The 45,561-nt window shown below is 39.2% G+C and carries 32 protein-coding genes, 6 tRNA genes and 4 pseudogenes; 13 read left to right on the plus strand and 29 right to left on the minus strand.

All coding sequences use genetic code 11. The features are described from left to right. The first annotated feature begins 150 nt into the window (after positions 1–150). The 8 genes and pseudogenes from P20480_RS05225 to nth all read left to right on the plus strand — a co-directional run bounded on the left by P20480_RS05225 (position 151) and on the right by nth (position 9,146). Entirely contained in the window at positions 151–2,094 is a 1,944-nt protein-coding gene (locus tag P20480_RS05225) for an EAL domain-containing protein (RefSeq protein ID WP_008131405.1), read from the plus strand. A gap of 270 nt (positions 2,095–2,364) precedes the next feature. Next, positions 2,365–2,946 carry an electron transport complex subunit RsxA gene (gene rsxA / locus P20480_RS05220; RefSeq protein WP_008131407.1) on the plus strand — a complete coding sequence of 194 codons (582 nt, stop codon included), beginning with the start codon at positions 2,365–2,367 and terminating at the stop codon, positions 2,944–2,946. 1 nt (position 2,947) lies between these two features. Next, positions 2,948–3,502, plus strand: coding sequence for an electron transport complex subunit RsxB (rsxB, locus tag P20480_RS05215; protein ID WP_008131408.1), 555 nt, complete (start codon positions 2,948–2,950; stop codon positions 3,500–3,502). A gap of 8 nt (positions 3,503–3,510) precedes the next feature. After that, positions 3,511–6,085 (plus strand): annotated as a pseudogene (rsxC, locus tag P20480_RS19270) (electron transport complex subunit RsxC). Continuing rightward, positions 6,082–7,140 carry an electron transport complex subunit RsxD gene (gene rsxD / locus P20480_RS05200; RefSeq protein WP_008131411.1) on the plus strand — a complete coding sequence of 353 codons (1,059 nt, stop codon included), beginning with the start codon at positions 6,082–6,084 and terminating at the stop codon, positions 7,138–7,140. Before rsxC ends, rsxD begins: the two are co-directional and overlap by 4 nt. Then, positions 7,137–7,777: pseudogene (gene rsxG / locus P20480_RS18525) on the plus strand (electron transport complex subunit RsxG). Before rsxD ends, rsxG begins: the two are co-directional and overlap by 4 nt. Then, positions 7,774–8,472, plus strand: coding sequence for an electron transport complex subunit E (locus P20480_RS05195; RefSeq protein WP_008131414.1), 699 nt, complete (start codon positions 7,774–7,776; stop codon positions 8,470–8,472). Before rsxG ends, P20480_RS05195 begins: the two are co-directional and overlap by 4 nt. Before the next feature lie 41 nt (positions 8,473–8,513). Further along, positions 8,514–9,146, plus strand: coding sequence for an endonuclease III (gene nth / locus P20480_RS05190; protein ID WP_008131416.1), 633 nt, complete (start codon positions 8,514–8,516; stop codon positions 9,144–9,146). A 64-nt stretch (positions 9,147–9,210) separates the two neighbouring features. On the opposite strand, the gene P20480_RS20120 is transcribed toward nth, so the two are convergent. Further along, positions 9,211–9,438 carry a helix-turn-helix transcriptional regulator gene (locus P20480_RS20120; RefSeq protein WP_050547951.1) on the minus strand — a complete coding sequence of 76 codons (228 nt, stop codon included), beginning with the start codon at positions 9,436–9,438 and terminating at the stop codon, positions 9,211–9,213. On the opposite strand from P20480_RS20120, the pseudogene P20480_RS19905 reads away from it, so the two are divergent. Together P20480_RS19905 and P20480_RS05185 are read left to right on the plus strand one after the other, a co-directional pair. After that, positions 9,421–9,540, plus strand: a pseudogene (locus P20480_RS19905) (endonuclease III); the annotation flags it as partial. The gene P20480_RS20120 and the pseudogene P20480_RS19905 sit on opposite strands and share 18 nt — an antisense overlap. Before the next feature lie 205 nt (positions 9,541–9,745). Next, positions 9,746–11,656, plus strand: a complete 1,911-nt coding sequence (locus P20480_RS05185; RefSeq protein WP_008131420.1) for an aminotransferase class V-fold PLP-dependent enzyme — start codon at positions 9,746–9,748, stop codon at positions 11,654–11,656. A gap of 284 nt (positions 11,657–11,940) precedes the next feature. Here P20480_RS05185 and P20480_RS19910 read toward each other — a convergent pair whose 3' ends face one another. The 9 genes from P20480_RS19910 to P20480_RS05160 all read right to left on the minus strand — a co-directional run bounded on the left by P20480_RS19910 (position 11,941) and on the right by P20480_RS05160 (position 18,503). Next, positions 11,941–12,249: a response regulator gene (locus P20480_RS19910; protein WP_008131421.1), complete on the minus strand. Its 309-nt coding sequence runs from the start codon at positions 12,247–12,249 to the stop codon at positions 11,941–11,943. 8 nt (positions 12,250–12,257) lie between these two features. After that, positions 12,258–13,367, minus strand: a complete 1,110-nt coding sequence (locus tag P20480_RS19915; RefSeq protein ID WP_008131422.1) for a sensor histidine kinase — start codon at positions 13,365–13,367, stop codon at positions 12,258–12,260. 83 nt (positions 13,368–13,450) lie between these two features. Next, on the minus strand, positions 13,451–14,146 hold the full coding sequence (locus tag P20480_RS19920) for a PAS domain-containing protein (RefSeq protein WP_008131425.1): 696 nt from the start codon (positions 14,144–14,146) through the stop codon (positions 13,451–13,453). A gap of 17 nt (positions 14,147–14,163) precedes the next feature. Further along, on the minus strand, positions 14,164–14,373 hold the full coding sequence (locus tag P20480_RS19925; protein WP_008131427.1) for a PAS domain-containing protein: 210 nt from the start codon (positions 14,371–14,373) through the stop codon (positions 14,164–14,166). 145 nt (positions 14,374–14,518) lie between these two features. Then, entirely contained in the window at positions 14,519–15,175 is a 657-nt protein-coding gene (locus P20480_RS05180) for a hypothetical protein (protein WP_008131429.1), read from the minus strand. A gap of 1 nt (position 15,176) precedes the next feature. Further along, positions 15,177–15,677, minus strand: coding sequence for an RNA polymerase sigma factor (locus tag P20480_RS05175; protein ID WP_008131431.1), 501 nt, complete (start codon positions 15,675–15,677; stop codon positions 15,177–15,179). A gap of 391 nt (positions 15,678–16,068) precedes the next feature. Continuing rightward, positions 16,069–16,806 carry an alpha/beta fold hydrolase gene (locus tag P20480_RS05170; RefSeq protein WP_008131432.1) on the minus strand — a complete coding sequence of 246 codons (738 nt, stop codon included), beginning with the start codon at positions 16,804–16,806 and terminating at the stop codon, positions 16,069–16,071. An 11-nt stretch (positions 16,807–16,817) separates the two neighbouring features. Then, on the minus strand, positions 16,818–17,492 hold the full coding sequence (locus P20480_RS05165; RefSeq protein ID WP_008131434.1) for a fibrobacter succinogenes major paralogous domain-containing protein: 675 nt from the start codon (positions 17,490–17,492) through the stop codon (positions 16,818–16,820). A 60-nt stretch (positions 17,493–17,552) separates the two neighbouring features. Beyond that, on the minus strand, positions 17,553–18,503 hold the full coding sequence (locus P20480_RS05160; protein ID WP_008131435.1) for an SDR family oxidoreductase: 951 nt from the start codon (positions 18,501–18,503) through the stop codon (positions 17,553–17,555). 170 nt (positions 18,504–18,673) lie between these two features. Between P20480_RS05160 and P20480_RS05155 the strand changes: the two genes are divergently transcribed. Continuing rightward, positions 18,674–19,546, plus strand: a complete 873-nt coding sequence (locus P20480_RS05155) for an AraC family transcriptional regulator (protein WP_008131437.1) — start codon at positions 18,674–18,676, stop codon at positions 19,544–19,546. 107 nt (positions 19,547–19,653) lie between these two features. Here the strand turns inward: P20480_RS05155 and P20480_RS05150 are convergent, their stop codons facing one another. The 13 genes and pseudogenes from P20480_RS05150 to P20480_RS05095 form a co-directional block, all read right to left on the minus strand. Then, complete coding sequence (locus P20480_RS05150) at positions 19,654–21,042, minus strand: sensor domain-containing diguanylate cyclase (protein WP_008131438.1); 1,389 nt, start codon at positions 21,040–21,042, stop codon at positions 19,654–19,656. Positions 21,043–21,225: 183 nt separating this feature from the next. Beyond that, positions 21,226–24,182 (minus strand): annotated as a pseudogene (locus P20480_RS18540) (TonB-dependent receptor). Between the two features lie 626 nt (positions 24,183–24,808). Next, on the minus strand, positions 24,809–27,841 hold the full coding sequence (locus P20480_RS05145; protein ID WP_008131441.1) for a TonB-dependent receptor: 3,033 nt from the start codon (positions 27,839–27,841) through the stop codon (positions 24,809–24,811). Positions 27,842–28,139: 298 nt separating this feature from the next. After that, on the minus strand, positions 28,140–30,875 hold the full coding sequence (locus P20480_RS05140; RefSeq protein WP_008131442.1) for a hypothetical protein: 2,736 nt from the start codon (positions 30,873–30,875) through the stop codon (positions 28,140–28,142). 434 nt (positions 30,876–31,309) lie between these two features. After that, positions 31,310–32,275, minus strand: coding sequence for a class 1 fructose-bisphosphatase (locus tag P20480_RS05135; RefSeq protein ID WP_008131443.1), 966 nt, complete (start codon positions 32,273–32,275; stop codon positions 31,310–31,312). Continuing rightward, positions 32,272–33,354 carry a class II fructose-bisphosphate aldolase gene (gene fbaA / locus P20480_RS05130; protein WP_008131444.1) on the minus strand — a complete coding sequence of 361 codons (1,083 nt, stop codon included), beginning with the start codon at positions 33,352–33,354 and terminating at the stop codon, positions 32,272–32,274. Before fbaA ends, P20480_RS05135 begins: the two co-directional genes overlap by 4 nt. 14 nt (positions 33,355–33,368) lie before the next feature. Further along, positions 33,369–33,986, minus strand: coding sequence for a bifunctional 4-hydroxy-2-oxoglutarate aldolase/2-dehydro-3-deoxy-phosphogluconate aldolase (gene eda / locus P20480_RS05125; RefSeq protein WP_008131447.1), 618 nt, complete (start codon positions 33,984–33,986; stop codon positions 33,369–33,371). Between the two features lie 56 nt (positions 33,987–34,042). Beyond that, positions 34,043–34,975, minus strand: coding sequence for a sugar kinase (locus P20480_RS05120; RefSeq protein ID WP_008131449.1), 933 nt, complete (start codon positions 34,973–34,975; stop codon positions 34,043–34,045). A gap of 71 nt (positions 34,976–35,046) precedes the next feature. Continuing rightward, positions 35,047–36,354 (minus strand): MFS transporter, encoded by a 1,308-nt coding sequence (locus P20480_RS05115; RefSeq protein WP_006794595.1) that lies wholly within the window; start codon positions 36,352–36,354, stop codon positions 35,047–35,049. A gap of 2 nt (positions 36,355–36,356) precedes the next feature. Continuing rightward, positions 36,357–36,701 (minus strand): cupin domain-containing protein, encoded by a 345-nt coding sequence (locus P20480_RS05110; RefSeq protein ID WP_006794594.1) that lies wholly within the window; start codon positions 36,699–36,701, stop codon positions 36,357–36,359. Positions 36,702–36,712: 11 nt separating this feature from the next. Then, complete coding sequence (locus tag P20480_RS05105) at positions 36,713–38,920, minus strand: heparinase II/III domain-containing protein (protein ID WP_008131454.1); 2,208 nt, start codon at positions 38,918–38,920, stop codon at positions 36,713–36,715. 4 nt (positions 38,921–38,924) lie between these two features. Continuing rightward, positions 38,925–41,183 (minus strand): polysaccharide lyase 6 family protein, encoded by a 2,259-nt coding sequence (locus tag P20480_RS05100; protein ID WP_033025714.1) that lies wholly within the window; start codon positions 41,181–41,183, stop codon positions 38,925–38,927. Positions 41,184–41,328: 145 nt separating this feature from the next. Continuing rightward, positions 41,329–42,207, minus strand: a complete 879-nt coding sequence (locus tag P20480_RS05095; RefSeq protein WP_008131457.1) for an NAD(P)-dependent oxidoreductase — start codon at positions 42,205–42,207, stop codon at positions 41,329–41,331. Between the two features lie 728 nt (positions 42,208–42,935). Between P20480_RS05095 and gloA the strand changes: the two genes are divergently transcribed. Further along, complete coding sequence (gloA, locus tag P20480_RS05090; RefSeq protein ID WP_006794590.1) at positions 42,936–43,322, plus strand: lactoylglutathione lyase; 387 nt, start codon at positions 42,936–42,938, stop codon at positions 43,320–43,322. A 49-nt stretch (positions 43,323–43,371) separates the two neighbouring features. Here gloA and P20480_RS05085 read toward each other — a convergent pair whose 3' ends face one another. From P20480_RS05085 to P20480_RS05060, 6 genes are all read right to left on the minus strand, one after another. Beyond that, the gene (locus P20480_RS05085) at positions 43,372–43,638 is read right to left on the minus strand and encodes a DksA/TraR family C4-type zinc finger protein (protein ID WP_008131458.1); all 267 of its coding nucleotides are present in this window, start codon (positions 43,636–43,638) and stop codon (positions 43,372–43,374) included. Positions 43,639–43,878: 240 nt separating this feature from the next. Then, positions 43,879–43,954: transfer RNA gene (locus tag P20480_RS05080), tRNA-Glu, on the minus strand. Between the two features lie 90 nt (positions 43,955–44,044). Continuing rightward, a tRNA-Glu gene (locus P20480_RS05075) sits at positions 44,045–44,120 on the minus strand. 90 nt (positions 44,121–44,210) lie between these two features. Beyond that, positions 44,211–44,286 (minus strand) — tRNA-Glu (locus tag P20480_RS05070). Positions 44,287–44,430: 144 nt separating this feature from the next. Beyond that, a tRNA-Glu gene (locus tag P20480_RS05065) sits at positions 44,431–44,506 on the minus strand. 36 nt (positions 44,507–44,542) lie between these two features. Beyond that, positions 44,543–44,618, minus strand: a tRNA-Ala gene (locus P20480_RS05060). 728 nt (positions 44,619–45,346) lie between these two features. Between P20480_RS05060 and P20480_RS05055 the strand changes: the two genes are divergently transcribed. Then, positions 45,347–45,422: transfer RNA gene (locus P20480_RS05055), tRNA-Val, on the plus strand. Positions 45,423–45,561: the final 139 nt, after the last annotated feature.

Here is a 45,561-nt window from a genome sequence, read left to right on the forward strand (position 1 = left end):
TTCTCAACAATTCCATAGACATTTACTACTATTTCCACTACCCTTCTACTCTAGAACTAAAACATTGAAAAAAAACTAATAAATGTTGCATTTAGTTAAATAATCAAGGACTTGATTCCTTTCCTCTGTAATATCAAAAAGATTGAAAAAATGGCTGGATTTAAAAAACTTATTTTAATACAAATAATATCTTGGTTATTGTGTGTTGCAGCAGGAAGCTACTTCATTTCAGTGGGCTTTGATAACGCGGTGAGCGAAGCACAAAAAAGTGCTCAAGTAACCGTTAGTAAGTATATAAATGAGCTGTCTATAGACGATATTTCTGCAGAAAATTTAAAAAAATCAATTGCAAACGGCAATACCTTTTCAAACTTCACGCTTAGAGATTATCAAGGCGCGGAAGTTTTTAGTGTTAGTTCGTCTGAAGAGTTGCCAGCATTCGCCGAGTTTATTCAGTCACAATTTAACTCTATACGTCCTCAATTTGCTGTCAACGATGCAGCAGATGTAAAAGTAGAATTTACGCTAAACATTCAACAACTAGCTTCGCAGCTACAAACTGCTCTCTTCATAGTAATACTTATATCCGCGGTGTTGGTGATCATTCCTATCATCTTACTTAAGTCAATTTTTTACCAGCTGAACAAAAATATCAGCACTACGGTATCTGATATCATTGATATATATATTAACCAAAACCAAATTGATGACGATCTACAAACTGCACTCGATGGTTCTAGTCTCAAAAAGCTGGGGAAAGATTTAGTTCCAAGCTTTAACCGGTTATCGCACTTTTTAAAGTCTAAAAGTCAAGATATACAAAATGCAGCAATGAGCATTAAACAAGAAGCCTATAAAGACGTTATTACTTCTTTAGGCAACCGAAATATGTTTGTTGAGTATTATGAAAAGCATATCGAGAACTGCGAGCAAAGTACGTTTGGCTCGTTAGCTATGGTGCGCTGTAGTGAATTACAAGCAATTAATCAAAGCCGTGGCTACCAAAAAGGTGACGAGTACGTAAGGGGTGTTGCTGATATAATTAAACACTTGAGCGGCACTTATACTGGCAGCCAATTGTTTAGACTAAACAGCTCTGACTTTGCTGTTATTTTACCGCATACACCGCTTAAAGAAGCTGAGCGCTTTGGTGAAAACTTACAGTCCCGCTTTACTCAATATCAACAAAACCAAGAATTAAGCTCTGTGGCTAATACCGGCATTGTGGGTTACGAAAAAGGTAAACCATTAGGCGAGCTACTTTCGGTGGTAGATAACGCGATGAGTATGGCTCAGTCTAAGCAAACTAATGCATGGCACGTACAACGCGAAACCGATTTAGTTAATAATGTAAGCGCAGGCTTTGGTAACCAAAACTGGCGTAAAGTAATAAACGAAGTTATTGAATCAAAACGCGTGCATTTAGTAATGCAAAATATCATGCCTTTGGGTAAAAGCATTAAGGCATACGCCGAGATACAGGTTAGGTTTAAAACCGAAGATAATCAAATGCTCCCTACTGCATCGTTTTTAGCCATGGCTGAAAAACTAGATATGGCAATAGAAATTGACCGCCTTATCATCGACTCATCGCTTGAAAAAGTTAAAAGCCGTAACTTATCCGAGAAATTCTTTGGCTTAAATGTAACGGCCTCAAGTGCACATAACGATCAGTTTGTAATTTGGCTAGAGCGTCGCCTATTAAAAGATACCCATATCGCATCTAAACTCGTTTTCGAAGTAAGTGAATTTGGTTTACAACAAAATATTAAAGCCAGTAAACGCTTTATTGATATGGTTCACCGAGTAGGTGCACGTATTACCGTTGAGCGATTTGGCGTCGGTTTAACATCATTCAAGTTTTTCCGTGATTTAAAACCCGATTTCATAAAAATGGATGCCAGTTACACTCGCGGTTTAGAAGACGATAAAAATAATCAATACTTTATGCGTCTAATGGTAGATCTAGCACACAGGATTGGAGTGAGTGTATTTGCCGAAGGTGTAGAGAGCCAAGAAGAAAAACACATAATAGAAACCTTGTGCTTAGATGGCGTTCAAGGCTACTACATCGAAAAGCCGAAAGATATTTAACCCCCTATTTTAAAAAAGAGCACTCGTTGCTCTTTTTTTGTTTGTGCCCTTCCCCTTTATTTAGCGCTACGGTGATCACTGTCCCCCTTAAATTAGTATGATTAAAGTCATCATGTTAAAGAAAAAAGTATGTCTAACTCATAGGTCTATTACATCATTATTACTGTTAGTTAATTTAATAATGTTTATTTAAATGATAATCACTGCACATGTTGTTAATCAGGGCAGAAAAAAGGATAATACACGGGACTTTAAAAGCGCGAGGCTCGCATGACTGAATATGTATTGTTATTGATTGGAACCGTTCTAGTTAATAACTTTGTGTTAGTACAATTTTTAGGCTTATGTCCGTTTATGGGTGTATCAGGAAAACTTGATACAGCAATCGGCATGTCTTTAGCTACCACCTTTGTACTTACGCTTGCTTCAGTAACTAGTTACTTGGTTAATCAGTATATTTTAATCCCTTTGGATATAGAATTTTTACGCACCATGAGCTTTATTTTAGTTATTGCCGTTGTAGTGCAATTTACAGAAATGGTGGTACGTAAAACAAGCCCTACACTCTACCGTTTATTGGGTATATTTTTACCACTTATCACTACAAACTGTGCAGTACTAGGTGTTGCATTACTTAACATAAAAGAAGACCACTCGTTTTTACAATCAGCAGTGTATGGTTTTGGTGCTGCGGTCGGCTTTTCATTAGTGCTCGTACTGTTTGCAGCTCTGCGCGAACGCCTTGCTACTGCTGATGTTCCTACACCTTTTAAAGGTGCCTCTATTGCTATGATAACCGCCGGCCTTATGTCTATGGCGTTTATGGGCTTTACCGGATTAGTGAAATTTTAATATGACCTTGTTTTATGCCTTAATTGCGCTTGGCTCACTTGCGCTGGTTTTTGGGTTAATTTTAGGCTTTGCTGCAATACGCTTTCGCGTAGAAAGTAACCCCATTGTTGAACAAATCGATACCATTTTACCGCAAACGCAATGTGGTCAATGTGGTTACCCGGGGTGTCGCCCCTATGCAGAAGCAATTGCCAATGGGGATGAAATTAATAAGTGCCCGCCTGGTGGTGAAGCCACCATGAAAAAGCTTGCTGGCCTGATGGGCGTTGATGAGAAACCCCTTGCCGGTGGAGAGCAAGCCGAGCCAATTAAAACCGTTGCATACATACGCGAAGACGAGTGTATTGGCTGTACCAAATGTATTCAAGCCTGCCCTGTAGATGCCATTGTAGGTGCTACTCGCCAAATGCATACTGTTTTAATAGACGAATGCACAGGTTGTGATTTATGCGTTGAGCCCTGCCCTGTAGATTGTATTGATATGCTACCGGTTGCTGAAACAAAACAAAACTGGAAATGGCAGTTAGATGCTATTCCTGTTACAAAAATAGATTAGAGGTTTGAGTGGAAAAGTTACTTGAACAAATACAAAAAGGTACTGTTTGGCAATTTCCTGGCGGCGTGCACCCTCCACAGCAAAAATCACTTTCTAACGGTGCAAATATTGCTCGCCTTCCACTACCTGACAAACTTGTAGTTGCGCTAAAACAACACATTGGCGCTAATGGTAAATTACTTGTAGAAAAAGGCCAACGCGTACTTAAAGGTCAAGCCTTAACTAAACCCGTTGCTAACTGGTCTGTACCAGTACATGCTCCTAGTTCGGGTATTATTACAGAAATAGCGCCAAAGCCCTCGGCTCACCCGTCTGCACTGCCAGAGCTAAGTGTTGTTATTGAGCCTGATGGAAAAGACGAGTGGTGCACACTTAACCCAATAAGTGAGCCAAAAACACTAAGCCATACGCAGTTAGTTGATATAATTCATCAAGCGGGTATCAGTGGCATGGGTGGCGCTGGTTTTCCAACTTATATCAAGGCCGATACAAAGCAAAAAATAGACTTCTTCATTGTCAATGCTGTGGAGTGTGAACCCTATATAACCGCTGACGACACACTAATGCGTGAGCACGCTGCTGAAATTATCCAAGGCATCGAATTAATGCAGCAACTTTTAGACCCAACAATTTGTATTGTGGGCATAGAAGACAATAAGCCAGAAGCTATTGCTGCAATGACTAAAGCGGCTGAACATAACAACAAAATTATTGTTCAAACCGTGCCAACAGTTTATCCCTCAGGTGGCGAAAAACAACTAATAAAACTGCTGACTAATCGTGAAGTACCCAGCATGGGAATTCCTGCTGATATTGGTGTACTCATGCACAATACAGGTACCCTTTATGCCGTACAACAAGCTGTTTACGAAGGGAAACCTCTTATAGAGCGAGTGGTTACAGTAACGGGTAACACTATACACAAACCAGGTAATGTATGGGCTTTATTAGGTACAGAAATCAAACACCTGCTCGACTGCCAAGGGTTTTCGCCAGTACCACAACAACGTGTTGTAATGGGCGGCCCAATGATGGGCTTTACATTGCCCACCGTACGGATTGGTGTAATTAAAACAACTAACTGTATTTTAGCCCCTGATCATAAAGAGCTTGCAGAGCCAGGACCTGAAAAAGCCTGTATACGCTGCAGTGCGTGTGCAGACGCGTGCCCGGCTTCGTTACTACCGCAACAATTACAGTGGTTTGCAAAATCTAAAGAGTACGACAAACTCCAAGAACATAACCTGTTTGATTGTATTGAATGTGGTGCCTGTGCGTATGTGTGCCCAAGCGAAATCCCACTTGTGCAATATTACCGAGTGGCTAAAGTTGAAATAAAAGAACAACAAGCTGAAAAAATAAAAGCAGATAGAGCAAAAGAACGCTTTGATGCGCGCAAGGAGCGTTTAGAGCGTGAACAAGAAGAGCGTAAAAATCGTCATAAGCGCAAGGCACCAGCTAAGTCTGATGATGAAAAGCAAAAAGTAGCGGATGCCCTTGCCCGTGTTAAAAACAAATCGAACGATGGGAATGAAAAGTCAGCCGTTGCTGCTGCAATAGCTCGCGCAAAAGACCAAAAAACTTGAAGGCCAAAATACTGAGATTGAGCCAGATAATAGTGAAGTCGCTAAAGAGCGTGCACTGCGCAAAGAGCAAGCTCGTAAATATAAAGAGCAAAAAGAGCTTTCTGAAGACGTTACAACACCTGACGACAAAAAATCCGCAGTCGCTGCCGCTATTGCACGTGCTAAAGCTAAAAAGGCAGCCCAAGGTGCTCAAACTAATACAGATGATGCCAGTACTGCACCAGCTGATGATAAAAAATCAGCCGTAGCCGCCGCAATTGCTCGTGCTAAAGCTAAAAAGGCAGCGCAAGCACAAGGTGCTCAAACTAATCCTGATGATGCCAATACGGCACCAGCTGATGATAAAAAATCAGCAGTGGCCGCTGCAATTGCTCGTGCTAAAGCTAAAAAAGCAGCACAAGGTGCTCAAGCTAATACAGATGATGCCGATACAGCAGCGCCTACTGATGATAAAAAAGCGGCTGTAGCCGCCGCAATTGCTCGTGCTAAAGCTAAAAAGGCAGCTAAAGCTGCTGAGCAACCAGATGAGCCAAGTCTCAACGACAAATCAACCAGTAATGTTAAATCTGAAGAGTCACAAACAGACTCTCCAGCAGATGACAAAAAGGCGGCTGTAGCTGCCGCAATTGCCCGCGCTAAAGCAAAAAAAGCAGCAAAAGAGGCACAACACACTGAGCAATCGACTGAGCCAAGTATTGATGAGCCGCAAACCGATAATGTTAAACTTCAAGAGCCACAAACAGACTCTGTAGCAGAGAACAAAAAAGCGGCTGTAACAGCTGCTATTGCCCGTGCTAAAGCTAAAAAAGCGGCAAAAGAGGCGCAGCAAACACAAAGCGATGAAGATACTGATCAAGTGGCGATAACTGAGCCAGAAACGCCAAGTGAAGCTACTCCAGAACAAACCGCCGCCGAAAAGAAAAAAGCTGCAGTGGCCGCCGCTATTGCTCGCGCCAAAGCCAAAAAGTTACAAAAAGAAGGAAATGATCAGTCATGAAATTAACCATGGCCAGTTCGCCGCATAATCATAGCCATAAATCGCTAACACGATTAATGCTAACCGTTATTGCTGCTTGTATTCCTGGACTCATTGCTCAAGTTTTCTTTTTTGGTACAGGTGTACTTATTCAACTCGTCCTTGCTTTTGTGGCTGTCACAGCTTTTGAAGCAGCAGTAATGCTAATACGTAAGCGCCCTGTTTGGCCTGCATTAAGTGATGGCAGCGCATGGTTAACCGCGGTGTTACTTGCCTTGAGTATTCCACCATTTGCACCGTGGTGGATTGTTATTATTGGTTGTTTATTTTCCATAGTGATTGTAAAGCAGCTTTATGGTGGCTTAGGTTTTAACCTATTTAACCCCGCTATGGCAGCTTATGTTTTGCTACTGGTATCGTTCCCTGTGCAAATGACTGCGTGGTTACCTGTTACAGATCTAGCAAGTAACCCTATTGGCTTTATAGAACAATTACTGCTTATTTTTACGGACTTTACCTCTACTGGTTATAGCTTAGATCAAGTACGTGCTGGTGTTGATGGCACTACAATGGCAACGCCACTAGACGCTATCAAAACAGATGTAGCTCATGGTTTAACAGTGAGCGAAAGCATGCAAAAGCCTATTTTTAACGAATGGGCAGGCCAAGGTTGGATGTGGGTTAACCTTGGTTTTTTAGCTGGCGGGTTGTATTTACTAAAAGAAAAAGTAATTAACTGGCATATTCCTGTCAGTTTTATTGGTAGCTTAGCATTATGCAGTGCTATTGGTTATATAGCGGCACCGGGCACAGAGCCGGGTACTGTATTTCACTTGCTAAGTGGCGCAACTATGATGGGCGCATTTTTTATTGCAACCGACCCAGTGTCGGCCTCAACCACAAATAAAGGTCGCTTGATTTACGGCGCACTAATTGGGTTATTTGTTTATTTAATTCGTACCTTTGGTGGTTTTCCTGATGCGGTTGCCTTTGCAGTACTATTGCTAAATATTGCAGTACCACTTATTGACTACTACACACAGCCACGTACTTATGGTCATGGAGCAGTAAAATGATTGTTTCATCTATGGCAAAAAACGGCGCTATTTTAACTGCGTTTGCCCTTGTAACTACTGGGCTAGTGGCAACTATTGATGCACTAACGGCTGATAAAATTGCAGAGCAAGAGCAACTATACTTAACATCACAATTGCACGAAGTACTTGACCCTAACACCTACGACAATGACTTGTCGAAAGACTGTATCGTTATTAAAGATGAACGACTAGGACCATATAATTCGCAAGTTATCTACCGTGCACGAAAAATAACCAACCAGTCGCCCTTGTTGTTAGGCACGTAACACCAAACGGTTACAGTGGCGATATAAAGCTTTTAACCGCCATATTACGCGATGGAACTGTAGCGGGAGTGCGAACCACTAAACACGAAGAAACACCAGGGTTAGGCGACAAAATAGAAATTAAAAAGTCATCATGGATCACCACATTCAAAGGCTTAACGGTGCACAGTGAAGACGATAACCGCTGGGCTGTGAAAAAGGATGACGGCCAATTTGATCAGTTCACTGGGGCAACAATTACGCCTCGTGCAGTTGTAAATTCAGTTAAAAACGCCGTATTATTTGCGCAAAATGAGTTTGATACTATTTTTACAGCCCCAAATAGCCAGTGTGAAGAGGTAACCCAATGAGTGAATTAAAAACACTGTACAAAGAGGGGATGTGGGTAAACAACCCTGCTCTTGTTCAACTTTTAGGGCTTTGTCCGTTGCTTGCTGTGACATCGACTGTTACAAACGCACTGGGCTTGGGCCTTGCAACACTTTTGGTATTAATTGGATCAAATGTAAGCGTATCTATTGTACGAAACTGGGTACCAAAAGATATACGTATTCCCGTTTTTGTAATGATCATTGCTGGGTTTGTAACCATTGTTCAACTACTGATGAACGCCTACACATTTGGACTTTATCAATCGCTGGGCATATTTATTCCACTAATTGTAACTAACTGCGCCATTATAGGCCGCGCCGAAGCGTACGCCTCAAAAAATCCAATTCATTTATCAGCCTTTGACGGATTAATGATGGGACTTGGATTTATGCTTGTACTCGTTGTACTGGGTGCAATGCGAGAACTCATTGGCCAAGGTACGTTATTCGACAGTGCCGATTTATTACTGGGTCCGTGGGCACAAAGTTTACGCATTGAAGTGTTTAGCTTTGACAATCAGTTTTTGCTTGCTATTTTACCACCTGGCGCATTTTTAGGGCTTGGGTTGCTCATAGCCGCTAAAAATGTGATTGATGCACAAATAAAATCAAAACAAATTGCACCGCCAGAAGCCGAAAAAGGCCCTCGTGCACGTGTTACCAGTTTAACTTAAGGGGAAACGTACTGCTTTTTAAGTAAGTACGTTTAAGTTATATGAATAAAGAAAAACGCTACCAAATACTTACACGCTTGCGCGATAACAACCCAAACCCAGAAACGGAGCTTGAATATTCAAGCCCGTTCGAGTTGCTTGTTGCTGTCACACTGTCAGCGCAAGCCACTGATGTTGGTGTTAATAAAGCAACCCGAAAACTATTCCCTGTTGCTAATACACCACAAGCCATTTTAGATATAGGCCACGATAAACTCCGTGATTATATAAAAACCATAGGCTTATTTAATTCTAAAGCTGCCAACGTTTATAAAATGTGCCAAATATTGGTAGATAAACATGACAGCATCGTACCTGAAAACCGCGAAGCCCTAGAAGCCCTACCCGGCGTAGGTCGAAAAACAGCAAATGTGGTACTCAACACCGCCTTCGGCTGGCCGACAATAGCAGTCGACACTCACATCGATCGTGTATCAAACCGCACCAAGTTCGCTATGGGTAAAAACGTTGTTGAAGTGGAAAAAAAGCTCGAAAAAGTGGTGCCAAAAGAGTTCAAAGTTGATGTCCACCACTGGCTGATTCTGCATGGCCGCTACGTGTGCACAGCCCGTAAGCCTAAGTGTGGTAGTTGTATTATTGAAGACTTGTGTGAGTTTAAAGACAAAACCGAATAATTAAAGATAATTAAACGGCTTATTTGCATCAATATCCCATGGCATTTATCTAGTACTTTTGCTCTTAAACTATTTTTTGCCACGCTTTCGGGGCGATCCCATACTTTTGTACAAAGTATTTACGATAAATTTGCTCCGAACTAAAGCCTGCTTTTTCAGATACCTCAGTGATAGCCAAATTTGTTGATTCTAATAATTCCAAACTCTGGTTAAGACGCGCGTTGATTAGCCAAGTGTTAAAACTGATACCATTTGCGGATTTAAAGTTTCGGCTAAAGCTGATGTGCACCATTGGTTGATTCTACATGGCCGCTACGTGTGCACAGCCCGTAAGCCTAAGTGTGGTAGTTGTATTATTGAAGACTTGTGTGAGTTTAAAGATAAAACAGAGTAAAAGATAAGTTTACGCATAGTGATCAACTTTTTACTTTAAAACAGTTGTAGGACATTCGCTTGAGTGAACTTTTATTGAGAATGAAAGATTAAACATGGACGTGCATAAAATATAATTAATGCACATTTACAAAGTATTAATTTCACAAGTGCCAATGCATTGGTTATGCTACTGAGTATTATAATATTTTATTACGAAAACCCCTATGTTGCCTTTACTGCGTATATTATTAATTGAGCAAGACCAAGCCACTTTAAAAGAGTTGTCTACAAATCTCTCTAAAGCGATACCAAATTTTGAGCGAGACGATATCCATATCGATATTCTTGAGCGTTTTACGCTTAAAGATGCGATAACAAGTGTTGAAGAAGATGGTGATATTCAGGCTGTTGTACTTAGTTGGGATTTACAAAACAAGGTTGGCGAGAGAACGTATAGCCGCTTTATTGAGCAGTTAAAAGCCATTCGATTAGAGCTTCCAGTTTATGTAATTGGCGATGATACTAAAGGACTGGAAATAGTCAACGAGTCAGAAGAAATTGAATCGTTTTTCTTTAAAGACGAGGTTATTTCTGACCCCGAAGCTATTTTAGGCTATATGATCAACGACTTTGACGACCGTTCAGAAACCCCGTTTTGGACTGCGTATCGCCGTTATGTTGGCGAGTCGAACGATTCATGGCACACACCGGGCCATAGTGGTGGCTCTAGCTTTAGAAACTCGCCTTATATTAAAGACTTCTATCAGTTTTATGGCCGCAATGTGTTTGTTGGCGATCTATCGGTATCTGTCGATTCGTTAGGCTCTTTATCTGATAGCACCAATACCATTGGGCGTGCTCAAGAATCTGCAGCTGCAACGTTTGAGGTAAAGCATACCTACTTTGTTACTAACGGGTCTTCTACTTCAAATAAAATTATTTTACAAACCCTGTTACGTAAGGGGGATAAGGTCATTATTGACCGTAATTGTCATAAATCTGTTCATTATGGCATTTTGCAATCAGCCAGTTTACCCATTTATTTATCGAGTATATTAAACCCTAAATATGGTATTTTTGCGCCACCTTCGTTAGCCGATATAAAACAAACAATAGAGCAAAATACCGATGCAAAACTACTGGTGCTTACCGGTTGTACTTACGATGGTTTATTAAGCGATTTAAAACAAGTTGTGGATTTTGCCCATCAACACGGCATTAAAGTATTCATTGACGAAGCCTGGTTTGCTTACTCTTTGTTTCACCCGAGCCTGCGTTACTACTCAGCCATTCATGCTGGAGCCGATTATGTCACTCATTCAGCACATAAAGTGGTATCGGCGTTTTCACAGGCGTCTTATATTCATGTGAATGATCCAGACTTCGATGCAGATTTTTTTAGAGAAATTTACAGTATTTACGCCAGTACATCGCCCAAGTATCAGCTTATTGCCTCGCTTGACGTATGCCAAAAACAATTGGAAATGGAAGGCTATAAATTACTTAATGCCTTGTTAAACCATGTCGACGAATTTAAACAACAAATGGCATCGTTGAAATACATTAAAGTGCTGGGTAAAGACGATTTTATGGAAATATTTCCACACTTTAGTGAAGATAATATGGGTCACGATCCACTAAAAATCCTTATCGATATTAGTGAATTACCCTACTCATTAAAAGACATTCATAAGTTTTTATTAGATGAAATTGGCCTAGAAATAGAAAAATACACTCACAGTACAATTTTGGTATTATTAACGCTTGGTGGTACTCGTTCGAAGATTATTCGTTTATACAATGCATTAAAAAAACTTGATAGTGGGAGAGTGAAACTAGCCAAATCAACAAGGCGCTCTCGCTTGCCAGAAAGCTTACCAGCCATCGATTTAGCGTGTATTCCAGGCGATGCTTTTTATGGCGAACGCGAGTCGGTGCCTATTGCTAAAAGCAATAATCGTATTTGTGCTGGTTTAGTTACCCCCTATCCTCCAGGCATACCGTTATTAGTTCCAGGGCAACACATCACTGAAGAACATATCGAATACTTAAAAGAGCTTGCCGGTCAAGGGTTAACTATTCAAGGTAGCTTTGATGGTGAAATTTATGTTCTAAAAGGTAAAATAGAAAAATAACCAGTATTTTACCCATTCACTTAATTAAGTGAGCTATTTTGAGGCTGGAAAAACGTGTTGATAGCTAGGCAAAAATATCACTATTTAGTTGCTCTAAATGAACATTTTGTAACGCAGGTAGCGACATGTTTAGCCTCGAAAAATGATTAAGTATCATTGCGGATTAGTATTACATACAATATTCTACGAGAAATTTGTCAGCAGTTTTTAAACCCTGCTGATGTTATTTTCAAAACCAAATACTTTTCTATTGGACAGGCCTTATTTTATATAGCCAACATTAATTAACCGATTAAATACAAACAACGCCTGAGTGTGCCATATAACTCGTTAATATCGATTGGTTTAGGTACATGAAAGATGAAACCTTGCTGGTAGTAATGTTTTACGTCTTTATCCATTACATTGGCTGTTAACGCAATAATAGGCAAATTTGGCAGTATTGTTTTTATCTGTTGATTAGCCTCAATCCCATCCATAATTGGCATGTGAATATCCATAAGTACTAAGTCAAAACGTTCGGAACCAACAGCTTCAAACGCAAGTAAACCATTTTCGACAATTGTAATATCGGCATTTGTTTTAGCCATCATGGCTTTAATCAACACTTGGTTAATATTGTTATCTTCAGCAATAAGTATTTTTTACCCTTTAAATTAGGCGCTTTAAACGATTTTTTAGGGGCTTTATCTGCTATGTTATTTGCTTTAGGTAATGGTAATTTAATCGTGACAGTTGTGCCAAGCCCTTGCTTACTTTGGATATCGATTTCGCCGCCCATCATTTTAACCAAACTAATAGTGATAGACATGCCTAGTCCTGTTCCACCATATTTTCTGGTTGTAGAGGTGTCTGCTTGAGTAAACCTCTCAAAAATGTGCTCAGTAACTTCCTTGCTCATCCCTATTCCTGAGTCTACAACCTCTAGGTATATAGCCTCTTTACCTTCAAAAACTTTACTGCTCGCGTTTATTTTAACACTTCCCTTATCTGTAAATTTAACCGCATTAGAGCTTAAATTTAATATTATTTGCTTAACTCTAACTAAATCACCCATCCAATATTCGTTATAACTTTCATCTTTATTTACGGTAAAGCCGATACGTTTTTCACTAACTAAGGAGTCTAAGTCATAGGTTATAGAATCTAATACCTCAGTTAATGAGAATGATGCTTTTTCTAACTGTAGTTGGTTAGACTCTATCTTAGAGTAATCTAAAATATCGTTAATAATAGTTAAAAGGCTTTGTCCCGAATAAGAGGCATTTTTAAGTACTGCCCTTAACTCATCAGGTAAACTAGTATTTTCTAGCAGTTGCAAATCACCTAGAATTGCATTCATAGGAGTGCGAATTTCATGACTCATATTAGCCAAAAAGTCACTTTTTGATTGTGCAGCATTTTCAGCAGCTAACTTTGCATCAAACAATTTTCTTATTGCATCTACTTTTTCGGTTACATCGTAATTTACACCAACTACTTTTATGGCTGCACCATGCGAATCTCTCAATATCTCTGCACTTGCTTTAATTGTCCGGATATTTCCATCAGGGTGTACAACACGAAACTCTGGGTCGTAAATGCCTACCCCGTTGATTGCTTCATCCAACATACGTTCATTATGTTCAACGTCATCAACATGAACTCTATCAAGCCATGCTTGGTATGTGCAGGAAAACTCTAACTCTGAGATGCCGTATAATTTGTACATCCAAGAATCCCATACTAGTTTTTCTGTTTTTAAATCTAACTCCCATACCCCAATACCCCAATACCCGCAGAGTCATTGGCTAATTACATACGCAAAGCAAAAGAATCCACCTTTTCTTTCGCCGTTTTAATTTGTTGCTCACTCTGTTTTTGATGAGCTATATCTTGAACGACAGACCAAATAAATGTCTCACCTTTGCTATCTGTAATTTTTATACCCGATAATAACACGGGATATACATTGCCGTTTTTATGTATATATTCTTTTTGATACGGCCCATACTGGCCATATTTAGCAAGTAATTCTAGCTGTTCATGTTCTCGCTTCTCATACTTTTCAGGGGTGAGCTGCCAATAGTCCATTTGATTTAGCTCATCAACGCTATAGCCTGTGATTCTGCCAAACTCCTCATTTAAAAACTCAAAGCTGCCGTCAGATATTGAATTAATTGCAATACCAACGGGTGCCAAATCAACAAACTTTTCAAACTTTTCTTTTTCTCCCAAAAATGCTTGTTTAAATCGCTGCTTTTCTGAAGCTTCGGTACTGATTTGTTTTTGGGCTATTTCTATATCGGATATGTCTCGACCAACCGCCAATATTAATTGACTGCCCTCTATGAATAATCCAGTCAAGTTAACTAAACAGTTAAACGTTGTGCCATCTAAACGCGAATGTATCCATTTAAAACTATGAAAGCCCTGTTCTATGGCGCAATTTATATGCGCTTTAGCTAAAACATCTGAACGATTACCACAGGGTTGTAACTCGGGTGACAAGTCAGCAGGACTAAGGTTTAAAAAGTTGCCATGCTATTAACACCGTGCATATCAATAGCTGCTTGGTTGCATTCTATAAACTTACCTGAGCTTAAATCGATAACTGAATACGCGTCGACCGAAGCGTCAAAGATTTTTTTGTACTTATCTCGTTCATAAGTAAGCTCAGCAATCGCTCGCTTTAGTTTTGTGTTTTCTTGCTCTAGATTATTTTTACTGGCAGGCACTACTTCTAACTCATTAACTACGCGTTTTACATAGTATAGAAGCGATGAAAAAATTTGGCAGCTTAATTACAGAAAAATCAATTATCTAAAGAGTTTATGCAAAAAAATCATTAACTATTTTCTACACAAACACAGCATTTGATAACTAACTTTCTATTAACTCAGAGCTATTTAAAAACTCAGCCATAGTGACCAAACGTTTACCAACAATAAATTGAACACTCGCATTAACCCATTTCTCAGAAATGTTCTTATAATTTAATTTAGCAAATACCCATGCTGTAGCTATAAAAAGCAGTATTGACGACAAAGAGTAAAACCAAATCATGTGCAGCTCTAAATACTGATATAAATCAATTCCAAAAAGTAGATCAAACCCAATAAAAACATAAGCAAGATAAAAGGGAACTGACATAAGTAGCAACTTGGTCAATTCTAATTTATGAGAACAAACACGGTAAAAATCTTTTTGTAGTTGGTTAACTGGTTTTGAATAGTCAATGTTTGAAATTAAAACAATTTGGCCAATATTTCCTGCAAGCCCAATGATGGCAAACAGGTTGAGGACAAAGCCTGAAATTATTGGCGCTGAAAAAGTAAAGCCTGCAGCAATATACTTCCACAACAGTACAATAATAATAAGAAACACACAGCTTTCAATTATTCGTGCCCATTTCATTTTATTAAGTGCTTTTATTTGTTTATTTATTTTTATTTCAGCAAGCTTTGCTTGATTAATTTCAATAGCACTATGTGTATCAGTGCTTTGTTGCCAAGCGCTTTTAAAGTTATCTAAATTCATGTTAAGAATCCCGTGTTTCAAATTGAAGTTTTAATGTGTGTTTAATTCGACTAATTCGCGTAGCAACATTGGTTTTACTGATCCCTAAGCTATTCGCTATGCTTTCGTAAGATTCACTCTCTAAATAAAGGAGCATAATCGCCTTATTTAATTTATCGAGTTGACCAATAAACTCATATAACTGCTTTACCACCTCGTTGCTCTCATCTTCTTGCGATAAGTCAGCAATCTTCACTATGCACTCTTCATTTGCTTTATCTTCTCGCCGACTGTTTCTTCGGTAATAAGATATAGCTACATTCAGCGAAATTCGGTACATCCACGTTGAAAACTTATAAGCATTGTTGTAATTATCATAAGCTAGCCACATCGTTGTTAATATTTCTTGGGCTAAGTCTTGTCGGTCATCTTTGTTTTGACAGTATGAATTCACAATTTTATAAATAATGCCTTTATGTTGCTCCATTGCTTGAGCAAATTGTGTTTTTTTAGTTGTGGTCATTTACTGGTTAATCCATCACTTTTTCTTAATTTCATAATATTAAGACTTTAAAGTTTGTTTATTTAATAACATAAAGCACTCTAGCCCTATTTACGGGTATGCCTTCGATATGCTTTAAATACTATTTAAAACATATCGACCCTAAAGTAATATCTGCTTAGTTTATTACCTAGTTATTCGCAGCAACTGCGAAAAAATCACAAGTTCAAATAAAATTTTTCAATTCAAGCGTTAAACGCGTTGTTAACTCTCTATTTTTAGTCGATGGTAAATATTGCTGAAGAGGCTTTATTAAGTGGGTTTAATATTTAAACGGTGGCTTTTAACCTCTCTGTTAAGGTTAAATAAACTGAAGTATTTTTTGATAGTAGCTAGCTAATCATGCATAAAATTAGTGCTTAAAATAACCTTTTTGTAAAAAATGTATAGTTTGATAAGCAACATTTTCGTTGTAGCGCATTTCAGAGTGGCTTACATTAATAGTAATAAAATCATGCATGTTCGCTAATTTTGTGGACTCAACCGATACAAGCCCATCATTAACACCATTAAATTTATCGTTAGTTAAGCTAGACGACTTTGTGCCTGCTATTACGCCAAACTTTACAGTTAACTCTCCCAAATTATTACCAAGGCTATTCACACCTGTAACTAATGATTTGCTAATGCCGCCTCCTAAAGTAATTAACCAAGAGTTTTTAAAATGATCAGCCAGTTCACTCCCTTTATTTGGCGTACCTATTAAAACGCTATTTCCTATAGCCACATTTTTTAGTGTGTGATTAGCGTTTTGTAAATATGCTCTAATTACTAACCCACCTAAAGAATGCCCTACAAAGTGCACTTTTGAAGAATTGATAATACAGGCATCAATTTGTTTTGTTGTGTCTTTCAATACTGCCTCAACACTTTCGCCAATTGTTGCGTAATCTAAACTGCATACTTTATACCCTGCTTGCTCTAGCCTTTGAGCTAATTTCCACATGGCCCAATCGCTTCTTCCTAATCCATGTGCCAGCACAATAAGATCTTTATCAATATCATTGCCCGACGAAGCTTGGTTCGTATTTACGCAACCTGTTGCTGTAAAAAGTGTAATAAACAACACGAATGTAATTTTTAATAGCATTATCTAACCACCTAAATTTTTACGCATCGAACTGAAAACATATACTCTTTATTAAGCTTCGCACGGCGAATTTCGCCCTTGTGAGAGTTCCACCACGAATAAGCAAGTGTTCTTGCATAAGCCTCAGAATTAGTTGCATTGGTGCTTGTCCAAAACTCGGTATACATACCCTGAGTGATATACCAATTTCCTAATTTGACCCCCGCAGGCATAGTAGAAAAGCCGTATTTATTTACTTGCAATTGATTAAAACGCTTAAAAATAGTGTCGGGTTGCTTTACTTTTAACGTAATTGCCACGTCGTCTTGTCCACGCCACCCAAGTTTATCCACGTCTGTTTTATCTATTCCTATAGCTATCTCTAAAGCTTTGTAGTCTTCATCAGAGGCGACTCGCCATCCTTCTGGGCAAAGGTTTCGCGTATCTGTTACGTCATACCAATCGTAAAGCCTACCATAAATAGCTAAATTACTTTTATCATCATTAGGTATAAAGCCAGTATTAACCTTTGATCCATCTTGAAACTTAGTCACACGAAGGTTTTCAGCTAACCATATTTGTTTACCAATCGTAACTGTTCGATAAATATTACCTTCATGATCCTGAACCAACGCGCTATTTATTGATGGTTGTGAAGTGTTTTGTTCGCTAATAAGTTCATTCGCTAACGCTGTTGAGGTCGACATAAATATTCCCAATATATAAATGAAATGTTTCATAGGTGCTCGTCTAGTAAATATTGCTTTCTACAGTTGCCATTTAAATGCTGTTTGTTGTTCCGAAAGCGTCCATAATTTTGTTAAAACCTTTTTATCTAACACAAATGATTCGAGCTTACATTCGCCTACAGGGCCGCCAAAGTTTAAAAATCCGGTTGGTCCGTAGTAGGCATGCTGTTTTAGGTTACTTTGAGCTGCGCACATTACTTCTGGATAAGCGCCTTTTTCAGCTGATTGAGCAACACCCAGTTTGACCATAAATGACCACGATAACCTAGTAGCAAAACTTGCTGTTTCCCTAATTAATGATGTGTTTGATGCCCCAGGATGACAAACATATACTTCCACATTTTTATCGGCCGCTTTAACTTTATTTTGTAGCTCGTAAGCAAACATCATTTGCGCCAATTTACTTTGGCTATACACTTTATTTGCGTTGTAATTTTTATCCCAGTTCATGTCTTCAAACTGAATTGTTTTGAGCCCCATTTTGTGCCCTTCACTCGACACCACAACAATACGTCCCTTCGATGTGTTAATTCGCTCAAACAACAAACCACATAATAAAAAGTGGCCATAATGGTTAACCCCTAACTGGCTTTCAAAACCATCTGCTGTAAATTGTTGCTGCTCAACTTGCGCTATTGCACCATTACAAATTAGTGCGTTAATTTGAGGTACTTTTATCAAAATTTCTGTGCAAGCAGTGCGTACTGATGTCAAATCGGCTAAATCCAATGTTATAAAGCTGACGTTTGCGCCACTGCCAAATTCATCCTTGAGCTTTGTAATTGCCAGCACAGATTTATTTGGATTACGATTTAGCATAACAACATTGGCTCCCTTAGAGAGTAATATGCGAGTTGCTTGAAAGCCCGCGCCTGTATTTGCTCCCGTAATTAGATAAGTTTTACCATGCAAAGCGCTTAAGTTTTCAGGTGTCCAGCCGTTAGGCCCAAATTGATTTTTTTGCGTCATAATGTTGTCCAAGATGAATAATGTTAATTTTAATATGCAGACATTATAATCTCAGCCACACATGCTAAAAGGCGTAATAATCCTTAAAACATGCCTATTTGTATCACTTTGTTGAGTTACACAAACTCTAATGCTAATTTTACCACCTGTTTAATGAGTGATTATTGACTATGAGTAAAGCCAAAATACTACAACTAATTAATAGAAAAATGAATGAAAGCGGCATGGTACAAACAGGTATTGAAGGCATTCAATTATTTAAAATCACAGACCCTATTGAATGTTCACCAGCGGTCTATGAACCTTCTGTCACGGCTATTGTTTTAGGCACAAAAGAAGCTATTTTAGATGGCAACAAACACCTTTATGACAACACACAATACATATGTTGCACAATGCCTATGCCTGTTGAAGCCGGTACTCCAAAAGCCTCGACAGATAACCCATTAATAGGTGTATACATTTCGATAGATACAGGAATTATGACCGAGTTAGCACTCGAGATTCAAAGCGCAACTAGCACCCAACAAATACCTAACGTGAGTTATCCTTCACAAAGTATTTTAACTGCCGATTGGGACCATAACTTTACCGATGCGTTGTATAAAGTGTTGCTGCTCGATGATGATGCTATTGATTTAGCCATATTGAAGAAAGCACGCTTGAGTGAACAATATTACGCGCTGTTAAAAGGTCAAGCAGGCTATGCGTTTAAACGGGCATTTGGTGTGGGTAACGAGATTGCACGTTCAATTGCCTTTTTATCCTCTCATTTGCATGAAAACATAACCATTGAAGACATGGCTAGCCAAATAGGTATGAGCCGCGCTGTATTCCATCGTAAATTTAAACAAGCAGCTAACATGTCCCCTATTCAATTTGTTAAATCAATGAGGCTTAATCATGCTGCCATAAAAATAACACAAGGTACCAATGTCAACGTTGCGGCCATGGAAATGGGTTATGTAAGCAGTTCTCAGTTCAGCAGAGAATTTAAAAGAATGTATGGCTTATCGCCCAAGCAATGGAGCCAACAAAATTAGCACAATAAAGTCGATATTTTAACGCCTTATAAATGTAAAAGAGTGAGTACCTAACTTGTGAAAAGTTATACTTATTAGCTTAGTAACACTGCATAACCCAACTTATCTTATGGTTCATAAATAATTTTATAACGATCTTTGCCAGACTTTTTAACTTGGTACATTGCCGCATCTGATTTTTTTATTTCATCATCTATGTCAGTGCTATTGTTTGGTGATACCACATTTAACCCCATACTTACGGTTACATTTATTGTGTTTTCACCTTCAACAGGCACTTTAAGATTTCTAATTGCATTTATAAGTTTTTCGGCAACGGGTTCAGCATCGTCTACTTCTTTTAAAATAACAGCAAAAGCAAACTCTTCACCACCAAAGCGGCAAAATACATCATCAATTCTCAATATGTGCGTTAATATGTTTGCTAATTCAACAAGTAAGCGATCACCCACATCATGACCATAGGTATCGTTAACAGCTTTAAAGTTATCAACATCAAATAATCCAAACGCAATTATACCCCCACGCCTGACACTTCCTTTGACTAATTTATTAACTTGATCAGAAAAAAAGCGACGATTAGGAATTCCAGTTAATGGGTCAAAAAACGCTATTTTTTCAAGTTGAGACTTAGCTTGTTGTAATTCAAATGTTCTTTCTTGTACTAAATTTTCTAGGTTAACTTTTAACTCTTTTAAATCTTTATTTCGTTTTTCTAACTGTTCGGTTTGAAATTTACTTTTTGAAACATCCCGTTGAATTGCTGCAAAATGAGTAACCTCACCAAACTTATTTTTCAACGGAATAATATTCATTTCAACCCAGTAAGGCCTTCCTCTCACGTCATAATTTAGTAGTGTTTCAGTTACTTCTTCGTTACGCTCTAATGCAGAATAAATTCTTTGCTTAGCTTGGGGGTCAGTTAAGTTGCCTTGTAAAATTCTAGGTGTTTCACCAATTATATCTGACGAGCTGTATCCAGTAAGTGCCTGAAAAGCCTTATTAACGTATACTATTTTAGGCCCTTCAGGGTGTTTGATATTTTTTGCATCGGTAATAACAACCATGTCTTGCGTATTTTCGACCACATCTTGAAACGAAATTTGCTGCTTAGCGTCAGAAATATCAGTGATGGTTACAACAATAAAGTTTTTATCATCGTCATGTCCTTCAAAATAAGCATTAACCATAAACCAGCTTATGTCTTTTTTTGCCCCGCCAACAACACCTAAAACTTTATTGGTAACTTTCTTTTTTGTTGATTTAACAACATTAACTGGATAGTCCTCAACGGCCATAAGGTTGCTTTGCTCGTCAATGAGTGTCCAATTAGGGTCATAAGTGTCTCGCCCTATTGCTTGCTCGTAATCTAAATTTAGTAACTGCAAACCGATTGGGTTTATGTAAACAATTGATGTATTCCAGTTATGAATAATCACACCTACTTGTGCATACTCAAGTAAGTTTTTAAAATTTAAATCACTGATACCATTCATGAATGATCTCATTTAAAAAATATTAATACCAAAAAGGTAGTAAACAAATAGAGAAAATGAAACCAATTAGTACCTAATTTAATTTAAAAACTGCTCATTATTTAAACCTTAAAAATAAAAAAGCAAGCCATAGTGGCTTGCTTTTTGTGCCCGTTCAAAGGCTACACACTTTCAACATAAATTTTAAAAACGGTAACTAGCACCAAACGTAATACGACGGTCTGTAAGGCCTTGGAAACACAATAGTGACCCTTCGTTAACACAAGACTGGCTAATTTCAGACTCAGTAATATTTACAGCTTCTAAGCCAATATTAAGCTGCTCGTTTACATCGTAGCTAATACTTGCATTAAGCTGACCACGGTCCTCTTGCACTACAGGGAACCCCCATGGGAAGCTTGACGTGCTACCAAAATCGTTTGAGCGGTAACCTTCACGCCATGTGTAACGCATACGTGCCGATAAACCAAACTTTTCGTAGTATAGAGTAAAGTTATACGCATTTTCTGATAAGTTAAGCAAACCTTGTATTTCGCTTACTTCAATACCCGGTGTACCGGTGCTTGCAGCAAATACGTTACTCGCTCTTGAAGTCGCCTTATTGACTGTTTCACCGCCCGAGAACTCTTGAATTGTATAATTAGCTAAAACACCAAAACCCGACGCCCACCCTAAATCTTTTTCAAAGCTAGATAGGTCATACTGGAACGCAAACTCAATCCCTTTTTGGGTTGTTTCGCCAGTGTCGTTTACTTTTGTCTCAGTACCTACACATACACCACGACCATTTTCAGGACCAAACACGTTAATGTCTGCAATTGGGTTAAATATGCCACCGCCTTCACATGGGTCTGTTAAATCACGATAGCCTGTTACTGGGTCTTCTACTGGCGATGTTAACTGATTAACATGAAGTTCTTTACGCGTTTTATGGAAAATACCTACACTAAATACGCTCGCCTCAGTAAAGTACCAATCTGCTGATAAATCATAAGATAATACTTCTTCTGGTTTTAGTGCTGGGTTACCAAATTCAACTTCATCATTTGGGCTCGTGCTATAAGTAATAGAAGTAGATAAGTCGTTATAATCTGGACGACGAATATCTTTACCTGCACCAAAGCGAACCACTACATCTTCTGACACGTCGGCAACTAAGTTTAAACGCGGTAGGATAAAGTTGTAGTCTGACTCATTTGTAATCCGCGTTACTAGCTCATTGCCACTGCCGTCTTGCGTTACAGAATTACCTGTCGATTCAACATCAGTTTGAATATAACGTAAACCAAAGTTACCGCGGAACATGTCGTATTCAAAGTTAGCTTGTGCATAAAAAGCGTGGGTAATTTCTTCAATATCAAAAAAGCCTGAAGAACTTGACGTTGGTGCATTTAGCGTACGGCTAGAGCCATGAGTTTGTAATGCTTGCTGAAGTGTTGCAAGTACTGCATCAGGGTCTGATGCCACGAGTTCTGGGTCAATCAGTAAAAAATCGCCTATGTATAACGAACGACCATCAGCCTCATTAAAGTTATCAGGACCCGCAACTAAAAGATCAGCGAATAAATCACCTCTTGGGCTATCTGCCATAGAGCGCAGACCAACACTTGATGTGATTTCGTTTTGCTTACTCGCCGATTTGCTGTAACGGTAACCAAAATCAACAGAGGTAACTATTGAGTCTGTGTAATATGTTGAATCTATACGGAACGCATCTTCAGAGTTCTCAACGGTATCTTGACCAATGTTTACATCACGTAGTACTACATTTGCAGGGTCAAGTAATTGCTCAACCGTAGGCGCATATTCAGCACCTTGTGCAATACCAAAAGTAAGTGCTCCACCTGACAGGTCGTATTCAAAAGGCACACTGTTATCATTACCGCCACCAGCATCTAAAGGTGCATTAGGGTTAATGAAGTTAAGTGTAGTATTAAAGCTTGGTGTTGTTGTATCAGAAGATGACGAAGCAACCTCAGCGCTTACAAACCATTTATCACCTTGCCATTCACCACCTAGCCTAAAAATATTACTGTCGGTAACACGAGAATTTGTATCACTCGAAAAACGTAAATTTGGATCGTCATCATCATTTGCTAAATTAACTGGGATTACACCGCGTAAAGCCGCTTGAATTGAACCTAAATTAGTTCCACCTAAAGAACCTAGATTAATTGTTTCAAATTCATCAGGAACCGAAATGTCATTCAATGCACTGACACCCGACGCTTGAACACGAGAGCTCTCTTGACGACGTTCCTGATCGTTTACAACAGCATCAAAATAAAACTTAGTATTGTCATTTGGTGCCCACTCAAGCGTACCTACAAAGTTCTTTGTTTCGTATTCGTAGTTATCGTAATCTTGGACAAAAAATTGAATAGGTAAAAAGTCAAAAGACTGTGCACTGGCTACTCCACTATCAGAGGTTACAATGTTGTCTCTGTCTGCACGAGGGCGAAATGCTGTCACGTCTTGCTCGGCATAACTGCCGCTTACTAAAATACCAAACTCACCAAAGTCGCCTTCCCAGTTATCTGCAAAAGTTCCAGAAAACGCGGTTGTAAGCCACTATCAGTGCTTAGACTACTATTTTCACCTTGTACTCTAATTGTGGCTAATTGTTCACCTAGTTGGAGTGGACGTATTGTTTTAAGGTTTATTATTCCGCCTACTGAACCTTCAATTGTTTTGGCTTCAGGCGATTTTATAACTTCTAAACTAGAGATAATAGAAGCCGACACATCTTCAAAGCTAATGCCGCTGCGTCCAGAGCCTGAACCCACAGTTGAAACACCATTTATTTCAGTACGGTTTGCATCGGTACCACGAATTTGAACACCCGTACCTACACCAGCCTGACGCGTGATCTGAATACCCGTTACGTTCTCAAGTACTTCAGCTAAATTTTGGTCAGGTAACTTACCAATATCCTCTGACTGAATAATTTCTACAAGGCTGTCTGCTGAACGTTTTTCAGCAAGCGCATTAGTTAAAGATTGACGTATACCAGAAACTTCAATTACCTCTAGGTCATCCTTAACATTTTTTGTCTCTTCCTGCGCATGAACAGATAAAGACATATTCATTGCCGTTGCAGATATAACCGCCAGTGTGATTTTTGATAAATTATGACTCATAGTTTTTTCCTGTGTGTGTGAAACGCTATGCTACTTGTTACTTTTCATACAAAAGTGAATTGATGTATTACAAAAGGTTAACTGAATATTTACACTAAAAACCGAAAAGGTCAACCGGATTGTAAGTCAAATACTATAAAATAATACAAATTTGTTATTACCAAAAACAAATACCGCACACCTGACAACTACGAAAGTGTAGGAAAAAAATACAACCACTTGTAATGCATATAGTTTTTAAATCAGACATACAGCACTATAGTAGTAGTTAAATTGTTTTTTGAAGTTTATTATTCCGTTATATTATTTAGCTATAAAATGAAATATTTTAATTATAAAAGTATAAAAAGGCTGCAAATTGGTTAACCAATTAAAAATATATTAGACTTTTGGCTAGAATAATAAGGCTACAAACATAAAGCAGACTAATCGCATTTACGTTTATATAAATACAAAAGGAGTTTTTTTGGCTTACAACAAAGGCTGTAAAAGTTGAATGGAATTTAATCTGCGATCAGTTTAGATGGTTTAGTTTAGAAAAGTCAGTGATAAAGGTGTGCACATCCACGTAGATACAAAAAACCCCATTAGTTAAACCAATTGGGGTTTTTATAAGTTACTAACTTTTACAGTTTATAACTTAAACCTAAGAATAAACGTGGACCGTAATCGTTTACTTCACCTAAGTTATCTTCAACAAAAAAGTCTTGAGATTTAGGAGCACTGAATAGATTAATTGCCTCTGCTTTAACTCTAAAGTGCTTGTTAATTTTGTACGATGCACGCATTTCCCATACGCCTACCGAATCAACATAACGTAAGCGTGTGCCATTGCTTGTATAAGGTTGGAAATACTCACTACGGTATTTGTAAATAACCGCAGTATCGAAGCCACCTATTTGGTAATAAAGTTGGCTGCTAAATACATGCTTAGAAAACCCAGGTACAGAACCTGGCTCAACAATGCCCTCTTTAAGCTGCGTTGTATTGCCATCTACATCTGTAACAAACGTGTCGCCGTAGAGGCTATCTTCAAATTCAAAGTCCGTGTCGGCATAGTTATATCCAAACTTAACGCCTATGCCACTATCCCAACGGTATGAGAATGATGTTTCTAGGCCTAAAATCTCACTTTCTTCGTCGTTTGTTACTGAATTTGTAATAGGTAATGAAACGGTCTCACCTCCAACAACAAAGTCTTCAATAACTGTGCGCTGTTGGAAGCCGCCTTGGAACTGCTTATAGTAAAGGCTTAATGCAAAAATTGAATCTTCATTAGGGTACCACTCAAATGCTGCATCGTAGTTCCATGACATTAGAGGCTGCGTATCTGGGTTACCAGAGCCGTTTACACCCACTAACAAGTCACTAATTGTAGTGGCCGTATCAGATGTGTCTTCTTGAAAAGAGCGGCTATATCCCAAGTCAGATGGGTCTGCACGCGACATACCACGGTAAATACCCGCACGTAATAAAATATCTTCGCTGTAATCGACCACTAAGTTAAAGCTAGGTAAGAACTTGGTGTAATCACCGCCCCCTTTTATTTTATCAAGAGTACCTGTGTCTGATTCAACAAGAGAAAGAACCCCTGTATCGCTGGTAACAACGTCAAAACTATTTCTAAAACCAATTGATGTAACTTCAGTATCGACAATACGCAAACCAAAGTTACCACGAATAAACTTACCAAACATTTCTGTATCGTAATTAGCCATTAAGTAAGCAGCCGTTGTTTTTTCAGTTACGTCAATGGTTCCTGCGTTTTGGTATTCAACCTCAGGGTATTCAAATACTCCACCCTCATTAGACGCGACAACGGCTTGAGAAAAACACTCATTATCGTAAGTCGCCCATGAAGAGCCTGTCCCTGTGTCTACCACATTGCCATCGCTATCTACATGCGTGATGATATTTCCATCTGACACACTAGACAAAAAGCCTGATTCAGGAAAATCAATTTGGCAACCTTGAAGCACATCGAGCGCTTCAGCACCTGAACCTAAAGTAAATTGATTACGAGAGCCGTTACCGTTCGTTCCACCAAATTGTGTAAAGCTAAGCTCTGAGGTACGAACGCCACCTTGAATTGTGGTGAACATGCCGCTATCAACTAAATAGTCAAAATCTAAACGAGCAGACACAACTTTGTTATCTCTCACGTTTTCACGGTCAATACGCGTTCTTAAGCTGTCAGTAAAATTAGATATATCTGTTACGTCAAAATCAGTAAGCGTAAAGTGTGGAATGTTATCGCCCATATCCCACGAGAAATAATTACGTCCAGCGGTTCTGCCTCGGTTAGAAATTTGCAGTTCTTCACGCGAGGTTTTTGAATACGCTAAATCTAAATCTATGGTCAGTCTATCATTTACAGTATGTTCGATATTTAAGCCGTAACCACGGTAATTTTCTTCACGAGAAAATTGCTCACCAGCAGACTCAATACGCTCTTCACCTTCCCAATGTAAAATGCCGCCTACATCGTTAGTGACAAGTGATGGGCCGGTTACACCTGGTGTTGCGCGCTTTTGTAAGAAAATTAAATCATGACGTGCTTCTCGTTGCGTTCTATCAGAAATTTGGCTATCAAAATTAATATCCCATTCTGCAGACGGCTGGTACTGAAAGGCAAAAAATACCGCGTCACGCTCGTCTGACGTTTCGTTTTGACGAAAGCTTCGGCTGCTGCCAGTCCATGCGTATGGAGTACCATCACTCACGGCTTTGCCTGTGTCAGGGTCAATTTCTGTGTCATAACCTTGGTTATTACTTCCGTTTACTTGATCCTCACAATCACCTGCACTACTGCGGTAAAAACCTTCATTCGTATTAGTTGGGTCATTTAAACATGCCCAAAGCGACGAACCTGATGGGCTAGAACTTCTGTATTCCGCCTCTGGCTGGCTTATATCCTGTCGTTGAACACCAAATGAAACACCCACCGCTTGGCCATTATCAAATTCAAACTGGTCAACATAGCTAAATGTGCCACGGTAACCTAAATCGCTTTGCAGGGAGTTGTCTACATTACTCTCGTCAGGGTTGTAGTTAAGTTTAACCTCACCTTGCAAACGCTGCTTACCAAAATCCAATGGGGTTACAGTCTCAAGAGCAATAACACCCGCAACACCACCTTCAATCATCGAAGCGTCTTGGGTTTTATAAATAGCTACTTTTTTTACAAGTTCTGATGGAAATTGTGAAAAGTTTACTGAGCGGTCACCGCTACCATTGGTTGCTTCACGGCCGTTTATGTGTGTTGCACTTAAAAATGGGCCTAGGCCGCGAATGGTAATTTCTGTCGCACCGCCATTTTCACGATGCGATGCTGCGCCTGTAATAGACTCTAATGCTTCGCCTATCGATAAAGCGGGTAAATCACCAATATCTTCAGATGAAAGACCATCAACTACGGTTGTGGCTTCGCGCTTTATGGCTATTTGATCTTGAATTGTTCTGCGTGTACCTGTAACACTGATGATTTCTACATCAGGCTCGACCTCAGTCACTTTTGCTTGTTCTTGTTGTGCGTGCGCTGAAAATACACATGAGCTTGCTACACCGGCAATAGCGGCTGTTCGTACCCATTTAGCTACAGGGCTCAGTGCGAATTGACCTGAACGCATTTTATTATTTTTTGAAGACTTCAACGACATTTTATGCTCCGTTGGTTATTGTTGTGTGATTGTTGTGTGTTGACTTGTTATTCATCTGTATAAGTTATGTGACAACTGTTGTTAATATACTCAAGCAACCACAGATGATCAACCAATTTAACAATCAAAACATTACCAATTTACATACCAATTACCGCAAAGCAGTATTACCAAGGGGTCAGGCGGCGATGTAATAAAAAATAATTAGAAAAGCAAACGTATTTTTCGGTCATGTTTTACTCACAGGCATAAAAAAACCCCAAAGAAGGGGCTTTTTAATTAAGAGTGTTTACTTAGGTTAGTCGTTATTAACAACCCATGTTGAGCCAACACCTACATCACTCGCTTGAATGTAGTAAAGCCCTTTTGCACCTGCCACAGCTTGTAAACCTGCTGGGTCGGTTTCAAGTAATGTGCTTGCTGCGAATACATATTCAAGTATTTCTTTACCGTTTGCAGCTGGGTCTTGATCAATAGCACCATCGGTATCAAATGAGCCGTTACCATTTAGGTTTCTGATTGCAACCCAATCGCCACTTGTATCACCAGATACACGGCTATCCATGTAACCAAAGTTGTTGCTTAATACTGATGTATCATGCTTGATTAAATCACAGTCGTATTCAAAAGCATGGTCGCTATCAAGTGTATTTGGATAAAATAATCCTTGTGTTAAGGCGCTACTTTCAATGGTATCTGCATCAGTTTGATCACCTAAGCCATTAGCAATAAGGTTTCCATCAAAATTTATGACAAATGCATTTTTAGTTAAGCCATAGAGTACAGGAGCATTATCCACTGTAAGTTCATCACAATCACCCACAGGGGCACGAGAACCTATTTCAGTACTAAACACGATTGGTTGCTGAGAGTTCAAAACAGTGTTATTAGTTACCGTTAATGTGAAGTCACCCGCCGCATCCAATACAGCTTGGTTACCTGAGTTTGGTATACCGCCATCAGCTTGAGAGAATGGATTTGCAGTAAATACAATTCCACCAGCCTCTTTATTACCAGAACGAATACCTGCAATGTAGTTGTTACTAACTGTGTGGCCTAGCGGTGTAATTAGCACACCAGCAGGACGATCGCTAGAGCTTGCAATATCAGTAGTACGAATAATAACGTTGTCTGTCACGTTATTAAAACCACCATCTTCTAGTGAAATCCCGCCATTAGGGTTAACTACAGTGTTACCTTTAATAGTTGCACCCGATGTTTGCACGCGCATTAAACGACGACCGGTTACAAAGTTTTCTACTCGATTATATTGAATAGTAAAGTTTGCATCGTCAGCTGCATCTGAACCGGTAGTACTTCCCGCATTAATTAAATGAAGGCTTGAGTTACCAAAATTTGGATTCGCACTGGTGCCACTAAATAAATTGTATTGAACAACATGGTCGCTGCCTGATGAAGCAATTTTAATAACGGAGCCATTTTCAGCATTATCACGATTACTAAATGTATTTCGCTCGATTAGCGCGCCCGTGCCTTTGATCATTAACCAGTGGTAAGTCGAATTATTTAACTCGGCTTCATCGCCATCCATTGTGTTTTGAGTAAACTCGAAGTTATTCCCTTCAGAATAAATAATTGCACTTTCTTGCGTTTCACAAAATGAGCCTGATTTTGTATCTATATTTTTAAACGTAAGGCCTGTTAGCGCTGCACCTTCTACACCTGAAGCAACGTGAATACATACTTCGCCACTAATAACTGGCGTTTGTTCTTCAACAGCGCGAAGCGTTACACTACTGGTGAGTAAAACTTCATCCATATCAGCGTAAACACCGGTATTAAGGCCAACAACATCACCATCAGCAAGGCCGCCACTTACCGCACTTAGTAGCTCTGTTGGTGAGCTAACAAGTTGGGAATAAATTACCGTCTCTAGTGAGCCACTTACAGAACCCTCAAATCCGTCGTTATCGGTATAAGAAGCACTCACAGATATAATTGCACCCGCATATGCCGCAGGTGAAAACGTATTACTGTTTGTATCGGCTACTTCAACGCCATCGGCAAACCAGCTATAAGTAACATTTGTTTCTTCAATACCATTATTATCTGTTAGTTGTGCTGTTAATTCACCGCTAACTAAGTAAGGTGATGTGCCTATAATTGTAATACTTCCCGCTTCATCAACCGCAACAGCCGATACGGGAATTGTTTTTTCTGATGTATTATCTTCTACAAAACCATTGTCATCTGTATAAGTCACTTGTACCGATACAGCTTGCCCAATTAAAGTAGCCTCTACAATATATTCGCTTTGGGTTGCACCAACTATTTCTTCATCGTCAGCAAACCATTGATAAGTGATTTCTCCAGATACACCATCCATATCAGTAATGTCAGCACTAAGCGTATTACCCACTGTGGGTGTGCCACTAATTGCTACATCACCTTGTGCATTAACACGCGCAACAGGCGCAGTGCCAACAGACGTCACTGACTCTGCAAACCCACGATCGTCTTCAAACGATGCTGTAACGGTGATCACGCTATTAAACTGTGCTTCTGTAAGCATGAGTGACGAAAGAACCTCTCCCTCAATTACTACGTCATCCGCCAACCACTCGTATACGACTGTTAAACTATCAAAACCATTTTCGTCTTCAACATTCGCGGTCAGCTCTGACCCGATAAGTGCATCACCTGTTATTGTTACGCTTGCTGGAAATGCAATGGCTGCTACGTCAGAGGTAGGATCTGAAATATGTGACTCGTTAACACCACCATCATCAGTGTATTTAGCTTGAGCTGTGATAGCTAAACCAATTTGATCGTCCGTAAGTGTAAACGATGCGCTATTAGCGCCTTCTATTACTTCGTTATCTGCATACCAAAAATAAGAAACAGTTCCTGATATACCATCAGGATCTGACACGTTTGTTGTTAATGTTTGACCGCTTGTGGCTGTTCCTGACAGAGCAATAGAGCCCAGTTCGTTGTCATTGTTGTTTGCGTCAGTGTCACAACCAACTATTGCCGCTGCAATAGCGCATAGTGCAAAGTGTTTTAAATTCATGATGCCTCTATTCTCCATTTTATAGGTTAAATATTTGGCCAGCTATTGTGTGTGTTACCAAATAATCATATTAGTTGTTACCAAATTTACTTTATTTGAAAATAATTTGTTAACCAACTTGGTCATATAACCACAATAGAAATGATATTTCCAGCTTATTTACTGAACTCAATGTACCTTTTTACCTATACAAGGCACATAGGTAACCCACCAACCTATTTAAAGGATGCATAAATGTACAAAAATCAGCATTGACAAAAAATAAATTTTTACCAATTGGCTTTACAATAATCACACTAAAATACAAATGACTATTTAACTAATGAGCGTATTAATAGAATTGCTAGAACAAGAAGATAAGTAATTAGTTGAAAAGGAAAGTAACAGAGAAAAGCTTTCTCTGTTACTAAATAACCGAAGTGAAGGGTATCGAATTAGCTTAGCGCTGAATTATTAAAATAATCAACGGGTTCAATCGAACCTAAAGTAACGGGAACTCGTTGATGTAAATCGTCAGGAGTTATATCTAAAATTCGAGCGCCACGCGATGTGGCTTTGCCTCCCGCATTTTCTACGAGCATTGCAAGCGGGTTGGCTTCATATAAAAGCCTAATTTTGCCATTGTCATTACCAACGCGTTTATCCTGCGGGTATAAAAATAAGCCACCGCGACATAATATCCGGTGTACATCACCTACCATTGCCGCATTCCATCGGATTGAGCTTTTTTCAAAGCTTTCAGATGTGTAAAGCAACTTGTCAAAGTACACTTGTGTAGGCTCATCCCAGTAACGATAATTTGCCATATTTACGGCAAACTCTCGGCTTTGCGAAGGAATTTGTAGTTGTGGATTAGTGAGTAAATACCCACCATGTGTTGAGTCAAGGGTATAACAGCGTGTTGGCCCACCGGTGGTCATTACGAGTAATGATGAAGGGCCATATAATACATAGCCTGCACACACTTGGCTTACACCCGGTTGGTTAAACTGCTCATCACTGTCAAAAGGTACGTCGTCTCTTGCCAAATAAATAGTAAATATTGTGCCTATTTGACCATTTACATCGATATTAGAAGAGCCATCGAGTGGATCAAAAGCAACAATAAAAGTGCCTTCAGGGTGGCCACCTACCGCGTGATCTTCTTCCTCAGAGGCCACTGTTCTGACCGAACTGTCTTCAAGAAGAATATCTTTAAGTAATTGATTGGCAATAATATCTAGTTTTTTTTGAACTTCACCCTGAATGTTTTCATTCATCGTGGAGCCTAGCACCCCTGCAAGTTCACCTTGACCAACTCTAAACGCAATCTCTTTACTTGTGGCTAAAATGGTACGGATAAGCAAAATTAAATCCGTTCTTACACCATCTTCTTTTAATACTGTATTGAGTCTTTTCATAAGCTATACCGATTTACACAATTAAGATCTTTAAAGCACTGGATGAGTCTTGTTACCATATGCTGCTCAGAGTGACGAAGCCACACGCGTGGGTCATAGTACTTTTTGTTAGGTTTATCATCACCGTTAGGGTTACCAATTTGACCTTGTAGATAGGCCTCGTTGCTGTTGTAGTAATCTAAAACACCGTTCCAACATGCCCACTGCGTATCGGTATCAATGTTCATTTTAACTACACCATACGTTAATGACTCTGCAATTTTTTCTTCCTCTGAACCACTGCCACCATGAAATACAAAGTTAATTGAATTACTCGGTAAGTTAAATTTTTTCGCTACATATGCTTGTGAGTCTTTTAAAATAGTAGGCGTAAGGACAACATTTCCTGGTTTATAAACACCATGCACGTTGCCAAAAGAAGCGGCAATGATAAAATTAGGACTAATAGCACTTAAGCGTTCATAAGCGTAAGCAACATCTTCTGGCTGCGTATAAAGCGCTGAGCTATCAAGGTGAGAATTATCAACACCGTCTTCTTCTCCGCCTGTACAACCAAGCTCAATTTCAAGTGTCATACCTATTTTAGCCATGCGTGCTAAGTAGCGCTCACATATCTCTATGTTTTCTTCTAAAGACTCTTCAGATAAATCGATCATGTGTGAGCTAAACAACGGCTTACCTGTCAATCTAAAATGCCTTTCGCCTTCATCCAACAAACCATCAATCCATGGTAATAATTTTTTGGCTGCGTGATCGGTATGAAGCATAACGGGGATTTCGTAGTGCGCCGCAACACTATGTACATACCTAGCTGCGCTCACCGCACCAAGTACTGCACCTTGTTGTTCTGGTAATGAGAGGCCTTTACCACAAAAAAACTGTGCACCACCATTTGAAAGCTGAATAATAACCGGTGACTTCATTTCTTTAGCGGCCTCAAGAGTTGCATTAATTGAGGTTGTGCTAACTACATTTACAGCTGGCAGCGCATACTGGTTAGCACGCGCATGGTTATATATTGCACTTACCTCGTCACCCACTATTACGCCAGGTAAAATAGTTTGAGATAAATCGTTCATTTTAGCACTCCCTGCTATTTTATTGCTTGAATACAAGAGTCTGTAATAGCTTGCCAGTTTTCTTGTGCAACCCATTCCTTTTTAGCAACCCATGTACCACCTACAGCAAATACGTTATTTAAAGAAAGATAATCCATTTTGTTACTTTCACTTACCCCACCCGTTGGGCAAAAGCTAACCGCTCTAAATACACTCGATACAGCCGACACAAACGGAGCCCCTCCTGCTAGCGATGCAGGGAATAATTTTTGCTCCTCAAAGCCATACTCTAGCGCCATAAGAATATCGCCGGTATTTGATACGCCGGGTAAAACAGGAACACCACATTTTGTGAGTGTAGTTAGTAATTTAGGAGATACCGCTGGGGTTACAATAAAATCAGAACCGGCTTCAATTGCTTGCTGTAAAATAGCTTCGTTAATAACGGTACCTGCGCCAACTTTTAGCTCTGGGACTTGCTCTTTAATCGCTTTTAAAGCATCAATTGAGGCGTCTGTTCTTAGCACAACTTCAACCAAAGTAAGGCCTGCTTTAGCCATAGCTTTTGCAATTTGAACACCCTGCTCTGGGGTATCAGCTTGAATTATAGGTAGCAGAGTTTGCCCTGACATAAGTTCAGAAAAGCGAGTCATAACGTTGTTCCTTTATTTTAAGTAGTTTGGCCGGGGTATGGAGGCCTTAAATTTTATTAGATACCAGCTTCAACCATTGCATGTTGAAAAACATCTTTTGGTGCAATTGCACCCGGTTGTTGAATCACAGCTCCGGCTGCTTTAGCGCCAAGTTGAACTGCTGCCGCAATTGACTTACCTGAAAGTCGAGCGCCTAAATAAACACCATTAAAGGCATCGCCCGCTGACGTTGTATCTACCACTGTGGTGACCGGTATTATTGTGTGGCTTTGAAGTGTGTTGTTTTGTTGTGTAATAACAGATTCTGGACCATTTTTAACCACAATCTCATTAATTTGATATGGCTTTAAGTACTCTATTACCGCCTCAACGCTGTGAACATCATATAATGTTGTAAGGTCTTCAACTCCTGGTAGAGTTATATCTGCAAGGCCAAATGCTAAATGATACTGCGCTTTAGTATCCTCTACACTGTCCCATAAACGAGCTCGGTAGTTAGGATCAAATACAATTTTAACCCCAGCACTTTTTAGTTGCTCTAAAACTTTCCAGAATTGATCACGTGATGTTTTATCTACGATGGCTAAAGAAATCCCTGAAAAGAAAAACATATCACCTTGGCATAGTTGGTCAACGCACTCGGCATTTAAAAACTCAACTGTTTTTTTAGCCGCAGAATCACTTCGCCAATATATAAAGCTTCGCTCACCGTGCTCATCTGTCTCAATGTAGTACATGCCGGGCACTTTGCTTTCGTGGCTAAATACATACTGTGTATCAAGCTGTTCACTTTCAAAGCGTTCGCGCATTTTTTTACTTAGGTTGTCTTGCCCTAAAGCCGTAATTACAGATGTGCTTACTTCAGGAAAACAGCGTTTCAAATATACAGCTGAATTATATACATCGCCTGCAAAAGATTGATGTAACGTAGCAGCGCTCATAGCCCTGAGCTCTACCATGCATTCACCCATAAAATAAATAGTATTCATTTTTGAAAGTATCCTTTGTAACTAACTGCTATGCACAAGCACTACCGTGTTGGCATAGCAGTTAAAGCAGATTAATCAGGCTTTTTAAGAGGTTCAATTTTAGGGATTAAAATCCACACTGCAGCCATTGCTATAATGGCAAGTGATGCACCAATTATGAATGCCGGAGCATAATTACCATCAGCGGTTAATATTGGTACAAGTGACGTAAGACCTACCGCACCTAGTTTTGCAGCCATTCCAGAAAAACCAGATAAAGTACCTACCGCTTTTTTACCCAGTAAGTCACTTGGTAAAGTTTGAACATTACCAATAGCAGTTTGAAAGCCAAACAAAATAACGGCCATGATAAGAACAGCTGTTGTTGGTCCACCTGGGTTAGCCATGGCAAGTAATGCAGGAAGCATGATTAAACAACCAAGTGTAATAGTGAGCTTGCGTGTTTTGTCAGTATTCCAACCTGATTTAAGTCTATTTTGAGCAAGTAGACCACCAAACCATGCACCAAACATTGCGCCTACATAAGGAACCCAGCCATATATACCAATAGATTTAACATCCATGGCATACACTTCGTTTAGATAAATAGGGATCCAGAAAACGAATAACCACCAGATTGGGTCAATCGCCGCAGAAGCTATAATTACACCCCAGCTTTGTTTACGTGAAAGCAACTCGCCAGTAGAAGGGTTATATTCTTCTTCGTCTTCGCCTGTTACATCGCCGTTGTCATCAACACGTCTTTGACCTGTTAAAATGTACTCGCGCTCTTCTTCGCTTATCCAAGGGTGAGAACCTGGTGGCGCTTTTACTAAAATTAACCATGGAACTAACCATAGAAAACCCAAGGCACCTACAAAAACAAACACCATTTGCCAGCTAAAATACACTGTTAAGTAAGCGATTAGAGGAATAGCGATAATGCCACCAATTGCAGCACCAGAGTTAAAAATACCCTGTGCGAGTGCGCGTTCTTTAGTTGGGAACCACTCAGCGTTTCCCTTTGCTGCACCCGGCCAGTTACCGGCTTCAGCTACCCCTAAAATGGCACGAAAAATACTCAGGCTTAAAACACCTTGTGCAAATGCATGCGCAATGGTTGCCAACGACCACACACCAATTGATAAAACAAAACCAAAACGGGTGCCCACCCAGTCAAATATTTTACCAAAAATAGCTTGGCCAAATGCGTAGGCAAACACAAACACGATGGAAATATTTGCGTATATTTGTTTACGTTCTAATGCTGATTCATCAGGAAACATTTCTTCTACAATATCCGGCCAAAGCACACTAAGTGCTTGGCGGTCGATATAATTAATGATGGTTGCTAACGCGATTAACGCAATAACCCACCAGCGTAAGCCTTTAAGTTGCATAATTATTCCTCAAGAAAGTCTTCACGAGCTGGACTAAAAGTATCGATTAAAATACCACCTGTTGGGCATGTCGCGCCATGATCTGCAAACGGGGGAATAAAACAGCTGTCACCGGGTCTTAAAATTTCAGTGACGCCGTCAATGTTAAAGTGAAATTCACCTTCAACTACATAGGTTACTTGTGAGTGTCTATGGGCATGGTTATAACCAATTGCGCCTTTTTCAAACCAAATTTTAACGGCCATAAGCTCTTCGTTAAAACCTAACATTTGACGCTTTAAACCATTGCCTAAATCTTCAATTTCAGTTTTGTCACCAAATGAAAAATGTGCACTTTGCTTTTGCATCCTAATTACTCCTAATTATTCTTCAACGCATAAACGCCAAGTCGGTCGTTTAAGGTGAATGACTTATTTTTAAATGTGAATGTGTTGCTTGCTTTGCTGTGCGCTTTATTAATAGCGACTAAGTAGGCTTTGTTCTTAATGATTAAATGCACGAGCAATAAATTACCCTGCTCGATATAGTTGGCAGCTGACACACGGCTAACAGCCTCTAGGGTATATTCTTTACTAGGGTTATATTCACCGTGAGGCTCTAAAATAGACACAAACGTATGCTGTTTTTGATCTTCTACTCGACGAATAAAGCCATTTTCATTACGTAAATTAAAGTGTGGATCGTTTGCACCAATTTGAGTAAACAAGAATTCTTCATCGCCCGAAACTAAGCTTGTTTGCGTATAAAAGCGTCCGTTATCGTTTAGCCATGTCACTTTAGCAAGGCCATTTTGAGGTGTTGCTTGTGCTTTAAGCCATAAATGCTGGTAACCATTATTACTGCCTAATGCAGATAGCTGTGATGCATTCGCTTTTAAGTCAAAACTTGTGTCAATAAGCTGCCCTTTGTAGTGAAGGGGTAAATCAAATTGATGTTTAGTCTTAGCATTGGCATTAAAAATATCTAATGTGATAGTACTCTCAAGCTCTGGTAAGTTTATTAAAGCAAGGGTTCGCTCTAGCTCTACGTTTTTGTAAGCCGAGCTAATTGAACCGTTTGCCACAGTACCAAACTCATTGGTAGTGAAGTAATTTAGTGTTGGGTGATTGTTGTTCCCCACTTTTACATTAGCATTGAAATGAGATGTTTCATCTACCACAACTGTATTGTGTGCAACGGTATGCTTGGCGTAGGTTTCATTTTCTGGAAGATAACGACCACCAAACTTAGCTTCAACGTTTAAAAAACGAGCCGCACCGTAGTCAGATACAATTTCGTTACCTCGATCATAAAATTGCCAAGTTAATTTATCAAAATGGCCATGGCCCAAACCTTGTGCTGCAGGTTTAAATAAAACAGCTTGATCACCACCTACTTGTGTTCTCATAACTACAAGCGCGCCTTGCTTACCATCATTACCATCACCAAACGCTACAGATCTAAACTCGTAAGGTGTTTGCATTTGATTGTCTAGCGCTTGAGCTACTTTTAAACCATCGCCAGATAAAATTGTTTGGTTTTGTTTTTTCGCAATATCTAAATAACCGGTGTCGTTTGTTAGCCCATAAGCTGCTGTAACGCCATGAACCAGCTCAATAGTGTCGATACCTTTACTTTTTATAGCGTCATTAATTGGGAAGAATAAACCGTTGTAGCTAAGTTGAATAGTGGTATCAATCGCTTTGAGTAGCACACCATCGCGGTATTCAAAAATATTACGTTGCGGCTCGTTATTCTCTATTGCTTTAGCAAACGTAACAAATGGCAATAATGCAAAACGCTGATAATACGGCCCTTCGTTGTAGTAGCCTTGTGGTGAAAACAGCATTTCTAATTGCTTAATAAAGCCACCTTTACCCGACTTGTCTAAGTCATATAACGATTTTTCCACCCACTCTGGCTCGTCTAATACATAACCTGCCATACCTACACCAGCCGTGGCCCATGTACCATGGTTGTGTACCTTATTAAACGTTGATGGTTGACCCTCTGATGTAAACAATGAAACAGGGCGTATTAAATCATCCTCTATTGTTTTAACCTGTGCTGCGCTTAATGAATCATGAATAAGGTCGTAAGCTTGTATAGTGTAAACAAGCCACATAGCTTCATTCAGGCTTTGCCAAAATAGCTTGCCAGGGTTTTGTGATTTAACTTTACGCTTTGGATGAACGTCAAGTGTTGGGTAAAGTGCTGCGTATTCAAGCAACATGTCACGAACATAATCAGCATATTTATCGTCTTCGCTTAACTGATAAATAATCCCCGCGTTGTACATTACCTGATAGTTCTTTTTATGGCGTTCGTGCGTATAGCCGCCCCCACCATCTTTTGGTACTGGCACCGTGATAGGCTGCTTTATTTGCTTATCCACTTGCGCTTTTAAATCGTTATACGCCGTTGCAAACTGCCCCTCACCCTTTATTGCTTGGCGCATGAGCTTTACATCGTCAATTGTGATTACAAGGTTTGGATGTGACCCAGCAATGGCGACTGATGACAGTAACAATGAAAGTAAACCTAAAAAAGCAGCTTTTATGTGTGTTGTTCGTTTAAAAAAATTCATCAGTTTACTGCCCCTCACTTATCACGTTGTTATTTTCAAGAATTGCTGTATGCGGACCTTCAACTCTTAGTTCTTTTACACTTGGGGCGGGTGTTTCTTTAAATGTATTTTTTAATACTTTTGTGATTGGCTCGCCAACAGTGTGCTCAACGACTATGGGTGCAGAATTAGTAAACTCGTTATTTTCAATATTAGTAACCTGTACACCATGAACATAAATACTGGCTTTTTCTTTATTGCGTTTACCAAGGCCAACATTGTTAAGCGTATTATTTTTCATCTCAAAATGAGGGCCAAATGTACTTTCGTCAGACCCGCCTCGGTAGAGTTTTACTAAACTGCCTTTTACATTTTTAAAGCTATTGCCGGTAACCGTCACGTACTCTGCGTTGTAAACACCTAAGTCTTCGATTTCTGTATTTAGGCGTAATACATCGCCCGTAGTTTCATTAAATGTATTATTATTTAATACAATGGTATCGGCCATAGCCCCTTTACCAGTGACGAAAAAATGAAATGAATGATTAATATCTAATGCATTGATTGCTGTATTTGTCATTTCAAAGCGATAATTTTCTATCATTCCCCACTTTTGTGTACGAACCACACTGTTACCAATGGCGTCAGGCGCGTTCTCACCTGAAATTGATAAACCATGGATTTTTAAGCTGCCGCCATCATGAATTTCAAATAAGGTAGAACGTTGAAATGTCAGCTTCGATTGGCCTTCTTTCTTTGCCTTTATGGTGAGTGTTTTGTTTATTTTTACTAATTTAGAAATATCATATTGACCAGGTGCCAATACCAATACATCACCTGTATTAGCATTTTCGATAGCATTTAATAAAGCATCTGCACCCGCTTTAACATTGATTGTTTTGCCCGAGTCAAATGCTGTTAATGCAGGTGTTTTAGGATACCAACTTACACCTACTTCTTCTTTTTGTAATACTTTTAAGTTGCGTCTAACGCCTACATTTAACTTTTTAGATACTGAGTAAAATAATCCATTTTTGGCTTTTTTTAGCTTTATATCTTGCTTTTCTACACCATAAGCTAGCTCATCTAACACGTTGGTATTGGCAGCATTATTACTAAGGACTAAACCAGTCACGTCGTCAAATGTTGTAAACGGCTGATTACCACTTTGATTTACAATCAAATTGTTGCTCATTGTGCTGTTTATTGGGACTGCACTGCGTTCAGCATCGCTTCCTGCTGCAAGCTGTATGTGACGTACATTTACGAATGTATTATTTTCGATTGTGGCGTTTTCTACCTGATGGTAGCGATTAATTGATGAATTAGGTACGCCATTCATCACAGTGAAACCACTCCCGAAGCGGTAGCCAGTTAACCCTTCTAGGTAGTTATTTTTAACAATTTGGTCTTTGTTGATTACGCGAATACCGCCAGTATGATCAACACCATTACCAATAAATACGTTTTCTTCTATTAGATTACCATTGCCATGGCGTAGCGTTAGTGTGCCTCGAGCTTCATAAAACACATTATTTTTAAGGGTATTTTTACCTGACTTAACAGATATTATTTCAACTTCACCATTAGTGCGCTCAAAGTAGTTGTTTTCAACCAAGGTATACGAGTCAGTTAAAGAATAATGACTTGTACCTATACGTAGTGTTTCGCCACCATTAGATCCAAATGTAGGGCGGTAGCCAAAATAATTATTGTCAATTTTGTGATGATTTTGTTGGCTTTGAGGAGTATTTAATCGAACAGCGACTGTCACGCCTTTATTTCTTTTTCCCACTAGGTGACTGTGGTCAAATCTATTGTGTTGGCCGTACAGCGCTACCCAATAATCTGACTCTCGCTTATCTGGATTATTGTAATTGTCGATCACAACGTTGGTAACACGGGAGTGGTAAGCTAACTCTTTTTTATCACGACGAAACTCAATTACTGCAGAACTGGGTGTATAGCCATCTTTAAAAACTAAACCCGACACTTCAAGATATTGACCCGCAAGACGAAGATTAGATTGGCCTGATAAAATAACGCTGCCATGTGTTTCAGCTGTTAACGTAATAGGTGCATTTTTTGTACCCTGGCCCTGTAATAAAATTTCAAAATCAGACCAAGTTCCATTTTTAAGAATAACTTTATCGCCTGCAAGTAGGTTTGCTGCAATATCGTTGAAAGCCTGTTGGTCCTCTACAAAATAATCTTTGGCCGCTATGTGTGTTGATAGGCAACCGATGAGAACTAGACTAAGCTTTATTGTATTAATCAAACGCATAGTTAACTCTTTTTCGTTGTGACTAAGTAAATGCGCTATCAGGGTTAAATAGACTGACAATACATAAAGACTTAAGTCAATTGGTGTCATGTGTGTTGAAGCGCCTTAAGTCATAAACTTAAAGCGCTTTATAGCTAGAAAAGAACTACTTTTCTAATTTTTTGAAGTAATCAAATATCTCTGGCACATTGCCTTGACCCATACCTGCGTCAAATGCTGCTTGTAAGTTAGCAGACGAACCTTCAGCAATTTTTGATTGAGTGCCTAAATCTTCAACCATTTGTAAAAAATAGCCTAAGTCTTTATTTGCATTGGCGATAGAAAAACCCAGGTCGCTTACATTATCAACCGCGTAGTTTTTACAAAAATGCATAAACGGAGAATTTGACGGACCAGTAGACATTATGTCGAACAATTGCTGACGGTCTACACCTGCAAGCTCTGCAACAGCAAACGCTTGAGACATAGCACATACAGTCGTCATTCCCATAAAGTTATTGATTAACTTAGTTGTGTGGCCAGCGCCTAAATCACCTAAGTGAAAAACGTTCTCGCCTTGGTCTTCTAATACAGATTTCACTTTATTAAAGGTCGCCATATCGCCAGACGCCATAATATTTAATAAACCATCTTTGGCATGTGCAGGTGTACGACCTAATGGCGCGTCAATCATACCAGCCCCCTTAGCAGCTAAGTCAGCACCAATTTTTTTAGTTGAAGATGGTATCGATGTACCGAAGTCCACAAGCACTGCGCCTTCTTTGATCCCAGCTAAAATACCATCATCTGCGTAAACAATTTTTTCAACAACAGCTGAAGTTGTTAGACAAAGCATTACAATATCTGCACCTGAAGCAAGTTCTTTCGCCGTGCTTGCTGTTTTTGCGCCTCGAGCAACACATGCAGCAACTGCATCTTTGCTTAAATCCATAACAATCAGCTCATAGCCTTTGTTTTGTAAATTTTCGGCCATATTGCCGCCCATAAGGCCTAGACCGATGAAACCGATTACAGGTTTTGACATGAAAAACTCCTAGATATGATGGCGCAAACTTTTATGATAATGAGTAATGATTTACCCCATAAAATAGGTACGCTCTGTCTTTTATTTAATTCAGTAGAGCCACTGTATTTAGTTAAATAAATAAGTTTTTTGTACTTTGTGAAAGTAAAAATGTTGAACCAAATTTTCATTGGTTTTTGCATTTTTAGTTCTTATTTAAGTTCAAAAATTTAGTGTAACTCTAGTTAATTGCTATCCCATTTAGCAACAACGTTAACGAGGTTACCAATTGGTATGCAAAAACATTATTACCAAATGCATTTATTGTCAACCAATAAGTTGATTTTTGTAAATTAGCTAGTTACAACCAAATGCTAATAGAAATAAAAATACCCAATAATTACAACGAGATAAAAGCGATAACCTAACTATTCGTGTAAAAGCGCTGTTAAATAATATTAAAATAAACTTTTAGTAACAGGTTGACCAATAAGCGTAAAAATTGGCTGACCAGTCGCATTTTTATTTAAAATTGGTAATTAATTTAAGTTGTTAACTCACATATAAATAATAAATATTTTATTTATTCATACTTAAATACTAAATGGACGTTTTATTGGTTGTAATAAACATGTGCTGCCCTCATATAATCTCAAACTAACAAAGCAATACGCCTTCTATAAAAAACGTATTTCAAAACGTCTGAATGAAAGGCCGACTACATTCAAATAAAGTTTAAGGTTACTTAAATGCGCTTATTACACACTATGCTTCGCGTTACAAATTTAGAAAAATCCATTGCGTTTTACACGCATGTTCTTGGTATGAAAGAGCTACGTCGCTCTGAAAATGAAGAGTACCGATACACATTGGCCTTTATAGGCTATGGCGACGAAAAAGATACAACCGTCCTTGAGCTAACATACAACTGGGATCAAAGTAGTTACAGCTTAGGAGACGCCTACGGGCACATCGCCATTGAATTTGAAGACATATATAAAGCGTGCGATGACATAAAAGCGGCAGGTGGAAATATAAGTCGAGAACCCGGCCCAGTTAAAGGTGGGACAACCCAAATTGCATTCGTTAAAGACCCTGATGGGTATGCAATTGAGCTTATTCAGAAAAAATCATAAATAATAAGGCGTGGTATTTTACCCATAAAAAAAGGTGCCTTTGGCACCTTTATCGTAGTTGACTATCTTTACTACCACGGCGATTGAACGCGTTAGAATTGCTTGGTAGTCCTTCTAATTCTGCTTGACATGAAATGCAGTAGCGTACGCCTGGTAATGCTAGCCTTCTTGCTTGTGGTATTTTCTCGTCACACTCATCACAAAGCTCAGCACTAGCTCCAGTGATTAAGTTTCTTCTTGCATATTGTACTGCATCGTTAACACTTGCATCTATTTGCTCTTGAATTGCGCCATCTCGCGCCCATCCACTTGCCATAAATCCTCCTCTTTTTCTGGAAGTTTTATATAGGTTAACAAGTAAAATATTTATAAGCCCTGAATGGATCATATAGGTAATGTTTGTTGAGTCTGCTTAAATCTAGGACATACTTGAGTGGATATTTTAGATTGTGATTAAAATGAAAATAAACTTGGAAAATAAATTGAGGTATGAATAAAAATAGTTGGTGAGGTATATTTAAACCTTAACAACACTACCCTACTTTATGAAAGTAAGTGGCGTCCCCAAGGGGATTCGAACCCCTGTTACCGCCGTGAAAGGGCGGTGTCCTAGGCCTCTAGACGATGGGGACACATAAATGTGTCACTAGGACAACTGAATGGTTTGGCTCGTTTCAGGCGAGCTTTCTTAACAACACTACACTGACTATTAAAATAGTAAGTGGCGTCCCCAAGGGGATTCGAACCCCTGTTACCGCCGTGAAAGGGCGGTGTCCTAGGCCTCTAGACGATGGGGACACATAAATGTGTCACTAGGACAACTGAATGGTTTGACTCGTTTCAGGCGAGCTTTCTTAATAACACTACACTAACTATTAAAATAGTAAGTGGCGTCCCCAAGGGGATTCGAACCCCTGTTACCGCCGTGAAAGGGCGGTGTCCTAGGCCTCTAGACGATGGGGACACATATAATGTGCCACTAGGACATTTGATGAGTTTGACTCACATCATGAGTTGCTAAGGTAGTGCATATTTAATACAAGTAAAGACTCGAGCTTTAATTGTTATACTATTCTCTTGGTAAAACCACCTCTAGCTTAAAGCTAGATGGCGTCCCCAAGGGGATTCGAACCCCTGTTACCGCCGTGAAAGGGCGGTGTCCTAGGCCTCTAGACGATGGGGACGCAGAAAACTGCTACCCTAGGACAAACACTAATAATTGGTGGAGCTATGCGGGATCGAACCGCAGACCTCTTCACTGCCAGCGAAGCGCTCTCCCAGCTGAGCTATAGCCCCAACTTAATCAACACTCGCCGTAATAACTACGTCGTGTATTGCTTAGTGCGGGGCGCATTCTATGCACCACCCCAAATAAAGTCAACAGTTTTTTATCCAGCTTTATTTAAATGGTTTAATTTTCAACAAACTGGCTATCAAGCATGCTAAAAAACACAATTTGATTAAAATCATTGCCCTAATGAGACTCCCCTACACTTTTATTTTATGTAGCGTTGCTAGTCAGTGAATTGTAGTTCACTACCCTACCCTCAAAAGGTATACATTTATATGCAATTCAAACATTGCAAATATAATTTATAAATTACCGACCTAACATCCCACTTTCATATCAACAGGCCAGTTGGGTAAATGTAGTAAAACACACATGCTTTTTATTAGTTGCACTTTAAAATACTTTTTCTATTTTATTTGTTATGACTTTTTAGAGAGGTAACAAAATATATATTCTTATTATAGAAGGTTTAAATGTTCAACAATTAAAAGTGATCGCTTGTGTATTCCCCCAAAAAACTAGATTAACCACTAATGTGAGTTATAAACACCACAAATACACCACACAATTACGTTACTGAACATGTTTTGCCTATAAAATAGACGCCCGCCATATCTTGTTGTTTATAAAACCTTCATTCAGTACATTTTTGTCATTCAAGTGTTGACACATTTTCAACTCTATCTATAATAGCGCCCCACAACAACGCAGCAATGTGATGTTGTTTAGATGCGGGTGATTAGCTCAGTTGGGAGAGCATCGCCCTTACAAGGCGAGGGTCACTGGTTCAAGTCCAGTATCACCCACCACTTTTAAAAGTGTTCGCATCTAAATTCTATACGGACTCTATGTTCATTTAGAAAAAGAGAACATCACTGCTACTTACAAGTAACAGAGAAGTTCACTGGTTAAAGTCCAGTACTATTTATTTTAATAGTCGTGTTTTAA

This window comes from Pseudoalteromonas sp. BSi20480 (assembly GCF_000241365.1).
GTDB classification, from domain to species: Bacteria; Pseudomonadota; Gammaproteobacteria; order Enterobacterales; family Alteromonadaceae; genus Pseudoalteromonas; species Pseudoalteromonas marina.

What these genes read in the sequence shown, in the direction of transcription:
- P20480_RS05085 (WP_008131458.1), bottom strand. Translation starts at nt 43,638, where the DNA reads ATGGCAAGTGGATGGGCGCGAGATGGCGCAATTCAAGAGCAAATAGAT.
- P20480_RS05115 (WP_006794595.1), bottom strand. Translation starts at nt 36,354, where the DNA reads ATGCAACTTAAAGGCTTACGCTGGTGGGTTATTGCGTTAATCGCGTTA.
- P20480_RS19910 (WP_008131421.1), bottom strand. Translation starts at nt 12,249, where the DNA reads ATGATGGCTAAAACAAATGCCGATATTACAATTGTCGAAAATGGTTTA.
- P20480_RS19915 (WP_008131422.1), bottom strand. Translation starts at nt 13,367, where the DNA reads ATGTACAAATTATACGGCATCTCAGAGTTAGAGTTTTCCTGCACATAC.
- P20480_RS05195 (WP_008131414.1), top strand. Translation starts at nt 7,774, where the DNA reads ATGAGTGAATTAAAAACACTGTACAAAGAGGGGATGTGGGTAAACAAC.
- P20480_RS05180 (WP_008131429.1), bottom strand. Translation starts at nt 15,175, where the DNA reads ATGAATTTAGATAACTTTAAAAGCGCTTGGCAACAAAGCACTGATACA.
- P20480_RS05150 (WP_008131438.1), bottom strand. Translation starts at nt 21,042, where the DNA reads ATGAATGGTATCAGTGATTTAAATTTTAAAAACTTACTTGAGTATGCA.
- rsxA (WP_008131407.1), top strand. Translation starts at nt 2,365, where the DNA reads ATGACTGAATATGTATTGTTATTGATTGGAACCGTTCTAGTTAATAAC.
- P20480_RS05120 (WP_008131449.1), bottom strand. Translation starts at nt 34,975, where the DNA reads ATGAATACTATTTATTTTATGGGTGAATGCATGGTAGAGCTCAGGGCT.
- P20480_RS05225 (WP_008131405.1), top strand. Translation starts at nt 151, where the DNA reads ATGGCTGGATTTAAAAAACTTATTTTAATACAAATAATATCTTGGTTA.
- P20480_RS05145 (WP_008131441.1), bottom strand. Translation starts at nt 27,841, where the DNA reads ATGTCGTTGAAGTCTTCAAAAAATAATAAAATGCGTTCAGGTCAATTC.
- P20480_RS05160 (WP_008131435.1), bottom strand. Translation starts at nt 18,503, where the DNA reads ATGACGCAAAAAAATCAATTTGGGCCTAACGGCTGGACACCTGAAAAC.
- P20480_RS05095 (WP_008131457.1), bottom strand. Translation starts at nt 42,207, where the DNA reads ATGTCAAAACCTGTAATCGGTTTCATCGGTCTAGGCCTTATGGGCGGC.
- P20480_RS05155 (WP_008131437.1), top strand. Translation starts at nt 18,674, where the DNA reads ATGAGTAAAGCCAAAATACTACAACTAATTAATAGAAAAATGAATGAA.
- P20480_RS05110 (WP_006794594.1), bottom strand. Translation starts at nt 36,701, where the DNA reads ATGCAAAAGCAAAGTGCACATTTTTCATTTGGTGACAAAACTGAAATT.
- P20480_RS05105 (WP_008131454.1), bottom strand. Translation starts at nt 38,920, where the DNA reads ATGAATTTTTTTAAACGAACAACACACATAAAAGCTGCTTTTTTAGGT.
- nth (WP_008131416.1), top strand. Translation starts at nt 8,514, where the DNA reads ATGAATAAAGAAAAACGCTACCAAATACTTACACGCTTGCGCGATAAC.
- P20480_RS05100 (WP_033025714.1), bottom strand. Translation starts at nt 41,183, where the DNA reads ATGCGTTTGATTAATACAATAAAGCTTAGTCTAGTTCTCATCGGTTGC.
- P20480_RS05135 (WP_008131443.1), bottom strand. Translation starts at nt 32,275, where the DNA reads ATGAAAAGACTCAATACAGTATTAAAAGAAGATGGTGTAAGAACGGAT.
- eda (WP_008131447.1), bottom strand. Translation starts at nt 33,986, where the DNA reads ATGACTCGCTTTTCTGAACTTATGTCAGGGCAAACTCTGCTACCTATA.
- P20480_RS05170 (WP_008131432.1), bottom strand. Translation starts at nt 16,806, where the DNA reads ATGCTATTAAAAATTACATTCGTGTTGTTTATTACACTTTTTACAGCA.
- gloA (WP_006794590.1), top strand. Translation starts at nt 42,936, where the DNA reads ATGCGCTTATTACACACTATGCTTCGCGTTACAAATTTAGAAAAATCC.
- P20480_RS05140 (WP_008131442.1), bottom strand. Translation starts at nt 30,875, where the DNA reads ATGAATTTAAAACACTTTGCACTATGCGCTATTGCAGCGGCAATAGTT.
- P20480_RS05165 (WP_008131434.1), bottom strand. Translation starts at nt 17,492, where the DNA reads ATGTCGACCTCAACAGCGTTAGCGAATGAACTTATTAGCGAACAAAAC.
- P20480_RS05175 (WP_008131431.1), bottom strand. Translation starts at nt 15,677, where the DNA reads ATGACCACAACTAAAAAAACACAATTTGCTCAAGCAATGGAGCAACAT.
- P20480_RS05185 (WP_008131420.1), top strand. Translation starts at nt 9,746, where the DNA reads ATGTTGCCTTTACTGCGTATATTATTAATTGAGCAAGACCAAGCCACT.
- rsxD (WP_008131411.1), top strand. Translation starts at nt 6,082, where the DNA reads ATGAAATTAACCATGGCCAGTTCGCCGCATAATCATAGCCATAAATCG.
- P20480_RS20120 (WP_050547951.1), bottom strand. Translation starts at nt 9,438, where the DNA reads ATGGTGCACATCAGCTTTAGCCGAAACTTTAAATCCGCAAATGGTATC.
- rsxB (WP_008131408.1), top strand. Translation starts at nt 2,948, where the DNA reads ATGACCTTGTTTTATGCCTTAATTGCGCTTGGCTCACTTGCGCTGGTT.
- fbaA (WP_008131444.1), bottom strand. Translation starts at nt 33,354, where the DNA reads ATGAACGATTTATCTCAAACTATTTTACCTGGCGTAATAGTGGGTGAC.